This is a genomic window from Actinacidiphila yeochonensis CN732 (assembly GCF_000745345.1).
GTDB classification, from domain to species: domain Bacteria; phylum Actinomycetota; class Actinomycetes; order Streptomycetales; family Streptomycetaceae; genus Actinacidiphila; species Actinacidiphila yeochonensis.
Genome location: NZ_JQNR01000003.1, coordinates 862,990 through 920,660, shown reverse-complemented (window position 1 = coordinate 920,660; position 57,671 = coordinate 862,990). Strand labels below are relative to the sequence as shown.

The 57,671-nt window shown below is 73.3% G+C and carries 46 protein-coding genes, 2 tRNA genes and 2 pseudogenes (2 of these 50 only partly in view); 41 read left to right on the top strand and 9 right to left on the bottom strand.

Annotation, left to right across the window (positions count from 1 at the left end; all coding sequences use genetic code 11):
• From folC to BS72_RS05380, 12 genes are all read left to right on the top strand, one after another.
• On the top strand, window positions 1-1,408 hold the 3' portion of the coding sequence (gene folC, locus BS72_RS05435) for a bifunctional tetrahydrofolate synthase/dihydrofolate synthase (RefSeq protein ID WP_051950693.1). Its footprint begins 218 nt before the window's first position; 1,408 of the gene's 1,626 nt are visible here — the last part of the coding sequence; the start codon falls outside the window, past its left edge; its stop codon occupies window positions 1,406-1,408.
• Window positions 1,409-1,434: 26 nt separating this feature from the next.
• Window positions 1,435-1,770, top strand: coding sequence for a DUF4233 domain-containing protein (locus BS72_RS05430; protein WP_037906839.1), 336 nt, complete (start codon window positions 1,435-1,437; stop codon window positions 1,768-1,770).
• A gap of 232 nt (window positions 1,771-2,002) precedes the next feature.
• Window positions 2,003-2,416, top strand: coding sequence for a nucleoside-diphosphate kinase (gene ndk / locus BS72_RS05425; RefSeq protein ID WP_037906837.1), 414 nt, complete (start codon window positions 2,003-2,005; stop codon window positions 2,414-2,416).
• Window positions 2,417-2,810: 394 nt separating this feature from the next.
• Window positions 2,811-3,833: a rod shape-determining protein gene (locus BS72_RS05420; protein WP_037907750.1), complete on the top strand. Its 1,023-nt coding sequence runs from the start codon at window positions 2,811-2,813 to the stop codon at window positions 3,831-3,833.
• Window positions 3,834-3,962: 129 nt separating this feature from the next.
• The gene (mreC, locus tag BS72_RS05415) at window positions 3,963-4,994 is read left to right on the top strand and encodes a rod shape-determining protein MreC (protein ID WP_037906833.1); all 1,032 of its coding nucleotides are present in this window, start codon (window positions 3,963-3,965) and stop codon (window positions 4,992-4,994) included.
• Window positions 4,995-4,998: 4 nt separating this feature from the next.
• Complete coding sequence (gene mreD / locus BS72_RS05410; RefSeq protein WP_051950692.1) at window positions 4,999-5,697, top strand: rod shape-determining protein MreD; 699 nt, start codon at window positions 4,999-5,001, stop codon at window positions 5,695-5,697.
• On the top strand, window positions 5,694-7,934 hold the full coding sequence (gene mrdA / locus BS72_RS05405; protein ID WP_037906831.1) for a penicillin-binding protein 2: 2,241 nt from the start codon (window positions 5,694-5,696) through the stop codon (window positions 7,932-7,934). Before mreD ends, mrdA begins: the two co-directional genes overlap by 4 nt.
• The gene (rodA, locus tag BS72_RS05400; RefSeq protein ID WP_037906830.1) at window positions 7,934-9,130 is read left to right on the top strand and encodes a rod shape-determining protein RodA; all 1,197 of its coding nucleotides are present in this window, start codon (window positions 7,934-7,936) and stop codon (window positions 9,128-9,130) included. The genes mrdA and rodA overlap by 1 nt, the downstream gene beginning before the upstream one ends.
• A gap of 171 nt (window positions 9,131-9,301) precedes the next feature.
• Window positions 9,302-10,210: a CHAD domain-containing protein gene (locus BS72_RS05395; protein ID WP_051950691.1), complete on the top strand. Its 909-nt coding sequence runs from the start codon at window positions 9,302-9,304 to the stop codon at window positions 10,208-10,210.
• Between the two features lie 179 nt (window positions 10,211-10,389).
• On the top strand, window positions 10,390-12,315 hold the full coding sequence (locus BS72_RS05390; RefSeq protein ID WP_037906828.1) for a TIGR03960 family B12-binding radical SAM protein: 1,926 nt from the start codon (window positions 10,390-10,392) through the stop codon (window positions 12,313-12,315).
• Window positions 12,316-13,077: 762 nt separating this feature from the next.
• The gene (locus BS72_RS05385; protein WP_037906825.1) at window positions 13,078-13,365 is read left to right on the top strand and encodes a hypothetical protein; all 288 of its coding nucleotides are present in this window, start codon (window positions 13,078-13,080) and stop codon (window positions 13,363-13,365) included.
• A 328-nt stretch (window positions 13,366-13,693) separates the two neighbouring features.
• Complete coding sequence (locus tag BS72_RS05380; RefSeq protein ID WP_157856153.1) at window positions 13,694-14,266, top strand: hypothetical protein; 573 nt, start codon at window positions 13,694-13,696, stop codon at window positions 14,264-14,266.
• Here the strand turns inward: BS72_RS05380 and BS72_RS05375 are convergent.
• The gene (locus BS72_RS05375) at window positions 14,254-14,682 is read right to left on the bottom strand and encodes a hypothetical protein (RefSeq protein ID WP_037906819.1); all 429 of its coding nucleotides are present in this window, start codon (window positions 14,680-14,682) and stop codon (window positions 14,254-14,256) included. The genes BS72_RS05380 and BS72_RS05375 overlap by 13 nt on opposite strands.
• 636 nt (window positions 14,683-15,318) lie before the next feature.
• On the opposite strand from BS72_RS05375, the gene BS72_RS05370 reads away from it, so the two are divergent.
• Window positions 15,319-16,098 (top strand): TIGR03936 family radical SAM-associated protein, encoded by a 780-nt coding sequence (locus BS72_RS05370; RefSeq protein WP_037906817.1) that lies wholly within the window; start codon window positions 15,319-15,321, stop codon window positions 16,096-16,098.
• Between the two features lie 218 nt (window positions 16,099-16,316).
• Window positions 16,317-20,440, top strand: a pseudogene (locus BS72_RS05365) (Rne/Rng family ribonuclease).
• 169 nt (window positions 20,441-20,609) lie between these two features.
• On the opposite strand, the gene BS72_RS05360 reads toward BS72_RS05365, so the two are convergent.
• Both BS72_RS05360 and BS72_RS39420 read right to left on the bottom strand, forming a co-directional pair.
• Entirely contained in the window at window positions 20,610-20,942 is a 333-nt protein-coding gene (locus BS72_RS05360) for a hypothetical protein (RefSeq protein ID WP_063835966.1), read from the bottom strand.
• Between the two features lie 376 nt (window positions 20,943-21,318).
• A complete protein-coding gene (locus BS72_RS39420; RefSeq protein WP_322942108.1) occupies window positions 21,319-21,519 on the bottom strand; it encodes a hypothetical protein in 201 nt (66 codons plus the stop codon).
• On the opposite strand from BS72_RS39420, the gene BS72_RS39415 reads away from it, so the two are divergent.
• The 14 genes from BS72_RS39415 to BS72_RS05290 all read left to right on the top strand — a co-directional run bounded on the left by BS72_RS39415 (window position 21,500) and on the right by BS72_RS05290 (window position 37,372).
• The gene (locus BS72_RS39415; protein WP_322942107.1) at window positions 21,500-22,057 is read left to right on the top strand and encodes an XRE family transcriptional regulator; all 558 of its coding nucleotides are present in this window, start codon (window positions 21,500-21,502) and stop codon (window positions 22,055-22,057) included. The two genes, BS72_RS39420 and BS72_RS39415, sit on opposite strands and share 20 nt — an antisense overlap.
• Before the next feature lie 134 nt (window positions 22,058-22,191).
• On the top strand, window positions 22,192-22,512 hold the full coding sequence (rplU, locus tag BS72_RS05350; protein ID WP_037906815.1) for a 50S ribosomal protein L21: 321 nt from the start codon (window positions 22,192-22,194) through the stop codon (window positions 22,510-22,512).
• 14 nt (window positions 22,513-22,526) lie between these two features.
• Entirely contained in the window at window positions 22,527-22,781 is a 255-nt protein-coding gene (gene rpmA / locus BS72_RS05345; RefSeq protein ID WP_037906813.1) for a 50S ribosomal protein L27, read from the top strand.
• A gap of 271 nt (window positions 22,782-23,052) precedes the next feature.
• A complete protein-coding gene (gene obgE, locus BS72_RS05340) occupies window positions 23,053-24,492 on the top strand; it encodes a GTPase ObgE (RefSeq protein WP_037906811.1) in 1,440 nt (479 codons plus the stop codon).
• A gap of 145 nt (window positions 24,493-24,637) precedes the next feature.
• Window positions 24,638-26,134 carry a bifunctional cytidylyltransferase/SDR family oxidoreductase gene (locus BS72_RS05335; protein ID WP_037906809.1) on the top strand — a complete coding sequence of 499 codons (1,497 nt, stop codon included), beginning with the start codon at window positions 24,638-24,640 and terminating at the stop codon, window positions 26,132-26,134.
• Between the two features lie 268 nt (window positions 26,135-26,402).
• On the top strand, window positions 26,403-28,562 hold the full coding sequence (locus BS72_RS05330; RefSeq protein WP_037906807.1) for a hypothetical protein: 2,160 nt from the start codon (window positions 26,403-26,405) through the stop codon (window positions 28,560-28,562).
• Between the two features lie 189 nt (window positions 28,563-28,751).
• Complete coding sequence (locus BS72_RS05325; RefSeq protein WP_037906805.1) at window positions 28,752-29,819, top strand: glucose-1-phosphate thymidylyltransferase; 1,068 nt, start codon at window positions 28,752-28,754, stop codon at window positions 29,817-29,819.
• Complete coding sequence (rfbB, locus tag BS72_RS05320; protein ID WP_037906802.1) at window positions 29,816-30,799, top strand: dTDP-glucose 4,6-dehydratase; 984 nt, start codon at window positions 29,816-29,818, stop codon at window positions 30,797-30,799. The genes BS72_RS05325 and rfbB overlap by 4 nt, the downstream gene beginning before the upstream one ends.
• Complete coding sequence (gene rfbD / locus BS72_RS05315) at window positions 30,796-31,716, top strand: dTDP-4-dehydrorhamnose reductase (RefSeq protein ID WP_037906800.1); 921 nt, start codon at window positions 30,796-30,798, stop codon at window positions 31,714-31,716. Before rfbB ends, rfbD begins: the two co-directional genes overlap by 4 nt.
• The gene (locus BS72_RS05310; RefSeq protein WP_157856152.1) at window positions 31,709-33,286 is read left to right on the top strand and encodes a lipopolysaccharide biosynthesis protein; all 1,578 of its coding nucleotides are present in this window, start codon (window positions 31,709-31,711) and stop codon (window positions 33,284-33,286) included. Before rfbD ends, BS72_RS05310 begins: the two co-directional genes overlap by 8 nt.
• A gap of 17 nt (window positions 33,287-33,303) precedes the next feature.
• Window positions 33,304-34,032, top strand: coding sequence for a glycosyltransferase family 2 protein (locus tag BS72_RS05305; protein WP_051950689.1), 729 nt, complete (start codon window positions 33,304-33,306; stop codon window positions 34,030-34,032).
• A 4-nt stretch (window positions 34,033-34,036) separates the two neighbouring features.
• Complete coding sequence (locus BS72_RS05300; protein WP_037906798.1) at window positions 34,037-34,411, top strand: DUF2304 domain-containing protein; 375 nt, start codon at window positions 34,037-34,039, stop codon at window positions 34,409-34,411.
• Window positions 34,412-34,707: 296 nt separating this feature from the next.
• Window positions 34,708-35,613, top strand: coding sequence for a glycosyltransferase family 2 protein (locus tag BS72_RS05295; protein ID WP_037907739.1), 906 nt, complete (start codon window positions 34,708-34,710; stop codon window positions 35,611-35,613).
• A gap of 262 nt (window positions 35,614-35,875) precedes the next feature.
• Window positions 35,876-37,372 (top strand): DUF6020 family protein, encoded by a 1,497-nt coding sequence (locus tag BS72_RS05290; protein ID WP_322942127.1) that lies wholly within the window; start codon window positions 35,876-35,878, stop codon window positions 37,370-37,372.
• Window positions 37,373-37,379: 7 nt separating this feature from the next.
• On the opposite strand, the gene BS72_RS05285 is transcribed toward BS72_RS05290, so the two are convergent.
• The 4 genes from BS72_RS05285 to BS72_RS37755 form a co-directional block, all read right to left on the bottom strand.
• Entirely contained in the window at window positions 37,380-38,315 is a 936-nt protein-coding gene (locus BS72_RS05285; protein ID WP_037906792.1) for a hypothetical protein, read from the bottom strand.
• A gap of 223 nt (window positions 38,316-38,538) precedes the next feature.
• The gene (gene rfbC, locus BS72_RS05280) at window positions 38,539-39,141 is read right to left on the bottom strand and encodes a dTDP-4-dehydrorhamnose 3,5-epimerase (protein ID WP_037906790.1); all 603 of its coding nucleotides are present in this window, start codon (window positions 39,139-39,141) and stop codon (window positions 38,539-38,541) included.
• Window positions 39,142-39,346: 205 nt separating this feature from the next.
• Entirely contained in the window at window positions 39,347-41,359 is a 2,013-nt protein-coding gene (locus BS72_RS05275; RefSeq protein ID WP_037906789.1) for a glycosyltransferase family 2 protein, read from the bottom strand.
• Between the two features lie 290 nt (window positions 41,360-41,649).
• Window positions 41,650-43,947 carry a glycosyltransferase family 2 protein gene (locus BS72_RS37755; protein WP_037906787.1) on the bottom strand — a complete coding sequence of 766 codons (2,298 nt, stop codon included), beginning with the start codon at window positions 43,945-43,947 and terminating at the stop codon, window positions 41,650-41,652.
• 482 nt (window positions 43,948-44,429) lie between these two features.
• Between BS72_RS37755 and proB the strand changes: the two genes are divergently transcribed.
• From proB to BS72_RS40140, 5 genes and pseudogenes are all read left to right on the top strand, one after another.
• Window positions 44,430-45,551 (top strand): glutamate 5-kinase, encoded by a 1,122-nt coding sequence (proB, locus tag BS72_RS05265; RefSeq protein ID WP_078901024.1) that lies wholly within the window; start codon window positions 44,430-44,432, stop codon window positions 45,549-45,551.
• 227 nt (window positions 45,552-45,778) lie between these two features.
• Window positions 45,779-46,279 carry a hypothetical protein gene (locus BS72_RS05260; protein ID WP_037906786.1) on the top strand — a complete coding sequence of 167 codons (501 nt, stop codon included), beginning with the start codon at window positions 45,779-45,781 and terminating at the stop codon, window positions 46,277-46,279.
• A 383-nt stretch (window positions 46,280-46,662) separates the two neighbouring features.
• Window positions 46,663-47,949 (top strand): glutamate-5-semialdehyde dehydrogenase, encoded by a 1,287-nt coding sequence (locus tag BS72_RS05255; protein WP_037906783.1) that lies wholly within the window; start codon window positions 46,663-46,665, stop codon window positions 47,947-47,949.
• A 273-nt stretch (window positions 47,950-48,222) separates the two neighbouring features.
• Entirely contained in the window at window positions 48,223-48,648 is a 426-nt protein-coding gene (locus BS72_RS05245) for an SCO2583/SCO2584 N-terminal domain-containing protein (protein WP_051950688.1), read from the top strand.
• A 64-nt stretch (window positions 48,649-48,712) separates the two neighbouring features.
• Window positions 48,713-49,696: pseudogene (locus BS72_RS40140) on the top strand (SCO2583 family membrane protein); the annotation flags it as partial.
• Window positions 49,697-49,704: 8 nt separating this feature from the next.
• On the opposite strand, the gene BS72_RS05235 reads toward BS72_RS40140, so the two are convergent.
• Window positions 49,705-49,887 (bottom strand): hypothetical protein, encoded by a 183-nt coding sequence (locus BS72_RS05235; protein ID WP_037906775.1) that lies wholly within the window; start codon window positions 49,885-49,887, stop codon window positions 49,705-49,707.
• A gap of 157 nt (window positions 49,888-50,044) precedes the next feature.
• Window positions 50,045-51,280, bottom strand: a complete 1,236-nt coding sequence (locus BS72_RS05230) for a M48 family metallopeptidase (RefSeq protein ID WP_232792217.1) — start codon at window positions 51,278-51,280, stop codon at window positions 50,045-50,047.
• 137 nt (window positions 51,281-51,417) lie between these two features.
• Here BS72_RS05230 and BS72_RS37060 point away from each other — a divergent pair, with 137 nt between their 5' ends.
• The 8 genes from BS72_RS37060 to BS72_RS05195 form a co-directional block, all read left to right on the top strand.
• The gene (locus BS72_RS37060) at window positions 51,418-51,561 is read left to right on the top strand and encodes a hypothetical protein (RefSeq protein ID WP_198545758.1); all 144 of its coding nucleotides are present in this window, start codon (window positions 51,418-51,420) and stop codon (window positions 51,559-51,561) included.
• Between the two features lies 1 nt (window position 51,562).
• Window positions 51,563-52,162, top strand: a complete 600-nt coding sequence (gene nadD, locus BS72_RS05225) for a nicotinate-nucleotide adenylyltransferase (RefSeq protein ID WP_037906773.1) — start codon at window positions 51,563-51,565, stop codon at window positions 52,160-52,162.
• Between the two features lie 33 nt (window positions 52,163-52,195).
• A complete protein-coding gene (locus BS72_RS05220; RefSeq protein ID WP_037906771.1) occupies window positions 52,196-54,283 on the top strand; it encodes an LCP family protein in 2,088 nt (695 codons plus the stop codon).
• A 189-nt stretch (window positions 54,284-54,472) separates the two neighbouring features.
• Window positions 54,473-54,910: a ribosome silencing factor gene (gene rsfS / locus BS72_RS05215; protein WP_037906768.1), complete on the top strand. Its 438-nt coding sequence runs from the start codon at window positions 54,473-54,475 to the stop codon at window positions 54,908-54,910.
• Window positions 54,911-54,917: 7 nt separating this feature from the next.
• Window positions 54,918-55,565: a histidine phosphatase family protein gene (locus tag BS72_RS05210; protein WP_037906765.1), complete on the top strand. Its 648-nt coding sequence runs from the start codon at window positions 54,918-54,920 to the stop codon at window positions 55,563-55,565.
• Between the two features lie 105 nt (window positions 55,566-55,670).
• Window positions 55,671-55,743, top strand: a tRNA-Ala gene (locus tag BS72_RS05205).
• Window positions 55,744-56,397: 654 nt separating this feature from the next.
• Window positions 56,398-56,470, top strand: a tRNA-Ala gene (locus BS72_RS05200).
• A 915-nt stretch (window positions 56,471-57,385) separates the two neighbouring features.
• Window positions 57,386-57,671, top strand: partial view of a S53 family peptidase gene (locus BS72_RS05195; protein WP_078901023.1) — the start only. It continues 1,676 nt past the right edge of the window; the window shows 286 of its 1,962 coding nt (coding positions 1-286); it begins with the start codon at window positions 57,386-57,388; its stop codon lies beyond the right edge, outside the window.

The window sequence follows — 57,671 nt, the reverse complement described above, 5'->3', positions numbered from 1 at the left end:
GCGTACCCAGGTCACGCCGCCGGCCCCCGAGGACGACGTGCCGGGCCGGCCCGCCGACCCGGAGCTGGACCGGGTGCTGCGCGAGGTCGAGGAGGAGCTGTACGGGCGCTGGCCCGAGACGAAGCTCGACCCGTCGCTGGTGCGTATCCAGGCGCTCATGGACGTGCTGGGCGACCCGCAGCGGGCCTTCCCGTCGATCCACATCACCGGCACCAACGGCAAGACCAGCACCGCCCGGATGATCGAGCGGCTGCTGCTCACGTTCGAGCTGCGCACCGGCCGGTACACCAGCCCGCACGTGCAGTCGGTCACCGAGCGGATCAGCCTGGACGGCGTGCCCGTCTCCGCCGAGCGCTTCGTCGAGATCCACCGGGACATCCAGCCCTACGTCGACCTGGTCGACAGCCGGCAGGAGCACCGGATGTCGTTCTTCGAGGTCGTCACCGGCATGGCCTACGCCGCGTTCGCCGACGCCCCCGTCGACGTGGCGGTCGTCGAGGTCGGCATGGGCGGCACCTGGGACGCCACGAACGTGGTGGACGGCCAGGTCGCCGTGGTCACGCCGATCGCCCTGGACCACACCGACCGGCTCGGCGACACGCCCGGGAAGATCGCCGGGGAGAAGAGCGGGATCATCAAGGAGGGCGCCGTCGTCGTCCTCGCCCAGCAGCCGGTGGACGCCGCCAAGGTGCTGCTGCGCCAGGCGGCCGAGAAGGACGCCACCGTGGCCCGGGAGGGCGCCGAGTTCGGCGTGCTCCACCGCGAACTGGCGGTCGGCGGCCAGCTGCTCACCCTCAAGGGGCTGGGCGGCGAGTACCCGGACGTGTTCCTGCCGCTGCACGGCGAGCACCAGGCGCACAACGCGGCGGTCGCGCTGGCCGCCGTGGAGGCGTTCTTCGGCGTCGGCAGCGTCCACCAGCGCACCCTCGACCTCGACACCGTCCGGACCGCGTTCGCGGCCGTGACCTCGCCCGGCCGCCTTGAGGTCGTCCGCCGCAGCCCGACGGTGCTGCTGGACGCCGCGCACAACCCGGCCGGCGCCCTCGTCACCGCCGCCGCCGTCAGCGAGGTGTTCGACTTCACCCATCTGGTGGGTGTGATCGCCCCCAGCGGTGACAAGGACGTACGGGGCCTGCTGGAGGCGTTCGAGCCGGTCCTCACCGAGGTGGTGCTCACCCGCAACTCCACCCCCCGCTCCATGGACGTCGACGAGCTCGCGGCGCTGGCCGTCGAGGTCTTCGGCGAGGAGCGGGTGCAGGTCGAGCCGCGGCTCGACGACGCGCTGGAGGCCGCCGTCACCCTCGCCGAGGAGGAGGGCGCCTACGCCGGTGCGGGCGTGCTGGTGACCGGATCGGTCGTCACCGTCGGAGAGGCCCGGCTGCTGCTGGGCCGCAAGCGCAGTAACTGAAGCGGTAACTGAAGGGGCCCCACACCATGCGGACGCTGTGTTCGAGCACGCTGATCGGCGAGTTCTTCGTCATCGGCTTCGCCGGGCTGGTCGCGATGAAGCAGCCCGACCTGTCCATGGGCACCGTGTGGACGGTGTGCGGGGTGGCGATGCTGCTGTGCGTGCTGCTGTGCGCCGTGGTCACCCGGCCGTGGGCGCTGGCGGTCGGCTGGGCGCTGCAGATCGGCCTGCTGGCGAGCGGTTTCGTCGTCGGCACGATGTTCATCCTCGGGGTGATCTTCGCCGCCCTGTGGTGGGCGTCGATCCACTTCGGCCGCAAGGTCGACCGGATCAAGGCCCAGCACGCCGCCCAGGCCGCCTGACCGCCGCCCGCCGCCGCCGGCCGGAACGCGCGGCACCCCCGCCTGCCGCACCGCCTGTCACGGTGCGGTAGGCGGCCTTGTAGGCTCGTCGCCACACCGGATTGTCGTACCCTCAGGCGCCCGGCCGGACCGGACCTGCTCCCGTCCGCCGCGCCTGGCCCACGGCGTCCGCCTGCCGCCCTTTCCCGTCCGGCCCACCAGCGGCCGCCCGTTACACCACCGGAGCCGCCCCGTGTCCCAGCGCACCCTCGTCCTCCTCAAGCCGGACGCCGTCCGCCGCGGCCTGGTCGGCGAGATCCTGTCGCGCGTCGAGCGCAAGGCCGGCTGGCGGATCACCGCCCTCGAACTGCGCACCCTGGACCGCGCCGTGCTGGAGCAGCACTACGCCGAACACGTCGGCCGCCCGTTCTACGAGCCGCTGATGGAGTTCATGGCCTCCGGCCCGGTCGTCGCACTGGTGGCCGAGGGCGAGCGCGTCATCGAGGGCGTCCGCACGCTGGCCGGTCCGACCGACCCGATTGCCGCGCCGCCCGGGTCCGTTCGGGGGGACTTCGGCACCATCGTGCGGGAGAACCTCATCCACGCCTCGGACTCCGAGGAGTCCGCCGAACGCGAGATCAAGATCTTCTTCCCCGGCCTGGCCTAGTACCGAAAAACCCACTCGGCGGCTCCGGCCGCCGCGCGTTCCCCGGGGAAAACCCCAGGCACGGGCGCCGGGGAAGCGCCGGGAAACCCTGCCGCGAGGCCGGCGCACGCCGGTCGCGGCACCGATTTCCCGACCGCTTCCCCGGAATACCGCGGACTTCCCGGGGAAGGCGCGGGTTCTCGCGAAGTTCCGCGAAGTTCCGTGGCTCCCCGCGGATCCCGGCGGATCTCCACGGGAACCAAACACTCCGACACGGCGTCACCATTACTGAGGTCCGCTGTGTGTTCTGATGACAATGGCGTCGGAACCTCGACGCCGCGCTCCGACGGCGCGACTACGATGGAACCTCCGCCCCACGCTCCGGAAGGCCAGACGTATCCCCATGGCGAACAACATGTCGTTCATCGGCCGTGACATGGCTGTCGACCTCGGCACCGCCAACACGCTGGTGTACGTCAGGGGCCGCGGGATCGTGCTGAACGAGCCGTCGGTCGTGGCGGTCAACACCAACACCGGCGGCATCCTGGCGGTCGGCTCCGAGGCCAAGAAGATGATCGGCCGCACCCCCGGCAACATCGTCGCCGTGCGGCCGCTGAAGGACGGCGTCATCGCCGACTTCGAGATCACCGAGCGCATGCTGCGGTACTTCATCCTCAAGATCCACCGCCGCCGCTACATGGTCCGGCCCCGCGTCGTCATCTGCGTGCCCTCGGGCATCACCGGCGTGGAGCGCCGCGCGGTGATCGAGGCCGCCACCCAGGCCGGCGCCCGCACGGTGCACATCGTCGAGGAGCCGATGGCGGCGGCGATCGGCGCCGGGCTGCCCGTGCACGAGGCCACCGGCAACATGGTGGTGGACATCGGCGGCGGCACCACGGAGGTGGCCGTCATCAGCCTGGGCGGCATCGTCACCGCCCAGTCCATCCGGGTGGCCGGCGACGAGCTGGACAACGCGATCATCCAGCACATCAAGAAGGAGTACAGCCTGCTCCTCGGTGAGCGCACCGCCGAGCAGATCAAGCTCACCATCGGCTCCGCCCACGGCGGCGACGGCGACGACGAGCACACCGAGATCCGCGGCCGCGACCTGGTCAGCGGCCTGCCCAAGACCGTGGTCATCTCCGCCGGCGAGGTCCGCAAGGCCATCGAGGAGCCGGTCAACGCGATCGTGGACGCGGTCAAGACCACCCTGGACAAGTGCCCGCCGGAGCTCTCCGGCGACATCATGGACCGCGGCATCGTGCTGGCCGGCGGCGGCGCTCTGCTGCGCGGCCTGGACGAGCGGCTCCGGCACGAGACGGGCATGCCGATCCACATCGCCGAGGCGCCGCTGGACTGCGTCGCCCTGGGCTCCGGCAAGATCGTCGAGGACTTCGAGGCCCTTCAGGCCGTCGTCGACGCCGCCCCGCGCAGATGAGCCGCCGCCCCACCCGGCGCACCCCTCGCGACCCCGCCCCCGGGCGCGGCCGCACCCCGGCACACTAGCTCCGACCGGCCGTGGCCCCAGCGGCGGCGGGTCCGATGAGGAAGGCACGGACTGGCGCCCGTGAGGGACACAAAGGAGAGCCGGCTGCTGCTGGTGCTGCTGGTGGTGGTGGCGTTCGCGCTGATCACCATGGACATCAGGGGCGGTGAGAACTCTCCGCTCGACGGGCCCCGCCGGGCCGCGCAGGCCGCCTTCGGCCCGGTGGAGAACGCCGTCTCCGGTGTGGTCGACCCGGTCGGCAACGCCGTCGACTCGGTCCGCGAATCCGGCAAGCGCGGCAGCACCATCACCAGGCTCCAGAAGGAGAACGCCGCCCTCAAGGAGCGGCTGGCGCAGAACACCCGGACCCGGACCCAGGCCGCCGAGCTGGACTCGATGCTGAAGCTGGCCGGCGCCGGGCAGTACACCATCAAGGGCGCGCAGGTCATCGCGATGGGGGCGGCGCAGGGCTTCTCCTGGACGGTCACCATCGACGCCGGCAGCCGCGACGGCCTCGCCCGCGACATGACGGTCGTCAACGGCGACGGCCTCGTCGGCCGGGTCACCACCGTCGGCCCCTCCACCTCCACGGTGCTGCTGGCCAACGACCCGGACTTCACCGTCGGCACCCGGATGGAGAAGACCGGGGAGCTCGGCTTCGCCACCGGCCAGGGCAACCGGCCGATGCGGGTGGAGCTGCTCAACGGCAAGGCCGACGTCCACAGGGGCGACCGGCTGGTCACTTTCGGCTCGCAGGCCGGCAAGCCGTTCGTCCCGGGCGTTCCGGTGGGCCGGGTGGTCACCGTCGAGCCGTCAGGGGGCAACCTCACCAAGACCGTCGAGGTGCAGCCCTTCGTCGGCTTCACCCGCCTGGACGTCGTCGGCGTCGTGGTCGTCGGCCCGCGCAAGGACCCGCGCGACGCGGTGCTGCCGCCGCGGCCGACCGTCCCGCCGACCGTCCCGCCGACCGCCACGCCGAAGCAGTCGCCGCAGCCCGGCGGCAGCCCCACCCCCTCGGACACCGGCTCCGCGCTCCCCCCGGGGACGGAGCAGAGCGGGGCGCCGTCGTCCACCCCTGACAGCCCCACGTCCAACCCGAACAGCGGGGACTGATCCCATGCGCCTGAACCGGATCGTGCTCGCCACCGTCACGGTGGTGATCGCCCTGGTCGCCCAGGTCAGCGTGCTGGCCCGGCTCCACCTGCCCGGCGCCGTGCCGGACCTGCTGCTGCTGACCGTGCTCGGCCTCGCCCTCAGCTACGGCCATGTCGGCGGCTGCCTGATCGGCTTCTTCGCCGGACTGCTCGCCGACCTCGCGCCGCCCGCCGACCACGCCGTCGGCCGCTACGCCCTGGTGCTGTGCCTGGTCGGCTACGCCGCCGGCCTCACCCGCCCGGAGAACGGCCAGCTGCGCACCGCCGCCGGGCCCATGCTGGTGGTCATCGGCGGGGCCGTCGCCACCACGCTGCTGTACGCCGGCGTCGGCGGACTGGTCGGCGACACCGCCGGCGCCCACGTCGGCCTGGCCAAGCTGGTGTTCACCGCCACCCTGTACGACCTGCTGCTGGCCCCGTTCGTGGTGCCGCTGGTGATGGCGCTCGCCCGCCGCTTCGACCACGACCCGGTCGCCGAGGACGCCGCGGGCGGCTACGGCGGCTACGGCGGCCCGCGCCGCGGCGGCCGGCTGCGCGTCGGCCGGATGAGCCGCGGCGCGGCCCGGGCGGGCCGTACGCGGCCGGGCGGGATCAGTTCGCAGCGCGGCCTGTTCGGCCGCTCCCGGTCGGCCGCCACCCTGCCCAAGGGGGCGCGGCGATGAGCAACATCCCCGAGACCGGGCGCAACTCCCGGATCACCATCCGCCTCGTCATCCTCCAGGTCCTGGTCTTCTCGCTGCTGCTGACCCTCGGCGGCCGGCTCTGGTACCTCCAGATCCGCAACGGCCAGGAGTACGACGCGCAGGCCAACCACAACCAGATCCAGCAGGTCGTCACGCCCGCCGTGCGCGGCTCCATCCTCGACGACCGCGGCGTCCCGCTGGCCGACAACGAGACCCGGCTGGTGGTCTCCGCCAGCCGCACCGACCTGCTGGAGCAGGCCGACGACGGCAAGGCCGTCCTCACCCGGCTGGCCGCCGTGCTCGGCATGCAGCCGCAGGACGTCATGGACAAGGTGCGGCTGTGCGACGCGAAGACGCCGCGCCCCTGCTGGAACGGTTCGCCTTACCAGCCCATCCCGATCACCGACTCGGCCACCACCCAGCAGGCCCTGCAGATCATGGAGCGGCGCGAGGACTTCCCCGGCATCACCGCCGAGCCCACCGCCGTCCGCGCCTACCCGGGGCCCGACAAGGCCAACGCCGCCCAGGTGCTGGGCTACCTCTCCCCGGTCACCGACCAGGAGGTCGCCGCGTCGGAGAAGACCGGCAACCCGCTCCAGCGGTCCGACCAGATCGGCCGCTCCGGCCTGGAGAGCGTCTACGACAGCCAGCTGCGCGGCAAGGCCGGCGTCACCAGCTACCAGGTCGACAACCTCGGCCGGGTGATCGGCAAGGCCGGCGACACCCCCGCCGTGCCCGGCGACAACCTCGTCACCAGCATCGACGCCAAGGTGCAGGCGGTCACCGAGAAGGAGCTGAACGCCGCGATGAAGGCGGCGCGCAAGACGTACGACACGGTCACGCACGAGAACTACAAGGCGGACTCCGGTTCGGCCGTCGTCATGGACAACCACACCGGTCAGATCATCGCCATGGCCAACGAGCCCACCTACGACCCGAACGAGTGGGTCGGCGGCATCTCGGCCAAGAACTACGCGGCGCTGACCGACGCCAAGTCCAACTACCCGCTGCTCAACAGGGCCATACAGGGTGAGTCGGCACCGGGCTCCACCTTCAAGGTGGTCTCCACCTCGGCCGCGGTGCGCGCCGGCTACGACATCGACGGCGAGTACCCGTGCACCCAGTCGTTCAACATCGGCGGCCAGGTCTTCAACAACTTCGAGGGCGAGAACTACGGCGACATCACCCTCGCCCGCGCCCTTGAGGTCTCCTGCGACACCGTCTTCTACGGCCTGTCCTACGACCAGTGGAAGAAGGACGGCGGCATCAACCCGAAGCACCCCAAGGACTACTTCTACACCACCGCCCACGAGTTCGGCCTCGGCGCGAAGACCGGCATCGACCTCCCCAGCGAGGTCAGCGGCCGCGTCCCCGACCGGCAGTGGAAGCAGTCCTACTGGGACGCGAACAAGGCCGACTGGTGCGCCACGGCCAAGAAGCACAAGAACGACACCAACCCGCCGCTGAAGATCGCCATCGCGATCGAGAACTGCCCCGACGGCTACCAGCTGCGCCCCGGTGACTCCGTCAACTACGCCATCGGCCAGGGCGACACCCTCGTCACCCCGGTCCAGATGGCCCGCATCTACGCGGCCATCGCCAACGGCGGCACCCTCTACCAGCCCAGCGTCGGCAAGGCCGTGATAAGCGCGGACGGCAAGACGGTCACCCCGATCACGCCCAAGGTCGACGCGAAGCTGCCCGACTCCCAGGCCACCCTGAAGTACATCAACCAGGCGCTGGCCGGCGTGGTGACCGAGGGCACCGCCGGCTGGAAGTTCGGCGGCTGGCCGCAGAACAAGATCCCGCTGCACGCCAAGACCGGTACCGCGGAGGTCTCCGGCAAGCAGACCACGTCCTGGTTCGACACGTACACCAAGGACTACACGGTCGTCATGACGATCTCCCAGGGCGGCACCGGCTCCGGCGGCTCCGGCGAGGCCGTGCGCCGCATCTACGAGGCGATGTACGGCATCAAGAAGGACACCGACCAGATCGACCCGAGCAAGGGCATCATGCCCAAGCCGGTCACCGCGCTGCCGAAGATCTCCGACGACGGCGCCGTCGTCGCGCGGTCCGCCGCCGACTTCACCCGGTTCGCCGACGAGTTCGCCGACACCCCCGGGAACGGCCCCGGCCGCACCCCGGCGCCGGAGCTGGCCGCACTCACCCCGACCCGGACCGAGAAGCTCCTGTACGGCAGGAAGTACACGTGATGAGCGCCTCCACGTACTCCGTCCGACGGTTCACCCCCGAGCGCTCCACGCTGGGCAAGCTCTTCGCCCGCGACTCGGCGGTGCGCCGGATGGACTGGCTGCTGGTGCTGTCCACCGTGCTGCTGTGCGCCATCGGCAGCATGCTGGTCTACTCGGCGACCCGCAACCGCACCAGCCTCACCCACGGCGATCAGTACTACTTCCTGATGCGCCACGTGATGAACGCCGGTATCGGCGCGGGCCTGTGCATCGGCGCGATGGCCATAGGGCACCACCGGATGCGCACCATCGTGCCGTTCTTCTACGCGCTGTCCATCCTCGGCATCCTGGCCGTGCTCAGCCCGCTCGGCTCCACCGTCAACGGCGCGCACTCGTGGATCGTGATCGGCGGCGGGTTCTCGCTCCAGCCCTCGGAGTTCGTGAAGATCTCCATCATCATCGGCATGGCGATGGTGCTCGCCGCCCGGGTGGACGCCGGCGACCAGGAGCACCCCGACCACCGCCGGGTGATCCAGTCCCTGGCGCTGGCCGCGCTCCCCATCCTGATCATCCTGATGATGCCGGACCTCGGCTCCGTCATGGTGCTCGGCGCGATCATCCTGGGCGTCCTGCTGGCCTCCGGCTCCTCCAACCGGTGGATCTTCGGCCTGATCGGCACCGCCGTCGTCGGCTCCCTGCTGGTCTGGAAGCTCGGCATCCTCGACAAGTACCAGATCGACCGGTTCGCGGCCTTCGCCAACCCGGCGCTGGACCCCTCCGGCGTCGGCTACAACACCAGCCAGGCCCGGATCGCCATCGGCTCCGGCGGCCTGCTCGGCAAGGGGCTCTTCCACGGCAGCCAGACCAGCGGGCAGTTCGTGCCCGAGCAGCAGACCGACTTCGTCTTCTCCGTGGCAGGCGAGGAGCTGGGCTTCGTCGGCGCCGTGCTGATCGTCGCCCTCATCGGTGTCATCCTCTGGCGCGGCTGCAAGATCGCCCGCGGTGCCACCGACCTCTACGGCACCATCGTGGCGGCCGGCGTGGTCGCCTGGTTCGCCTTCCAGTCCTTCGAGAACATCGGCATGACGCTCGGCATCATGCCCGTCACCGGTATCCCGTTGCCGTTCGTCTCCTACGGCGGATCAGCGATGTTCGCCAACTTCATCGCCATAGGGATGCTCCAGTCGGTGCGCATGCAGCGCCCGATGTCCGCGTAGCGACGGCCCACCGGGCTCACCCGGAGCCGGCGCCCGTACCCCCCGGGGTACGGGCGCCGGCTCCGCCGCCGTGCGGCCGCTCCCGTCGCTCCGGTGCCCGGACGTGCCGCCCCCGTCCGCTCCGGTGCCCGGGGGGTGGCCGAACCGGGAGGCCGGGCATACCGTCCACCTATGGGCCCTCCGCACGCGCGCGCCGCGGCCGGGGCCGGAGGCACCGGGGAGCCGCCCGCGAGCGCCGGCCAGGCCGTCCTCGCCTACCTGCGCACCCAGCGTGAGGCCCTGGCCGTCCTCGAACCGGAGGTACGCCGCGACCGCGAGGACGCCGTCCACCGGATGCGTGTCGCCACCCGGCGGGCACGGTCCGCCCTCAAGAGCCACCGGCGGCTGCTCGACCGCGCCGCCACCGACCCGCTCGGCGACGAGCTCAGGTGGCTGGCCGCACTCCTCGGCGCCGAACGCGACCGCGAGGTGCTCGGCGAGCGGCTCGCCGCCCGGGCCGCCGAACTGCGCCCCGCGCCCGCCGCCCTCACCGCCCGGCTCACCGCCGCCCGCAGCCGCGCCCGACCCCACGCCGAGGTGGTGCGCGCCCTCGACGGCGACCGCTACACCGCCCTGCTGCGCTCCTACGACACGCTGCTGTCCCGGCCCCCCTTCCGGCCGGCCGCCGCCGACGACCCCGTCCTGTCCGCGCTCAGGACGACGCGCCGCGACCACCACCGGCTGCGCCTCGCCCTCGGCCGCGCCCTGGACCTGCCCCCCGGGCCGGAGCAGGACGCCGCCCTGCACCAGGCCCGCAAGGAGGCCAAGCGGGCCCGCTACTCCAGCGAGGCCGCCGAACCCGTCCTCGGCCGCCGTGCCGCCGCGCAGACCTCCCGGATGACCGCCGCGCAGAAGCTGCTGGGCGAGCACCAGGACAGCGTGATGGCCCGGGCCGAACTCGCCCGGCTGCGCGCCGCCGCCACCGCCGCGGGGGAGGACCCGGCACCGTACGAGGCGATGGCGCTGGCCGAGGCGCGGCTGGCCTCGGCCGCCCGGGAGCGGCTGTACGAGAAGTGGCGGCGGTCCGGACAGGCGGACTGAGCCGCGCCCGCCTCGTTCGGGGCCGCGCGGCGGCTGGAAGGGGCCGCGCGGAGCCGGGACAGGGGCCGGAGGCGACGCCGGATCTGAGGTGGCCCGGCCTCGGGTACTGTTGAGGGTCACTCTTCCCCGCGCGGATTTCCGCCGGGATGGCCCAGCCCCGAGACACGAGAGTCGCCGAAATGCCTGTCGAGTCGGTCTTCCCGCGCCTGGAAGCGCTGCTGCCGCACGTACAGAAGCCGATCCAGTACGTCGGCGGTGAGTTGAACTCCACCGTCAAGGACTGGGACAGCGCCGACGTGCGCTGGGCGCTGATGTACCCGGACGCGTACGAGGTGGGCCTGCCCAACCAGGGCGTCATGATCCTCTACGAGGTGCTCAACGAGCGCGAGGGCGTGCTCGCCGAGCGCACCTACAGCGTGTGGCCCGACCTGGAGGCCCTGATGCGCGAGCACCGGGTGCCCCAGTTCACCGTCGACAGCCACCGTCCGGTGGGCGCGTTCGACGTCTTCGGCCTCAGCTTCTCCACCGAGCTGGGCTACACCAACATGCTCACCGCGCTCGACCTGGCCGGCATCCCGCTGGACGCGGCCGAGCGCACCCTCGACGACCCGATCGTCCTGGCCGGCGGCCACGCCGCGTTCAACCCCGAGCCCATCGCCGACTTCATCGACGCCGCCGTCATCGGCGACGGCGAGCAGGCCGTCCTCACCGTCACGGACACCATCCGGGACTGGAAGGCCGAGGGCCGCCCCGGCGGCCGCGACGAGCTGCTGCTGCGGCTGGCCCGCACCGGCGGCGTCTACGTGCCGCGCTTCTACGACGTCGAGTACCTGCCCGACGGCCGGATCGCCCGCGTCGTGCCCAACCGCTCCGGCGTGCCGTGGCGGGTGTCCAAGCACACCGTCATGGACCTCGACGAGTGGCCGTACCCCAAGCAGCCGCTGGTGCCGCTGGCGGAGACGGTCCACGAGCGGATGTCCGTGGAGATCTTCCGCGGCTGCACCCGCGGCTGCCGCTTCTGCCAGGCGGGCATGATCACCCGCCCGGTGCGCGAGCGCTCGATCACCGGCATCGGCGAGATGGTCGAGAAGGGCCTGAAGGCCACCGGCTTCGAGGAGGTCGGCCTGCTGTCGCTCTCCTCCGCCGACCACACCGAGATCGCCGAGATCGCCAAGGGCCTGGCCGACCGCTACGAGGACGACAAGATCGGCCTGTCGCTGCCCTCCACCCGGGTCGACGCCTTCAACATCGACCTCGCCGACGAGCTGACCCGCAACGGCCGCCGGTCCGGGCTGACCTTCGCCCCCGAGGGCGGCTCGGAGCGCATCCGCAAGGTCATCAACAAGATGGTCTCGGAGGAGGACCTGATCCGCACGGTCGCCACCGCCTACGGCAACGGCTGGCGCCAGGTGAAGCTGTACTTCATGTGCGGGCTGCCCACCGAGACCGACGAGGACGTCCTCCAGATCGCGGAGATGGCCAAGCGCGTCATCGCCAAGGGCCGCGAGGTCACCGGGCAGAACGACATCCGCTGCACCGTGTCCATCGGCGGCTTCGTGCCCAAGCCGCACACCCCCTTCCAGTGGGCGCCGCAGCTGGGCGTGGAGGAGACAGACGCCCGCCTGGAGAAGCTCCGCGACGCCATCCGCAGCGACCGGAAGTACGCCCGCAACATCGGCTTCCGCTACCACGACGGCAAGCCCGGCATCATCGAGGGCCTGCTCTCCCGGGGCGACCGCCGGGTCGGCGACGTGATCCGCGCCGTCTACGCCGACGGCGGCCGCTTCGACGGCTGGCGCGAGCACTTCTCCTACGACCGCTGGATGCGCGCCACCGAGACCGCCCTGCCCGCCCACGGCGTCGACCTCGCCTGGTACACCACCCGCGAGCGCACCGCCGAGGAGGTCCTGCCCTGGGACCACCTGGACTCCGGCCTGGACAAGGACTGGCTCTGGGAGGACTGGCAGGACGCCCTCGACGAGACCGAGGTCGAGGACTGCCGCTGGACGCCGTGCTTCGACTGCGGCGTGTGCCCGCAGATGGACACCCACATCCAGATCGGCCCCACCGGGCAGAAGCTCCTGCCGCTGATGGTCAAGAAGTAGCCGTGCCGGGCGCCTCACCCGTTCTGCGGGTGGCTGAGGCGCCCGCCCACCCCTAGGCGGCCCCGGGCATCGTGTCCCCGGCGGCCGCGTGGGGTGCGGGCGAGGGGAGAGGCGTCCGGACGATCTGCTCCGGGCGCCTCTCGGCGTTCCCGGAGCCCTGCCCATACGGCAACGCGCGTCGTCGCGTTTCCGCGTGGACAGGTACCCGCCGTCCGGCAGTGCGACCGTTGCCGACCTTGAGGCCCGCACGGCGTGTTGCCTGTCCTGCCCGTACGTCAGGGGAGCCCGGGGACTGGCCTTCGCCCCGTACGAGGGCGGCTTGGGGTGTTGCTCCCGGGATCTCCGCACATTTCCCCCGAACCGGGGGCGAGGGATGATTCCCCTTTCCGCAACCGTGCAAACCGGCGGTGGCATTCTTCTGGCCACTGGTGTGCCGCGTCGCTCCGGTGAAAACGTGATATTTCCTCAATCGCGATCTTGGGTCAAGGGTTGGGGATTTTCATCCGGATTACCTGCGGAAAGCCTCCGGAAGCGCCTGTTCCGTTTGTCCGCGGCGGCGCATCGCCCCTGTTGCCGGCATGTGCCATGTGCTTGAATGCACATGGCAAGAACGGGCGTGCGCCTCCTCGCCTTCCGGAAGAACTCACACCACAAGGGGAACTGGTCGTGTTCAAAAGGGCTACTGCCGTCGGCGCCACTGTCATGTGTTTCCTGTGGGGAGCCGCGTCCCTTTCCGCGGCGCACGCGGCCGATCGTCCCGCCGTGCGCGCCCCTCTCGCCCAGGCGGTGCCCCAGGCGGTCGTGCCCCTGGTCACGAAGGTCTCGGGGTGCTCGATCGACTATGACTCGCACACCGCCACCGCGTACTGCGACAGCGGTTCGGCGTACTACGGAGAGGATTACTACCTCTACTTCGAGGCGTGCAATGTCGACGGCTGCGAGTACTTCAAGGGGACGGAGGGGCTGAACGGCGAGACCGTCTCCATCGTGGACGTGGGCTCCAACTGGTTCATCTCGTCCGGCAGTACCGACTGGGTCGACTTCGAATGACCTTTCCGCCGCAGCGGCTCCCTTTCCGAGCCGCTGCGGCTTTTTTTCGGCGCCGCTCGGATGTCGGCGGAGCGTCGGGGGGGAAGGCACCGGACGGGTGAATTCCCTTCCTTTGGAAGGGGATTTCCGGTGGCCGGTGTCTTTCTGTGGCCGATGCCTTTCTGTGCCTCGCCGTCCAGGCGTCCCGGATCGGCGGGCCGCGAACTGCCTGACGCTCGCCCGGAGTGCTCTTCCTTCCGTTGACGGCGGGGAGGAACGGCGCGCGGCGACGCCTGGCTACGATGGCCGCGACGGCTGGGCCGCCCCGCGGGGGAGGAGATGGGTTGCGTTGCGATCGGTCTCCGTGTGGAGCGCGGCAGCCGTGGGCGCGGGTGTCGCGACGGTGGCAGTGCCCTGCGCGGTGCTGGCGGCGCGGCCTGACGGGCTGACGGCACCGAACCCGGTCCTCATGTGGTGGGCCGGCGCCGCGGTGGCTGCGGGAGCGGCCGGTGCCGTGCTGCTGCCGCGCTTCGCTCCGCCGCGCGGGGGCCGCGCCTGGCGGATGCCCCTGGTGGCCGCGCTGACGCTGCTCGGTTGCTACACGGCGGCCTTTCCTGCGGCCCTCGTGCTGCTCTTCTTCGCCCCCCAGGCCATGGCGGTGTGGCTGGCCGTGATGGCGTTCGGCGCGGCCGGCGCGGTACGGCTGTGGTCAGGCCGGGCCGTGGGCGGTGTGCTCGCAGCCGCGCCGCCGCTGGTGCTGGGCGTCCTCGGCGTGACGGTGCCGCCCACCGCGGCTCACGGCCACGGCTATCCCACCCTCGGCGGTTGGACCGGTCTGGCGGCCGGGATCACCCTGCTGCTGCTCACCGAGGGCGCCCGCCGCGTGGCGACAGCGGGCCCGCACCAGCCTCATGGGCGGTGATCGGGCGCCTCGCCGGAAGGTCCGGCCGCTGCCTCGCCGGAGTCGTCTCCCGGGGGTTCGGGGGCGTTTTCGGGGGTGACCTGGGTGGTGGCTCCGCGGGTGGCTTCGGAGGTGAGGGGCCTGGTCTCCACCGCGTCCGGTGCCGAGGAGGAGATCGGCTCCTCCACCACCACGGTCCGCGGCGGCTGCCGCCCGTCCGCGTCCGTTTCCGTGCCGTGCCCGGGCTCCGGGGCGCCCTCCCGCCAGGGCGCGTCAGGTGCGGGGCCGGACGCGTCGGGGTCGCTGTCGCCGGGCGGCCCGTCCTCGATGTGCGGGGCGGGGCCGAAGTCACGCTGCAGAGCGGCCTGGCGGCGCAGGAGCCAGACACCGAGGCCGGCGAGCACCGCGATGACGGCGAGAGCGATGGCGATGGTCATGGCGGTTTCACCTCGTAGCGGCGGGCCCGCACCGGCGCGGACAGCTCCGGCCGACGATGTCCGACCCGCGCACGCTCCCATCGTATGGCGCGCGCTCCCGCCTGCGGCGGCGGATCGGCCGGTGGCCCCGGATGCTGCCGGGGCCCGGGGCTTCAAGTGTCGCCTTCGCCGCGTCGTCCGGCGCGGCGAAGCCCGGCGGGAGGCCCGGCAGGGAGTCCGGCGGAAGTCCGGCGGAAGCCCGGCAGGCGGGAAGAGCGCGGGGAGAACAGGGTGCCGGTGCGGAAGGGGGCCGCACGTCCTCACCTGGCGGTCCGCCGCACCCGCCCGGCCGCGGTTGTCCACAGGGCGGACCGCGCCGGGTGTGAGGGCGGCGCCGCACGGCGTAACCTTGGACGGGTAGGAATTCCGGACGCGCGCCTGCCGGGTGCGCGGCAGGAAGCAGCGAGCGCACCGGACGGGCCGCATCGCACGGCCGCTTCGGGCCGGTCCGCGAGGACCACCGCCGGAGGCGGACGCCACGCGCCCGACCGGTCGGACGTGCGCGTGACGAAGACCGGTCACCACGACCGATCAGAGACGAAGGACTGAACGACACTGGGCAAGCGACAGCCCGAAGGCCCGCCTCCCGCGCCCACGGTGCAGCGAATCAGGCTGCGGTACACCAAGCGCGGACGCCTCCGGTTCACCAGCCACCGTGACTTCCAGCGCGCGTTCGAGCGGGCCCTGCGCCGCGCCGACGTGCCGATGGCGTACTCCGCGGGCTTCACCCCGCACCCCAAGGTCTCCTACGCGAACGCCGCTCCCACCGGCGTCGGCAGCGAGGCCGAGTACCTGGAGATCGGGCTGGCCCGGCACTGCGACCCGCAGGAGCTGCGGCGCCTGCTCGACGAGTCGCTGCCCCCCGGGCTCGACATCGTCGACGCGGTCGAGGCCCACACCTCGGGCCTGGCCGACCGGCTGGAGGCGTCGGTCTGGGAGGTGCGGCTGGACGGTGTCGAGCCGGAGCGGGCCCGTGAGGCCGCCGCGGAGTTCCTCGCCGCCGAGAGCGTCGAGGTCCAGCGTGCGACCAAGAACGGCACGCGCACCTTCGACTGCCGGGGCGCGGTCACCCGCCTTGAGGTCGCCGACCCCCGTGAGGGCGGCGCCCCGACGGACACGCCGACCGCCGGAACCGGAGTCGATGGGCCGCAGTCCGGCGCTTGTGCGATACTGCGGCTGGTTGTGCGGCATCTGACACCTGCCGTACGGCCCGACGACGTACTGACCGGTCTCCGCGCGGCGGCCGGCCTCGCGCCGCCGGTCCCCGCAGCGGTGACCAGGCTGGCGCAGGGGCCGCTCGACGAGGAGTCCGGCACGGTCACCGACCCGCTCGCACCCGATCGCGACGACGCGACGGTGCCGGCCGGTTCCGCGTAAGTACGGCGTCACGCGTCGCCGACGCACCAGGGAGCCACCCGGGTCCGGCGGCGCTGACCACACGAGACTTTCGTCGACTCCCCGTCCGGGGCCGGCCGACGAGCGAGACAGCAGCTCCCGTGCGGCGCCCACGCCCCCGGAGCCGGCCACCGCGATCCAAGCGGCCCGCCGACCCGGACCGGCCCGGCGCCCGGGAGCATGACGGGAGTACAACCCGAATGCCCGAGAACGAGCCGAACACGCCGGGCGCGAGCCCGGAGAACCCCGCCGACGACGCCGCGGCCCCGCGCCGCCGCCGTCGCGCCGCCTCCCGCCCCGCCGGACCGCCGGCCGGGACCGCCGAGAGTGCCGCCGCCGAGGCGCCGGCCGAGGCCACGCAGGAAGAGCCCAAGCCGCGCCGCCGCGCCACCCGCAAGGCCGCCTCGTCGGCCCCCGAGGCCGCAGTCGAGGCGCCCGCCGAGGTAGCGGAGGAGCCCAAGCCGCGTCGCCGCGCCACCCGCAAGGCCGCGGCCCCCGAAGCGGCGCAGGCCGAGGCCGCTGTCGAGGCGCCCGCCGAGGTAGCGGAGGAGCCGAAGCCGCGTCGCCGCGCCACCCGCAAGGCCGCATCGCCCGCCCCCGAGGCCGCTTCTGAGGCCGTTGCCGAGGCGCCGGTCGAGGTCGTGGAGGAGGAGCCGAAGCCGCGTCGCCGCGCCACCCGCAAGGCCGCGGCCCCCGAAGCGGCGCAGGCCGAGGCCGCTGTCGAGGCGCCCGCCGAGGTCGCGGAGGAGCCGAAGCCGCGTCGCCGCGCCACCCGTAAGGTCGCATCGCCCGCCCCCGAGGCCGTTGCCGAGGCGCCGGTCGAGGTCGCGGAGGAGGAGCCGAAGCCGCGTCGCCGCGCCACGCGCAAGGCCGCTTCGCCCGCCCCGAAGCAACGCAGGCCGAGACCCCCGCACCCGCCGCGGAAGCGGCCCCGCAGCCCGTGGCCGAGCCCGCCGCCGAGGTCGCCGCTCCGGCGGAACCCGCCCCGGCCCGTGCCCGCCGCCGCGCCACCCGCAAGGTGGCCTCCCCGGCGCCCGCGAGCGAGGCCGCGCCCGCTGCCCCGGCCGCGCCGGCCACCCCCGCGGCTCAGCCGAAGGCGCCCGCCGCGCAGCCCCCCGCCGCCGCGGAGCGGACGAGCGCCCCGAGCGCCGGCCGGCCGTCGCGCCGCCGCACCCGCCCGGGCGCGCCCGCCGCCACCTTCTCCGCCGGTGACGGCCTGCGCCGCCTGAAGCCCGGCTCGCTCGCCGACCGCGAGGAGGCCGGCGACCGCGAGCAGGCCCCCGCCGCCGCCGAGACGGCCGGCGTCACCTTCGCCGCCCGCGCGGTGCGCGACGGCGACCACTGGGCCGTCGAGGTCCAGACCGAGGACGGCGCCGTGCGCGGGGCCGGCGGCACGCTGGCCGACGCCACCGCCGACGCCGCCCAGGCCCTGGCCGCCGCCTCCGGCGTGCCCGCCGAGGCCATCACCATCGAGGTGCGCGAGGAGGCGGTGCCCACCCGCGGCCGCCGCCGCGCCGTGCGCCCCGCCGTGGCCGTGTTCCAGGCCCCCGTGTTCCAGGCCCCCGAGGCCGGCGCCCCCGCCGTCCACGAGGAGCGGGCCGCTGAGCAGGAGCCGGCCGACGAGCAGGAGCCGGAGCAGGAGTCCGGCCGCGTCGAGGCCGAGGAGCAGGGCGAGGGCCGCGCCGGACGCCGCCGCCGCCGTCGCCGCGGCGGTCCCGTGGAGCAGCAGGCCGTGTCGGCCGACGAGCCGGAGGCCGAGTCCGCGCAGGACGCCGAGGCCGAGCCGGAGGAGGCCGAGGACGTCGACGCCGAGCACGAGGGCGACGAGCGTCCGAGCCGTCGCCGCCGCCGCGGTGGCCGCCGTCGCCGTCGGGGCGACGCGCACGCGCAGGAGCAGGACGAGTCCGACGAGGACGACGAGCAGGAGTCCGACACCGAGGCGGGCGAGGAGCCCGACGAGGACGAGGCGGACACCGAGGAGGGCGAGGCCGGCGGATCGTCGTCCGGCAGCCGCCGTCGGCGCCGTCGCCGTCGTCGCGGTTCGGACGGCGGCGACCAGGAGGGGTCGGCCGACGATCCGGAGCGGACCGTCGTCAAGGTGCGCGAGCCGCGCGCGTCCCGCCTCGAAGGCGGCACGGGCGCCGACGAGGTGCAGTCCATCAAGGGCTCGACCCGCCTGGAGGCGAAGAAGCAGCGCCGCCGCGAGGGTCGCGAGCAGGGCCGCCGCCGGGTGCCGATCATCAGCGAGGCCGAGTTCCTGGCCCGCCGCGAGGCGGTGGAGCGGGTCATGGTGGTGCGCCAGCTCGGCGACCGTACGCAGATCGGCGTGCTGGAGGACGACGTCCTCGTCGAGCACTACGTCAACAAGGAGCAGTCCACCTCCTACGTGGGCAACGTGTACCTCGGCAAGGTGCAGAACGTCCTGCCGTCGATGGAGGCGGCGTTCGTCGACATCGGCAAGGGCCGCAACGCCGTGCTCTACGCCGGCGAGGTCAACTTCGAGGCGCTCGGCATGTCCGGCGGCCCGCGCCGGATCGAGAGCGCGCTGAAGTCCGGGCAGCCGGTGCTGGTGCAGGTCACCAAGGACCCGATCGGCCACAAGGGCGCCCGCCTGACCAGCCAGGTCTCGCTGCCCGGCCGGTACCTGGTGTACGTGCCCGAGGGCTCGATGACCGGCATCAGCCGCAAGCTGCCCGACACCGAGCGGGCCCGGCTGAAGTCCATCCTGAAGAAGGTCGTCCCCGAGGACGCGGGCGTCATCGTGCGCACCGCCGCGGAGGGCGCCAGCGAGGACGAGCTGCGCCGCGACGTCGAGCGGCTCCAGGCGCAGTGGGAGGACATCAAGCGCAAGTCGACGTCCGGCAACGCGCCGTCGCTGCTGTACGGCGAGCCCGACATGACCGTGCGGGTGGTCCGCGACATCTTCAACGAGGACTTCACGAAGGTCATCGTCAGCGGCGACGAGGCGTGGGAGACCATCCACGGCTACGTCTCGCACGTGGCGCCCGACCTCGCGGACCGGCTGTCGCGGTGGACGTCGGAGACGGACGTGTTCGCCACGTACCGGATCGACGAGCAGCTGCTGAAGGCGCTGGACCGCAAGGTGTGGCTGCCGTCCGGCGGTTCGCTGGTGATCGACAAGACCGAGGCGATGGTCGTGGTCGACGTCAACACCGGCAAGTTCACCGGGCAGGGCGGCAACCTTGAGGAGACCGTCACCCGCAACAACCTGGAGGCGGCCGAGGAGATCGTCCGCCAGCTGCGGCTGCGCGACCTCGGCGGCATCGTGGTCGTCGACTTCATCGACATGGTCCTGGAGTCCAACCGCGACCTGGTGATGCGCCGGCTGCTGGAGTGCCTGGGGCGGGACCGCACCAAGCACCAGGTGGCCGAGGTCACCTCGCTGGGCCTGGTGCAGATGACCCGCAAGCGGGTCGGCCAGGGGCTGCTGGAGTCCTTCTCCGAGACCTGCGTGCACTGCAACGGGCGCGGCGTCATCGTCCACATGGAGCAGGCCACCAGCATCGGTGGCGGCGGCAAGCGCAAGCGGCGCCGCGGCGGCTCCGGTGGCGAGCAGGACCACGAGCACGTGCACGAGACCGAGCCGGCGACCGCCGACGAGGACGTCGAGGAGCTTCCCGAGGTCGAGCCGATCGAGGTCGGCGAGGCGGAGCTGGTGCCGGCCCTGGTCGACGACGTCGACGAGGAGTGGTTCGGCAGCGCGGCCGAGGCGGAGGCCGCTGCCTCCCGCCGTGGCCGTCGGCGTGGCGCCCGCAAGGCCACGGCCCCGGCCGGTGCCCCGGCCCCGGTGGACCACGAGCCCGAGCCCGCCGTGGTCGTGGTGCCGGTGAGTGAGCCCGAGGCGGAGCCGGTGCCGGTGGCCGAGCCGGAGCCGGCCGTGTCGACGGAGCCGCCCGCGCGGACCCGTCGGCGTGCCACCCGCAAGGCGACGGCACCCGCCGGTGCTCCGGCCGCGGCGGAGCCCGCCGTGGTCGTGGTGCCGGTGAGCGAGCCCGAGGCGGAGCCGGTGCCGGTGGCCGAGCCGGAGCCGGCCGTGTCGACGGAGCCGCCCGCGCGGACCCGTCGGCGTGCCACCCGCAAGGCGACGGCGCCCGCGGGCGCCCCGGACGCGGCGGAGGCCGCCGTGGTGGTCGTCGAGCCGTCGGCGCCGGCGGAGCCGGAGGCCGGCGCGGACGCCGAGCCGAAGAAGCGGGTCCGGAAGGCGCCGGCGAAGAAGGCCGCGGCGGCCAAGAAGACCACCGCGAAGAAGACCGCGACCAAGAAGGCCGCAGCGAAGAAGGCCGCGGCGCAGCCCGCGGAGTGACCCTCCCGGGCGGGCGGGTCCCACCCGCCCGCCCCGAGAGCCCCCGCACGGCGTGTCTGCCGCGCGGGGGCTCTCCGCTGCCCGCGGCGGGGCGTCGCCGGGCTGAATTCGCCCCTGGGGCGGCGAAAGGGCCCGCGGGCGGTTCCCCGCTTTCCCCTTCGCGGCGGCCTCAGCGACTGATCTCCCTGTCCGTCACGGCGTCCGCCTCCGCGACTCCGTCATCCTCGTCGGAGTGCTCTGGCTGCGGCAGGCGGTCGCCGCGACTTTTGGCGATACGCAGCACGTCGCGCAGCGCGGCGCACAGGAGCTTCGCGGTGTGCACGGGGACTGAGCAGCCATCGAGATCCGTCTCTTCCACGTACTCCAACAGATCTTTCGCCATCCCGAGTTGCACGGCTTCCAGGTTGTCGGCCAGGCGGGACACGTACGAGTTCGGATTGTCGGTGGAGAGGAAGCACGGCTTTCCACCCTCGCCGGCCCAGGGGAGAAGACGGTCTCTCATGATGTCCTCCCGCCGCTGCGCCGACCTGCCTTGGAGTGGCTCGGGAGCATGATCCAGCACCGTTGGCGGGCGGATCTGTGTTGGTGCGCGCGATGTCGGCACGCAAGCTTGTGCGCCATGACACGAGCGTGACTCACCGAGAAGGACGTTTCACTGTCCGTTCCGGGGACAGTCGGGCCGTTGCGACGCTACGTTCGGAGAACGCCCAAACGTCTCGGGGGAGCACCTTGAATACGGCTTTACGCACTGCTATGTCCGACGCCAGGCTCACGCCGCGCCAACTCGCCCGGTGCGTGGGGGTCACGGGCAAGACTGTCGAACGGTGGATCTCTGATGAAGACTTGATCCCGCACGCACGGAACCGAGAGGACGCCTCTCAGGCGCTGGGAGTTGACGCGGCGATGCTGTGGCCGAAGGCAGTCGGGGACTCGATCAGGAACTCCTTCAGGAACCCGGTCAGGACGGCGGCGGACCGGGAGATCGTCCGGTCGTATCCGTACCGGTCGGCCTGCCCCTCGTCCGTGTGGGGGGAGCTGGTCGGGGGCGCCGGGTCGGAGGTGTTCCTCGCCGGGTACACCAACTACTTCCTGTGGCTGGAGCAGCCGAACCTCGTCGAGACGCTGCGGCGGAAGGCGGGGGAGGGGGTGCGCGTCCGGGTGCTGCTCGGCGACCCGGAGGGGGAGGTGACCCGGCAGCGGGAGGCCGTCGAGGACGTGGCGCTCACCGTGTCGACCCGCATCCGGATCACCCTTGAGCACCTGGCCAGGCTCGGGCCGCTCGACGGGCTGGAGGCGCGCTTCAGCGCGGCCGAGGACGCGGTGAACCACGTCTCGCTCTCCGTCTTCCGGTTCGACGACGACGCCCTGGTCACCCCGCACCTGGCGCGGCTCGTCGGCCACGACTCCCCGCTCCTGCACCTCCGGCGCGCCGGGGAGGCCGGCATGTTCGCCCGCTTCGCCGAGCACGCCGAGGAGCTGTGGCGGCGCGGCACCCCCGTACCGTCGTCGGCGGCGGAGTCGCCGGAGAAGGCGTCCCTGACCCCGCCGCCCGTGCCGCCTCGGGACCCCGGCGGGGCCCCGGGCCAGCGATTTGACCCGGCTGGACCCACTCCGTAGTCTTGACGTTCGGCGTGTCTGCGCCTAACACCTGAGCACATCCCTCCCTGGTCCGCCGGGGAGAGGCACCCCGCGCACCACTGGGCGTGCTGGCATCAGGGGTCCGTTTTTTCGAGTCAGAGAGTGAGTTCCGCGTGTACGCGATCGTGCGTAGCGGTGGCCGCCAGCACAAGGTGGCCGTCGGCGACATCGTCGAGGTCGACAAGATTTCCACCGGCAAGGTGGGCGACGCGGTCGAGCTCTCGACCCTGCTCGTGGTCGACGGCGAGGCCGTCACCAGCGACCCGTGGGTGCTGGCCGGCATCAAGGTGGAGGCCGAGATCGTCGACCACCACAAGGGCCAGAAGATCGACATCCTGCGGTACAAGAACAAGACGGGCTACCGGCGCCGCCAGGGCCACCGCCAGCAGTACACCGCGCTGAAGATCACCAGCATCCCCACGGCTGCGAAGTAAGGGACTGAGAACAGATGGCACACAAGAAGGGCGCATCGTCCACCCGGAACGGTCGCGACTCCAACGCTCAGCGGCTCGGCGTCAAGCGCTTCGGCGGCCAGGCCGTCAACGCCGGTGAGATCATCATCCGCCAGCGCGGCACCCACTTCCACCCGGGCTCCGGCGTCGGCATCGGCAAGGACGACACGCTGTTCGCCCTGTCCGCCGGTGCGGTGGAGTTCGGCACCAAGCGCGGTCGCCGCGTCGTGAACATCGTTCCCGCCGCCTGATCCAGGCAGCAGCGGTTCACAACGCGTAGCGCAGCAACGTCGAGGGCGGACCTCACTCCCGGCCACGGGAGGGAGGCCGCCCTCGTCGCGTGAGTGCCGCCGGCCGCGGTACCCGCTCTCCGGGGCCCACCCGCCCCACCGGGGCCCACCCGCCCCGCGCCCTGACCGCACAGATCAGGGCGCACCGCCCTGACCCCACAGATCAGGGCACACTGCCCTGACCCCCACCGATCAGGGCCGTCACCACCCCCGTACCTGCTGGAGGAAGCCCATGACCACCTTCGTGGACCGCGTCGAACTGCACGTCGCCGCGGGCAACGGGGGCCACGGCTGCGCCTCCGTGCACCGGGAGAAGTTCAAGCCGCTCGGCGGTCCGGACGGCGGCAACGGCGGCCGCGGCGGCGATGTGCTCCTGGTCGTCGACCAGGACGTCACCACGCTGCTGGACTACCACCACAGCCCGCACCGCAAGGCCACCAACGGCCGGCCCGGCGAGGGCGGCAACCGCTCCGGCAAGGACGGCACCGACCTGGTGCTGCCCGTCCCCGACGGCACCGTCGTCCTGGACGGCGAGGGCAACGTGCTGGCCGACCTCGTCGGCCAGGGCACCAGCTTCGTGGCCGGCCAGGGCGGTCGCGGCGGCCTGGGCAACGCGGCGCTGTCCTCGGCCCGCCGCAAGGCGCCCGGCTTCGCGCTGCTCGGCACGCCCGGGCAGGCCCGGGACGTGGTGCTGGAGCTGAAGACCGTCGCCGACGTGGCGCTGGTCGGCTACCCGAGCGCCGGCAAGTCCTCGCTGATCTCCGTGCTGTCCGCGGCCCGTCCGAAGATCGCCGACTACCCGTTCACCACGCTGGTCCCCAACCTCGGCGTGGTCACCGCCGGCGCGACCGTCTACACCGTCGCCGACGTGCCCGGTCTGATCCCCGGCGCCAGCCAGGGCAAGGGCCTGGGCCTGGAGTTCCTGCGGCACGTCGAGCGCTGCTCCGTGCTGGTGCACGTGCTGGACAGCGCGGCGCTGGAGTCCGAGCGCGACCCGCTGAGCGACCTGGACGTCATCGAGGAGGAGCTGCGCGCCTACGGCGCCGGCCTCGCCGACCGTCCCCGCGTGGTGGTGCTCAACAAGATCGACGTGCCCGACGGGCGGGATCTGGCCGCGATGGTCCGGCCCGAGCTGGAGGCGCGCGGCCTGAGGGTGTTCGAGGTCTCAGCCGTCAGCCGCGAGGGCCTGCGGGAGCTGTCCTTCGCGCTGGCCGACATCGTGGCCCGCACCCGGGCCGAGCGCCCGGTCGAGCAGCCCACCCGCGTGGTCATCCGCCCCAAGGCGGTGGACGACGCCGGCTTCACCGTCACCCAGGACGGCGACATGTTCCGGGTCCGCGGCGAGAAGCCGGAGCGCTGGGTGCGTCAGACGGACTTCTCCAACGACGAGGCGGTCGGCTACCTCGCGGAGCGGCTCAACCGGCTCGGCGTCGAGGACGAGCTGGTCAAGGCGGGTGCCCGGGCCGGCGACGGGGTGGCGATCGGCCCCGAGGACGACGCGGTCGTCTTCGACTGGGAGCCGTCGATGTCGGCCGGCGCCGAGCTGCTCGGCCGGCGCGGCGAGGACCCGCGGATGGAGCCGCCCCGCCCCGCCGCGATCCGGCGCCGCGACCGCCAGGCCGCGCACGACGAGTACGCCGAGGCCGACGCGTACGACGAGGGCGAGTACTGACGGGTGGACCTCGCTGTGTCCGGCCGTTCACGTTCCGCTCCGCCGGGTGAACGGGGGGTGGCCGGGACGGGGGGCCCGCCTTGCGGGACGGTTACCGGGGGTGAGACCATCCCCGTGTCTCCCGTTGCCCCTAGGTAGGTTCCACGTGTCCCAGCACCACGCCTCCACCCGCACCACCGCTGTCGTCCTGGCCGGCGGTACCGGGACGCGGGTGGGCCTGTCGATTCCCAAGCAGCTGCTGAAGATCGCCGGGAAGTCGGTGATCGAGCACACCCTCGCGATCTTCGAGCAGTCCGACGCGATCGACGACGTGATCGTCCTCATGACGCCCGGGTACGTGCCGGAGGTCGAGAAGATCGTCGCCAAGGCGGGCCTGGCCAAGGTCTCCCGGGTGATCGAGGGCGGCGGCACCCGCAACGAGACCACCGAGCGGGCCATCGCCGCGATCAGCGAGGAGCTGGCGCCGGGCGAGGACCGCAACCTGCTCTTCCACGACGCGGTGCGCCCGCTCCTCTCGCAGCGGGTGATCAGCGACTGCGTGTCGGCCCTGGCCCGCTACGAGGCGGTGGACGTGGCCATCCCCTCGGCGGACACCATCATCGTCACCCGCACCCACGGCGGCGACGGCGAGTTCATCACCGACGTGCCCGACCGCTCCCGGCTGCGGCGCGGCCAGACCCCGCAGGCGTTCCGGCTCTCCACGATCCGCCGCGCCTACGAGATCGCCGGCGGCGACCCGAACTTCCAGGCCACCGACGACTGCTCGGTGGTGCTGAAGTACCTGCCGGACGTGCCGATCTACGTGGTGCCCGGTGACGAGCACAACATGAAGGTGACCACCCCGGTGGACGTCTTCATCGCCGACAAGCTCTTCCAGCTGGCCTCGACCGCCGCCCCCGGCCAGGTCGACGAGGACGCCTACCGCGAGCTGCTCACCGGCAAGACGCTGGTGGTCTTCGGCGGCTCCTACGGCATCGGCGCCGACATCGCCGAGCTCGCCGAGGGCTACGGCGCCACCGTCTTCGCGCTCGGCCGCTCCACCACGGGCACCCACGTGGAGGACCCGGAGAGCGTCGACGAGGCGCTGGCGAAGGCCCACTCCGAGACCGGCCGCATCGACTACGTGGTGAACACCGCGGGCGTGCTGCGGATCGGGCGGCTGGCCGAGACCGACAACGCCACCATCGAGGAGGCGCTGCGGGTCAACTTCCTGGCACCCGTCCAGATCGCCCGGGCCGCCCACAAGTACCTGGCGGAGACCCGGGGCCAGCTGCTGCTCTACACCTCCAGCAGCTACACCCGCGGCCGCGCCGAGTACAGCCTGTACTCCTCCACCAAGGCGGCCATGGTCAACCTCACCCAGGCGCTGGCCGACGAGTGGGCCGGCGAGGGCATCCGCGTCAACTGCGTCAACCCCGAGCGGACCGCCACGCCGATGCGTACGAAGGCCTTCGGGCAGGAGCCGGCCGGCAGCCTGCTCTCCTCCGAGGCGGTCGCCCGCACCTCCCTGGACGTGCTGCTCTCCACCCTGACCGGGCACGTCATCGACGTCCGCCAGCAGGACCCGATGCAGGGCCTGACCGGCGCCTCCGGCATCGAGCGCGCACTCGCGCATGTTTTGGCCCAGGGAGAAGACGAGTAGTAGCCTTGCCGCGATTCGAACGCGATCGATGATCGCGGTGACGCCCCCGGATCTGCCGCGCGTGAGCGCGCCCGGGGACCTCACCCGTTGACGAGGGAATGCGAACCCCCGGAGCATCCGGAGCCCCCGGAGTGCGGCCCCGGGCTTCCTGGAGCCCCCCGGACCCCGGATCACCCGTGAGTCCCCCCACGCCGGGCGCCTTTCCGTTCCCCGCCCAGAACGTGCCCGTCCGCATTTCCCGTCGACACCGCACAGGAGCAGCCACACCGTGATCGCAACCGCCATTCGTCTGGCCCGTGTGGAGACCGGCGGCGAACTCGCCGCCGCGCTGCTGATGCTGCTCAGCTATCCCTGCCTGGTGCTGGCGGCGCTGCTGCCCAACCTGTGGTTCTTCGCGGTGGCCGGCGTCGTCAGCTACGTCACCGACTGGTTCCTCCACCAGCGGCGCGCCTACCTGATCAACCGGCTCAGCAAGGCCCGCGCGGGCCTGTCGCTGCGGTTCCTGCTGCGCGAGCTGACCGTGGTGCTGCTCATGGCGCAGCTGAACCTGGCCAACGGCCGGGCCTTCTCCGCCGCGATCGTCTGCTTCCTCGTCTTCTACGGCATGCAGGCCCCGCACTCCGCGCTGGTCACCCTCATCCGCAACCGCCGCAAGCTGCCCTTCGGCACCCGCAACATCGACCTGTCGGGGCTGCGGATCACCGACGCGCCGCCGTCGCTGCTGACCAGCCGCGCCGCCGAGAAGATGCTCCACCTGGACGTCCTCGCCGTCATCGGCTTCATCGCCTACGCCAAGGGCGCCGCCACCGGCTACGCCTACACCGGCGCGGCGCTGACCCTGCTCCTCGGGATCGCCTACACGCTGGCGCTGGCCCCGTACATGGCCCGCAAGCGGCTGCCGGCCCGCACCGACGCGGCGCTCGCCTTCATGGACACCTGGCTGCGCTCCTACCGGCCGACCACCGTGCTGTACTTCTCCGGCTCCGCGGACTCCGCCTACCAGGTGAACATGTGGCTGGACACCATGGCGCGGCTGGAGGGCGAGCGGCCGCTGGTGATCCTGCGCGAGCGCGCCATACTGCTGCAGCTCGCCGACACCTCCGTGCCGGTGCTGTGCGTGCCGGGCGCGGTGCACCTGATGAACATGGACCTGTCCACCGTGCGGGTCGCCCTCTACCCGGCCAACGTCGGCAAGAACATCCACATGCTGCGGGTGCCGACCATCAAGCACGTCTTCGTCGGCCACGGCGACAGCGACAAGGTGGCCAGCGTCAACCCGTTCAGCAAGGCGTACGACGAGGTGTGGTCGGCGGGCAAGGCCGGCCGCGACCGGTACGAGCTGGCCGACGTCGGCGTGCGCGACGAGGACATCGTCGAGGTGGGCCGCCCGCAGCTGGCCGGTATCGCCCCCTGGGACGGCTCCGCCGCCACCGGCACGCCGACCATCCTGTACGCGCCCACCTGGGAGGGCTGGACCGACGACCCGGGCAACACCTCGCTGATCCTGGCCGGCCAGAACATCGTCCGCGGCCTGGTCGACGGCCCCGTCCCGGTGCGGGTGCTGTACAAGCCGCACCCCTTCACCGGCACCGTCGACGCCAGGGCCAAGCGCGCCCACGAGAAGGTCGTGGCGATCCTCACCAAGGCCAACGCCCAGCGCGCCGCCGACCCGGCCTGGGCCGCGCGGATCGCCGAGGGCGCCGCCGGACAGGCCGCCGCCAGGACCGAGCTGGCCCGGGTGCAGACCGCGCTGGACGCCCTGGTCGCCGAGGCCGCCTCCACCGAGGGCGACATGGCCGTGATGTCGCGCGAGGCGATGACCGACCCCGGGCTCGCCGCCCGGCTGGCGGAGCTGCGCGCCGAGTGGAACGCCGCCTACTGGCGCTCGCTCAGCCCGTGGGAGCACAAGGTCGTCACCGGCCCGATGCCGCACCTGTACGACTGCTTCAACGAGTCCGACGCGATGGTCTCCGACATCTCCAGCGTGGTCTCCGACTTCGTGGCGACCGGCAAGCCGTACGCCATCACCGACTCGGCGCAGCTCGGCGAGGAGGAGTTCAAGCGGCAGAACACCGCCGCCCGGGCCGCGCTGGTCCTGGACAACCAGGCCACCCGGGTGGGTGAACTGGTGCGGGCGGTCGTCGACCCGTCCGGCGACCCGCTGACCACGGCCCGCCGGGAGATCAAGCAGTACCTGCTCGGCCCGGACACGCCCCCCTCCATCACGCGCTTCACCCAGGCCGTGCGCGACCTCGCGGGGAAGGCCGAGGTCCGCCTCGTCCAGCAGGCCGCGATGGGCCAGACGGGTGAAACCGGACCGGTTCCCGGGACAACCGCGGAGGCCCGCAGTGAACTGGGGGCTGCCGCCGCGGAGGGCGTCCCCGCGGACGAGCTGGCGGCAGATGTACGGGAGGGCAACTCCAGGTGACGCTTGGGTATGCTCGCTGCGGGGGACACCGGGCGCGCCCTGCACGGTCGCGCCGTACCCAGGTCCTCTCTGACACCTGATGTCGTCCGCCCGTACGGGTGGGGCGGGCGTTGGGAGCGCCGGACACCGCCCGCCAGACAGGGCCTAGCCCGTATCCACCCGAAACACAGCCAGCATGGGACTCGTAACGTGAAAGCACTGGTGCTCTCCGGGGGAGCCGGCACGCGGCTCCGCCCGATCACGCACACCTCCGCCAAACAGCTCGTTCCGGTAGCCAACAAGCCCGTGCTCTTCTACGGGCTGGAGGCCATCGCGGAGGCCGGGATCACCGAGGTCGGCATCATCGTCGGCGACACCGCCGCGGAGATCCGGGATGCGGTCGGCGACGGCTCCGCGCTCGGCATCGACGTCACCTACATCCCGCAGGAGGCGCCGCTCGGGCTGGCGCACGCGGTGCTGATCGCCCGCGACTTCCTCGGGGACGACGACTTCGTCATGTACCTCGGCGACAACTTCATCGTCGGCGGCATCAGCGGCCTGGTCGAGGAGTTCCGCACCGAGCGGCCCGCCGCGCAGATCCTGCTCACCAAGGTGCCCAACCCGACCTCCTTCGGCGTCGCCGAGCTCGACGCCGAGGGCAGGGTGCGCAACCTGGAGGAGAAGCCGAAGCAGCCCAAGAGCGACCTCGCGCTGGTGGGCGTCTACCTCTTCACCCCGGCGGTGCACGAGGCGGTGCGCGCCATCAAGCCGTCCTGGCGCGGTGAGCTGGAGATCACCCACGCCATCCAGTGGCTGATCGACGAGGGGCGCGACGTGCGCTCCACCACGATCTCCGGCTACTGGAAGGACACCGGCAACGTCACCGACATGCTGGAGGTCAACCGGTCGGTGCTCGACACCCTGGAGCCGGAGATCCTCGGCCAGGTCGACGCCGAGAGCGAGATCATCGGCCGGGTGCGGATCGAGGCCGGCGCCAAGGTGACCGGCAGCCGGATCGTCGGCCCCGTCATCATCGGCGCCGACTCCGAGATCAACGACTCCTACGTCGGCCCCTACACCTCCGTCTCGGAGCACTGCCGGATCGCGGACACCGAGATCGAGTACTCGATAGTGCTGCGCGACTCCTCCCTGACCGGCGTGCGCCGCGTCGAGGCGTCCCTGATCGGGCGCAACGTCGAGGTGACCCCGGCCCCCCGCAACCCCGCCGCCCACCGTCTCGTCCTCGGTGACCACAGCAAGGTGCAGATCTCCTCATGACCGACCGCATACTGGTGACCGGCGGTGCCGGCTTCATCGGCTCCCACTACGTCCGCACGCTGCTCGGCCCGCAGGGCCCCGGCGACGTCCAGGTCACCGTGCTGGACAAGCTGACCTACGCCGGCAACCCGGCCAACCTCGACGAGGTCCGCTCGCACCCCGGGTTCGCCTTCGTCGAGGGCGACATCTGCGACGCCGACCTGGTCAACAAGCTGCTGGCCGAGCAGGACCAGGTGGTCCACTTCGCCGCCGAGTCGCACGTGGACCGCTCCATCCTGGGCGCGACCGAGTTCATCCGCACCAACGTCGCCGGCACCCAGACGCTGCTGGACGCGGCCCTGCGCACCGGGCTGAAGACGTTCGTGCACATCTCCACCGACGAGGTGTACGGCTCGATCGACGAGGGCTCCTGGCCGGAGGACCACCCGCTCCAGCCCAACTCGCCCTACTCCGCGGCCAAGGCGTCCAGCGACCTCATCGCGCTCGCCTACCACCGCACCCACGGGCTGGACGTGCGGGTGACCCGCTGCTCGAACAACTACGGGCACCACCACTTCCCGGAGAAGGTCATCCCGCTGTTCATCACCAACCTGCTGGACGGCAAGCACGTCCCGCTGTACGGCGACGGCGGCAACGTCCGGGACTGGCTGCACATCGACGACCACGTGCAGGGCATCGACCTGGTCCGCACGAAGGGCCGTCCCGGCGAGGTCTACAACATCGGCGGCGGCACCGAGCTCTCCAACAAGGAGCTCACCGGCATGCTGCTGGAGGCGTGCGGCGCCGGCTGGGACAGCGTCGACCACGTCCAGGACCGCAAGGGCCACGACCGCCGCTACTCGGTGGACTGCACCAAGATCCGCACCGAGCTGGGCTACGAGCCGCGCAAGGACTTCGCGACCGGCCTGGCCGAGACCGTCGCCTGGTACCGGGACAACCGGTCCTGGTGGGAGCCGCTGAAGGAGCGCGCCGCACTGTGAAGCCTCCCCACGCGACCTGGCTGGTGACCGGGGCCGGCGGCATGCTCGGCCAGGACCTGCTGGCCCGGATGCGCAGCGAGCCCGACACCGAGGTGGTGGGCCTGGGCAGCGCCGCCCTGGACATCACCGACCCGGCGGCGGTGGCCGCCGCGGTCGCCGAGTACCAGCCGGTGGTGGTCGTCAACTGCGCGGCCTGGACCGCCGTCGACAACGCCGAGACCCAGGAGGCCGACGCCGCCCGGGTCAACGGCGAGGGCCCCGGCAACCTGGCGCGGGCGTGCGCCGAGCACGGCGCGAAGCTGCTGCACGTCTCCACGGACTACGTCTTCCCCGGCGACGCCGACCGGCCGTACCCCGAGGACGCCCCGACCGGTCCGCGCGGCGCCTACGGCCGCACCAAGCTGGCCGGCGAGCAGGCCGTGCTCGCCACCCTGCCGGACGACGGCTATGTGGTGCGTACCGCGTGGCTCTACGGCGCGGGAGGGCGCAATTTCGCCCGCACCATGATCAGACTGGAAGGTGTGAAGGACACCCTCGACGTCGTCGACGACCAGCGCGGCCAACCCACCTGGACGGTCGACCTGGCCGACCGGCTGGTCCGGCTCGGCCACGCGGCTCTGCGCGGGGCCGGGGAGCGGACCGGGGAGAAGGCCGCGCCGGCCGGCGTCTACCACGGCACCAGCGGCGGCGAGGTGACCTGGTTCGGGTTCGCCCGGGAGATCTTCCGGCTGCTGGGCGCCGACCCCGAGCGGGTCCGGCCCACCACCACCGAGGCGCTGGGGCTGCCGGCGCCGCGCCCGGCCTACAGCGTGCTCGGCCACGACCGCTGGCAGCAGGCCGGCATCGAGCCCGTCCGCGACTGGCGGTCCGCGCTGGCCGAGGCCTTCCCCGCCCTGGTGGCAGCCGAGCGTGGCTGAGCCGCCGGCGGGGGCACGGCCAAGGGGGGTCGCGACCGCGCGCCGCGCGTTAGCGAACGCGACGGCCCTGCTGCCGCCGGGAACGGCGCTGGTCGGGGCCGGCACCGCGGTGCTGGGCCTGGCCAGCTACGTCCAACTGGCCGCCGCCGGGCGAAGCCTGACGGCGGCCCGGATGGCCGGCGTGTCGGTGCTGTGGACGCTGGTCTTCTCGGTCGGGCTCGGCCTCTTCTTCCCGGTCGAGCAGGAGGTCACCCGGCTGGTGGCCGCCCGCGTGGTGGCCGGGCAGGGCGTCGGCCCGGTGGTGCGCCGGGCCGCCGCCGCCTCGCTCACCCAACTGGCAGCGGTCTGCCTGCCGTTGGCGCTCCTCGCCAGGCCCCTCGCCGACCGGCTCTTCGACGGTGACACCGCGCTGGTCGGCGCGCTGTGCGGGGCGTTCGCCGCGCTGTCCGTCGCCCACGTCACCCGCGGGGTGCTGGCCGGCGCCGGCGCCTTCACCGCGTACGGCGCCCAACTCGCCCTCGACGGGCTGCTGCGGGTGGCCGGCTCACTCGCCCTGGCCGCCGCCGGGGTGCACCGGCCGCTGCCGTACGCCGCCCTCCTCACCCTGCCCACCCTCGTCTCGGTGGCCGTGACGCTGCCCCGGGTCCGGAGCGCCGCCCGCCGCCGCGGGTCCGGCGGGCCCGCCCTGCCGTGGCGCGAGCTGCGGGCCGGGCTGCTGGCCCTGGTGCCGGCCACCCTCCTCGCCCAACTCCTCGTCAACGTCTCCGTGATCAGCGTCAAGCTGCTCGCCCCGCAGGACACCGCCTTCGTCACGGCACTGCTGTCCGCGGTGGTGCTGGCCCGGGTGCCGCTCTTCGTCTTCGGCTCGCTCCAGGCGTCCCTGCTGAGCGGCCTGTCCACCGCCGCCGCCGCCGGCGACACCGCCGCCCACCGCCGGCTGCTGCTGCGCACCGCCGGACTGACCGCGCTGCTGGGCGGCACCGGGGGCCTGGCGGCCGTCGCCCTGGGGCCGTGGCTGGTGCCGAGGCTCTTCGGCTCGCCGGACGTGCTGCGCTGGACGGACTTCGCCTGGCTGTCGGCCGGCACCCTCTGCTACATGCTGGCCTCCGTGCTCGGCCAGGCGCTCCAGACCACCGGCGGCCACCGGCGCCAGCTGGGGGCGTGGACGGTGGGCACCGCCGGGCTGCTCGCGGTGACCCTGAGTCCGATTCCGATTCGTGACCGTGTCGAGGCGGCTTACGCCGCCGGTGCGGCGATCACCGCGGTCATGCTCTCCGTGCGGGTGACTTCGCGTATCCGGACGCAACCTCTGCGTCACTTCCGTCGTCAAGCCGGACGGACGGACACCGTCTCCGGCTCCGCCGCCGGTATCGCGGCGGGTCCTGTGACGGCTCTCGTGACGGAACCCGCGGCGGAACTCGCGGATGCCGTGACCGGTCCGGTGGCGGGTACGGCGGCTGACACGGCGTCGGGCACCGCGGCCGGCGCCGTGGCGGACACCGTGCCTGGTGCCATAGCCGTGGCGGACCGCTCCGAGGGTCCGAGAGAAGGCAACCGGTTGACCAGCTGACGAAAGGGCGCGCTGCCATGGGGGTCCCCGCCGCACCGCACCAGACCACCCGCAAGCGCGCCTTCGACGACGTGTGGCTCGTCGTCCCGGTCTACAACGAGGCAGCCGTCGTCGCCGACGTGGTCGCCGAGGCGCTCACCGCCTTCCCGCACGTGGTGTGCGTGGACGACGGCAGCCGCGACGGCTCCGCCGACCGGATCGCCGCCACCGGTGCCCACCTGCTGCGGCACCCCGTCAACCTCGGCCAGGGCGCGGCCCTGCAGACCGGGCTGCGCTACGCCCTCGCCCAGCCGGGCGCCGAACGCTTCGTCACCTTCGACGCCGACGGGCAGCACCGGGTCGAGGACGTGGTCGGCATGCTCGCCGTCGCGCACAGCCGCCGCGCGGACGTGGTGCTCGGCTCCCGCTTCCTCGACCCGGGCGGCCACAGCCAGGTGCCCTGGCGCAAACGGGTGGTGCTGCGCGCCGCGGCCGCGGTCAGCCCCACCGCCCGGCGGCTGCGGCTGTCCGACGCGCACAACGGACTGCGGCTGTTCAACCGGGCCGCCGCCTCCCGGCTGCACATCACCATGAACGGGATGGCGCACGCCTCGGAGATCACCGCGTTCCTGGCCCGGTCCGGACTGCGGGTGGCCGAGGCTCCGGTGTCGGTCCGCTACACCGACTACTCGCGCGCCAAGGGCCAGTCCCTGATCAACGGCGTCAACATCCTCTTCGACCTGTCGCTCAACCAACGGAAGGGTTGACGCGGTGCTCATCCAGATCGTCCTGCTCTCCGCGGTCGCCGTGCTGCTCGCGGTCTTCGCCCGGAACTGGAACACCACCAGGACGCGGGCGTGGAAGCGGATCGCCTTCCTCGCCTTCTGCGTGCTCAACGCGTACGCCGTGCTGCGGCCCGCCGACACCACCCGGGCCGCGCACCTGCTGGGTGTCGGCCGCGGCACTGACCTGGTGCTCTACCTGCTGGTGGTGACCGTCACCCTGCTCGCGCTCAACACCTACCTGCGCTTCCTGGCGGTGGAGCGGCGGCTGACCGAGCTGGCCCGCGACATGGCCCTGCGCACCGCCCACCGACCGCCGTCCGACCGCCCGCTGGCCGCTGTGGAAGGCGAACGCACCCCGTGACCGATCCCGCACCGTCCCCCGCCACCCCCGCCACCCCCGCCGCACCGACACCCGCGACACCCGCGACCCCTGCGAGCAGGCCCGCCAGGCCCGCGCGGCCCACCCGCGCCACCGGGCCCGGCAGGACCGTTTTCTCCACCGGCCCCTCGGCACTGCCGGTCCTGCCGCTCCTCCCGTACTTCGCGGCCGGCCCGACCAGTACCGGCCTCGCGTCCGGCGCCGCCCTTCCGACAGGCCCCGCGTCCGCGTCCCGGCCGGCCGGCCGTCCCCCTGCCGCCCGGGGCACGCTCGACGTGATGCTGCCGTACTACGGCGACCCCGGGCTGATGCGGCAGGCGGTGCGCAGCGTCCTCGCGCAGACCGACCCCGACTGGCGGCTCACCGTCGTGGACGACGGCACCGAGCCGGGGGTGCCCGAGTGGTTCGCCGGGCTCGGGGACCCGCGGGTGCGCTACCTGCGCAACCCGGCCAACCTCGGCGTCACCGGCAACTTCAACCGCTGCGTGGAGCTGGCCGAACACCCGTACACCGTGCTGATGGGCTGCGACGACCTGATGCGCCCCGGCTACGTCGCCGCGCTGCGGGCCGCCCGCGCCTCGCTGCCCGGGGCGGCGATGTACCAGCCGGGGGTGCGGGCCGTGGACGGCGACGGCCGGCCGGTGCGGACCGTCGTCGACACCGCCAAGCGACGGCTGTACTCGCAGGCGCCGGCCGGCTACCGGGCCCGGCTCGGCGGGGAGCGGCTGGCGGCGTCCCTGCTGCACGGCAACTGGCTCTACTTCCCGGCCATGTGCTGGCGCACCGACGTGCTCAAGGAGGTCGGGTTCCGGCCCGAGCTGTCGGTGGTCCAGGACCTGGCGCTGGTGGCCGAACTGCTGCTGCGCGGCGAGGAGCTGGTCACCGACCCCGCCGTCTGCTTCGACTACCGCCGCCACCCCGGCAGCGAGTCCAGCGCGCAGGCCGCGAGCGGAAGCCGGTTCGCCGAGACCCGCGGGCTGCTGGCGGAGCTGGCCGCCGACTTCGACGCGGCCGGCTGGCCGCGCGCCGCCCGCGCCGCCCGCAGCCACCTCTCCACCCGGCTGCACGCCCTGGCCATGGTGCCCGGCGCGCTGCGCGGCCGACGGCCGGACGACGCCCGGGAGCTGGCGGCGCACGCCCTGTCGCCGCTGCCCCGACCGGACCGAGGGACGGACACCAGATGAGCGGCGGCCCCGAACAGCGGCCTTTCCGCCCGGCCGGCCCCGGCGGTCCCACCCCGCCCGCCACCGGCCCCACCGAGCCGTCGGCGTCCCCCGCCCCGCCGAGCCTGCCGGACCCAGGCCCGAGCCTGGAGCCGGACCCGGGCGCGGGGCCGGCCCCGGCGCCGCCGCACGCCCCGCCCGAGCCCCGCACAGCCCGCCGTCCGGCGGCGGTCCGGGCGGCGGGCCGCGGTGGGGCGCCGGCCGCGGCCTCGGTCCGCTCCGGCTGCCGGCCGGCCCGCGCTCCTGGATCACCCCGCGCCGGCGGCTGCCGCTGGCCGTCTACGCCGCCTGCCAGCTGCTCCTCCTGGGCTGGTGGGCGGCCTTCCACCCGGGCCGGATCACCGGCGACAGCCTCACCTACCTGTACGAGGTCAGCACCTCCCACTGGCGGTCCGACCACTCCGTCCTCTACGACGCGCTGCTGTGGATCTCACTCCAGCTCACCGGCGGCATCGCGGCCCTCACCCTGGCGCAGACCGTCGCCATGGCCGCCGCGCTCGCCTACGTGTGCACGGCGCTGCGGGACCTGGGGGTGCGCGGGCGGTGGAGCGCGCCGGTCGCCGTGCTCGTCGCGGGCGCGCCGATGACCGGCTCGTTCACCGTCTTCGTGTGGAAGGACGTCGCCTATACCATCGCCGTCCTCGTGGCCTTCGGCGCCGTGGTGCAGCTCACCGCCCGTCGCCTGCGCGGCCGTCGGGACCGGCGCGACGCCTCCTTCGCCCGCCAGGTCACCGTGCTGGGCCTGGGCCTGCTGGGCGTCGGGCTCTTCCGCAACAACGGCTTCCCGGTGATCCTCGCCGCCGGGGTGCTGCTGGTGGTGCTGCTGCCCGGGATGCGGCGGTGGACGGCCACGGCCGCGGGGGCCGCGCTGGCGCTCTCCCTGCTGCTCAACAACCTGCTCTACCCCGCTCTCGGCGTGCAGCAGCCGCGCGCCGACGAGGTCTACGCGTTCAACTACGCCGACATCGGCGTCGCCTACGCCAGGCGCCCGGACACCTTCACCCCGGCCGACCTGAGGCTGATGGCCGGCGTCGCGCCGCTGGCGCACTGGCGCGGGCCCGGCGGCGACTGCCACGTGGCCGACTCGATCATGCACCAGCCGATGGACCGGGTGAAGGCCGGCCGGGAGAACGGGCAACTGCTCGCGCTGTGGTTCCGCGTCCTGCGCCGCACCCCCTCACTCATCGCGGACGCGCGGCTGTGCCGGGCCGACATCGCCTGGTCGTTCACCGGCCACACCGGGCTGTACGCCGCCTCCAACCACTCCACGCTGGCCAGTTGGGCCGGGTTCGGGGAGTCCTCGTACCGGCAGCTGCCGTTCGGCGGCTCGCTGCGCGACGACCCGCTGTCCACCAGGCTGAACCGGACGGCCACCACGGCGTACACGTGGACGCAGGCTCCGAAGCGGCAGCCGTTCCTGTGGCGCGGCGCCAACTGGACGTACGCGGGCTACCTCGTGGTGCTCCTGGTCGCGCTCCGGCGCCGCCGCTACGAGCTGCTGGCGCTGGCCGCGCTGCCCATCGGGCTCCAGCTGACGGTGATCGCCGCCAACCCGTCGCCGCTGTGGCGGTACATGGCGGCCTCGCTCTTCCTCGGCTTCCTCACCGTCCCGGTGCTGGCCCTGCTGGCGACTCCCGGCAGGACCGGCAGGACCGGCAGGACCAGCAGGAACAGCAGGACCGCGGACGGGGCCGGGGCCGGGAGCCCGGTCCGGGACTGACGGTCCGTCAGTGCCGGGGCGTCCTGGCCGCGGTGCGCCTGCGGCCCATGGCGATCGCGCCGCCGCCCACCAGCACCGCCGCGGCCCCGCCGGCCGTGAGCAGCACGTTCGTGCCCCACGGCGCGCCGGTGTCGGCGAGTTGGGCCTCGCCCCCGGACTGCGGCGAGGCCGCGTTCGTGGTCGGCGTGCTGCCCGGCGCCGAGGCAAGAATCCGGAACTCCGCCTGGTCGCCGTCGGTGTACCCGCACAGGCCGCCGCCGTTGTCCCAGTAGCCGTACACCTGCGCGCTGCCCTCGTCGGGCTGCGGGGCGGCCAGGGCCTCGACGCGCAGCGTCATCCGCTGCTCGGCGCCGGCCGCGACCTCGACAGCGGCGAACGGGACGTGGTTCTCCTCCCCGTGCGGCACCGCGACCCAGCGGTGCGTCCGCGGGTCGGCGTACTCGACGCGCAACCCGTCCGCGCCCGAGGGCGCGTTGAGCGCCCACGCCTGGAGCGAGGGGCTGACGTTCCTGATCACGTGGTCGCCGTGGTTGCGGGCGACGAGGGTGACGGTCTTCCAGGGGCCGCCGGCGGTGATGGTCGCGGGGAACGACAGGAACGACACGTCCAGGCTGTCGTCGTCCTTGCAGCCGGTGGGCGGGCCGGTCGGCGCGCTGCCCGGCGAACCGCTCGGCGCATCGGTCGGCGTTCCGGTCGGCGTGCCGGTGGACGACTCGGCCGGTGCGCCACCGGTCGGTCCGGAGGTCGCCGGCGCGGAGGTGTCGGTGTCGGTGCCGGTGTCGGTGCCGGCGGATCGCGTTGCCTCCGGCGACGCGCTCGCGGTGGCGGACGCGGTGGCCGACCCGGCGTCGGCGGGTGAGGCGGAGGCGGTGCCCGCGGCGAGCAGGACCAGCGGGACGGCGGCCGGCGCGAGGACGGCGGCCAGAACGGTGCGCGTTTTCACTTTTCCCCCAGAGATCGCGAGCCGACCGGAAACGGCCGCGGCTGACGAGTCAGGAAGGCAGCGACGCGGAACGCGTGGCGGTACCCGGACGTGGTCCGCGGGACACGGCAAAAGGTCGGCGTGGGAGCGACCCTAGCGCTCCGCACGCCGACCTGTCAGGCCCGGCCGGGAAATGCCGTACCCGCTGCGGCTACCTCGCGGACAACCTCCGTACCCGCTCCGGCTACCCGGCCGACGACTTCAGACGGTCCCGGTAGGCCAGGCACTGCTCCCAGGTGGGGAGCAGCCCCTGCTCGCGCGCCTCGGCGAGGGTCGGCGCCGCGGCGTCCTTCTCCGACAGCAGCGGCTCCACCCCGGCCGGCCACTCGATGCCGAGCTCCGGGTCGAGCGGGTTGATGCCGTGCTCGCGCTGCGGCGCGTACCCCTCGGAGCAGAGGTAGACGACGGTCGCGTCGTCGGTGAGCGCCATGAACGCGTGCCCCAGGCCCTCGGACAGGTAGACCGAGTGGTGCTGCTGGTCGTCCAGCCGCACACCCTCCCACTGGCCGAACGTCGGCGAGCCGACCCGGATGTCCACGATCACGTCCAGCACGGCGCCGCGCACACACTTGACGTACTTGGCCTGGCTGGGCGGCACGTCGGCGAAGTGCACCCCGCGCAGCGTGCCCCGGCGGGACACCGAGCAGTTGGCCTGGGCCAGGTTCAGGGGGTGGCCCACCGCCTTCTCGAAGCCGTCCACCGAGAACCACTCGTGGAAGGTGCCCCGGGCGTCCGGGAAGGTCTTCGGCTCGTGGACCCACGCGCCGTCGATGTCCAGTGGTCGCACCTCGTGTGCCGCCTTTCCGCTGTGAACAGGGTCGTACTGGTCGTACTGGTCGTGCTGTGTTGCTCTGTGTCGTGCTGTGCCGGGCCGGCCGGCCCGCGCTGCCTCCGCGCTGCGCCGTGCTGCTCCGTGCCGTGCCGCGCCGTACCGGGCTGGTCCGGGTCCTGCCGCTCCTACCGGGGCGGGCCGGAGGGGGACCCGGGAGCTATCACCGTGTCACGCTCCGGCGGACCTTGCGGCCCAGGCGCGCCAGCAGGGAGCGGCTCTGCGGGGCCGGCAGCGGCTTGGGCTTGGGCGCGGGCGGCGGGGTCTGCGCCTTGTGCGCCACCACCCGGAGTTCGCCGCCGGCGGAGGCGGGCTGCAGCGCGAACGGCAGCACGACCCAGCGCTTGCGGGACCCCTCCGGCAGGGCGTTGATCTCCAGCTTCCAGCCGACGGCCTCGTTCAGCCCCGACTCGGGCAGCTTCACGTCGAGCCGGCTGCCCTCGGGGTCGGGCAGCAGCGTGCCGGAGATCTCGATCGACTCGCCGGTGCCGTTCGCGGTCAGCCGCAGCCGGCACGGCGACTCCTCGGCGACCTCCAGCGGCAGCGGCGCGTTCAGCCGCCCGGCGGCCAGCGACACCCGCTCGGGCAGCGCCCTCCGCAGGCAGTCGACCAGCCGCGGGGTCGCTTGGTCGACGTCGAGCGACAGGTTGCCGTGCGGATCGGTCCAGTACGGCATGACGAGCCGGCCCTCGGCCAGCCGTCCGACCCGGGTGGACTCCACCGAGCTGTCCCGCAGCGAGCCGAGCCGGACCTCCTTGGTCCAGCCGGCCAGGCTGAGGCGCACCAGCACGTCCCAGATGCCCTCGGTCAGCGGCTTGCCGTTCTTCGCCGTCGCCGGGTCCACGCTCGCCGCGCCGCACAGCACGGCCCGGACCCGGGAGGTCTCGCCGGACTTGCCGGGCACCTCGACCCGCTCGCGGCGGAAGGTGATCGGCTGGAAGAACTCCGAGGCGCTGCTCCGCTCGCGCACCACCAGGTCCACCTTGGCGCTGTCGAGCCGCGCGGAGGTGTCCGCACCGGCCTCGGCGACCGCGGCCAGCCCCTGCGGGGTCAGCGGCAGGTCCAGCCGCTCGCCGCCGATGCCGCCCTCCTTGCGGGCGGTGAAGGTCAGCGGGACCCCGTCCACCTGGTACTCGGCGGTCAGCCCGATCTGGAGCGCGCCGTCCTCCCAGTGCAGGCTCTCCAGGGTGCCGACCGGCTTCATGCCCGCCTCCCACTCGGCGAGCTTCACCACGTCGTCGTAGCGGTCGGCCACGAGCAGCGCGTTGATGATCTGCTGGGTCGGCGCCAGGCCCCCGGCCACGCCGGGGCCGAAGCGCTCGGTGGCCACCCCGCGGATCTCCCGGAAGAGGTCGCGGCGGTTCTGCTCGGGCAGCCGCAGGAGCCGGTTGCCGCTGAGCCGGCCCACCATCTCGACCCGCAGCCAGCGCCGGAAGAGCTTGTCGCGCACCTGGCCGGGCTCGGTGTAGCGCTCGACGACGTCCAGCGCCTCGCGGAGGTTGCCGAAGTAGCCGACGGGGTCGATCTGCTGGAAGCCGGCGTTGTTCGCGTCGTCCCGCTTGACGTGGTAGTAGCACACGTAGTCGCTCAGGACGGAGATGCCCTTCGCCCGCAGGTACGCCTCGGAGATGAAGACGTGGTCCTCCAGGCGCCGCCGGCCCTCCGGGAAGCGCAGCCCGGTCCGGTCCAGGAACGCCTTGCTGACCATCTTGTGCGGGGTGAGGCTGTCGATCAGCGGGTCGGTCGCGACCGTGGCGTGCGGGCGGTTCTTGCGGAACAGCTCCAGCGGCACCGGGCGGCCCTTGCCGGCCATCTTGCCGATCACCAGCTCGGAGTCGTTGGCGACGGCGTACTCGTACATCCGCTCCAGCGCCTCGTCGCCCAGCCAGTCGTCGTTGTCGACGAACATGACGTACTCGCCCCTGGCGGCCGCGATGCCCACGTTCCGCGGCTTGCCGGGCCAGCCGGAGTTCTCCTGGTGGATGACGTGGATGTTGGAGTGCGCGGCGGCGACCGCGTCCAGGCGGGCGGGTGTGTCGTCGGTGGAGCCGTCGTCGACGAATATCGCCTCGTACTCGTCGTCCGGCAGGCTCTGCCGGATCATCGAGTCGATGCAGTCCTGTATGTAGGAACCAGGGTTGTAGACGGGTATGACGACACTGACCTTGATCGGCATTCGCTCGCGCCTCGTTGTTTCAACTAGGAGGTGGGGAGCGCGCCGGTACGCCGGGCGGACCGGTGTCCATGGCGACCCCATCAGGTGGGGTTCATCCTAACCAGCCGGGCTTCGTTTTCCGTGAGCCCTTGGCCAGCCGTAGGACACCTCCCGTTCGCCTGCCGCCCGGCGTCCGGCAACCCCGCAGGTCAGGCGGGACGGCCGGACACCGGACAGGCGCGCAGGTCAGGCGGGACGGCCGGACACCGGACAGGCGCGCAGGTCAGGCGGGAGGCGGGGCGGTCCGGGGGTCAGCCGGCCAGCCGCGCCGCCCACCGCCGCACCCGCTTGCGGGTGACCGGGCCCAGCCGCCGCAGGACCGGGCCGGCCACCAGCTTCACGGCCCGCACGCCGGCCACCCGGCGCCGCCGGGCCCGGGCCGCCCGCGCCGCCGCCGGGTCCACCGCGGGCGTCTCCTCGGACAGTGTCAGCCGCCCCCGTGCGTCCAGCAGGCCCGGTCCCAGCGGCAGCTCCGGACCCTTCTCGCCGTCCAGCAGCACGGCCAGCGCCACCGGTCCGGCGCCCAGGGCACTGCGCGCGGCCGTCGGCAGCCGCCGCAGCTGGAGGTGGGCGCGCTCCCCGGCCGCCACGAGGTCGGCGGGCACCTGGCACTCGGGCGCGTCCGGCCCGGTGCCGCGCACCACCAGCACGGCCTTCGACGGGCCGGTGTCCGGGCGGGTCACCACGGGGAGCTCCACCGCGAAGGCGTCCCGTGCCGGCACCCGCAGCGGCTGGTGCCCGGCGAGCGCGCCGCCGAGCTTCTTCGCCCGGCGCTCCACGTCCAGCGTCAGGTTTCCGTGCGGGTCCGTGAAATACGGCACAGTGGGCCTGGCCGCCCCGCCGATCAGCGCGGGCAGGCACGCGGCGTCGACCGCCGGCTCTCGGTCGGCGCCCAGCCGGGCCTTGCGGACCAGGCCCAGCCCGCGCACCGGGACCCACACGTCCCACATACCGCGGCCGAGGGCCCCGCGCCCCTTGACCTTCCCCGGGTCGAGGTACCCGGTGCCGCGCAGCACGACCTGGCAGGGCACCCCGCCGTCGGGCGCCTCCCGGCCGGGCACCTCCTCGACGTGGGCCTCGAACACGGCCGGGCACGTCCACTCCACCGCGGTCTCGCGGTTGCGCAGGCTCACCTCGGCCTTGAAGCCCTCCAGCCCGTCGGTGACGGGCACCTCGCCGAGCGGTACCTCGGCGGTCTCCTCGGCGGCGGCTTCCGGCTGCGGGGCGTCTCCGGCGGCGTCCTCGGTCGGGGCCTCCGGCTGCGGCGCGGCGTCCGCGGCGTCCTCGGCCGCCTTTTCGGCCGGGGCTTCAGCCGGGGCCTCCTCGGTGGTGGAATCCCCGGCGGGGGCCTCACCGGCGGGCGCCTCCGGCCGCGCCGCGTCCTCCTGTCGCGCCGTGTCCTGCGGCAGCGCGGTGACCTCCAGGCCGGCCGTCAGCTCCGGGCCGAGCAGGTAGCGCCCGTCCCGTCGGACCAGCACCACCGGCGAGCCGTCCTCGTTCCGCAGCCGCGCCGTGACGTCGACGGCGATCCGGCCGTCCTCCCACCGGAAGGCGTCCAGCCGGGCGTGCCCCTTGACGGACCCGGTGCGGCGGGCCAGCTCCACCAGGCCCTCGGCGTCGCCCCGGCGCAGCAGCACGGAGCGCGCCTGGAGCAGCGCGCCCAGGCCGTCGTGGACGCCGTCGCCCATGTACGCCTCGGCCAGCTCGCGGACGGCCGGGACCATCTCCGCCAGGTACTCCGGCGGGTACTTCAGGATCGCCGGGTCGCCGAGCCGGCCCAGCATCTCGACCCGGTAGAAGCGGCGCAGCAGCCCGTCGCGGAACTCGCCCGGCTCGGTGTTGGCCACCACCACGTCCAGGACCTCGCGCAGGTTGCCGTAGTAGCCCTGCGGGACGATCCGGGCCGAGCCGGCGTTCTTCCCGTCGTCGCGCTTGTTGTAGTAGTAGCAGGTGTACCCGCCGAGGATGGACACGCACGACGCGGCGAAGTAGGCCCGCATCATGTAGAGCTGGTCCTCCAGCCGGCGCTTGCCCTCCGGGTAGGCGATGCCGTGCTCGCGCAGGAACGCGGTGCGGAACATCTTGTGCGGGGTCAGGCTGTCCACCAGCGGCGCGTCGTGGATGGTGCAGCGCTGCCGGGTGGCGCGGAACACGCCGTGCGGCACGCCGCGGAAGTTGCTCGCCACCTTGCCGAGCACGACGTCGGAGCCGTTGCCGTGCCCCAGTTCGTACAGCCGGCGCAGCGCGTCGGGCGCCAGGTGGTCGTCCTGGTCGACGAAGTGCACGTACTCGCCGCGCGCCTCGGCCACGCCGATGTTGCGGGGCTTGCCCGGCCAGCCCGAGTTGGGGATGTGCACCGCCCGCACCTGCGGGTGTTCCGCGGCGAGCTTGTCCAGCATCCCGGGGGTGTCGTCGGTCGAACCGTCGTCGACGAAGAGCAGTTCGACCTCCTCCGCGGGGAGGGTCTGGCCGAGCAGCGAGGCGATACACGGCTCGATGTAGCGGCCCGGGTTGTACACGGGTACGACGACGCTGACTTTGACCGGCATGAGGGGTTCTTCCTCTTCCTTCCCTCGTCCTTCCGCTTTCCACGGTCACCCGGCCATCGGGACACCGAATGTCCCGAACTGCGTGGTTCCGCCGCTTCCGGGGCCGCAGTCTAGGCAGCTCTCCCGGCCCGGAACGGCCACGTCCGCGGCCCGTCAACAGGGCGCGGGGGAGGGCCGGAACAGTCGTTCGCGCTGCTGGGTGCCCTGGCCGCCCGGTTCGGCGGGGTGTCAGGGCCGCCCCCGCGATTCACCCGCCCGTGCGACACGGGCCGTCCGGTGGACGCCCGGCCCGGGCGGCCCCCGCATGCTTCTGCCTGCTCCTGCCGGACCGCGCGTCTCGCGGAGCGAGATGAGCGGCGCGCCCGACCAGTCGCGGTCCACACTGGACGGGCGCCCGCGCCGAGGGCCGGCCGGTCCGGCGGCGCGGCGGCCTGGCGGTCCGGCGGTCCGGCGGACGAAGTGCAGCGAGTGAGGGAACGCGAGTGGCGGCGGTGCGGCAGGACGTGGTGGAGGCCCGCAGGGTCGTGGTGAAGGTCGGCTCCTCGTCGCTGACCACGGCCGCCGGCGGGCTGGACGCGGACCGGGTGGACGCCCTCGTGGACGTCCTGGCCAAGGCCCGGGAGAGCCACGAGGTGGTGCTGGTCTCCTCCGGTGCCATCGCCGCCGGCCTGGCGCCGCTGGGCCTGGACCGCCGACCGCGCGACCTCGCCCGGCAGCAGGCCGCCGCGAGCGTCGGCCAGGGCCTGCTGGTGGCCCGCTACACCGCCTCGTTCGCCCGCCACGGCGTGCGCGTCGGCCAGGTGCTGCTCACCTCCGACGACGTCAGCCGCCGCACCCACTACCGCAACGCCTACCGCACCCTGGACCAGCTGCTGTCGATGGGCGCGCTGCCGGTCGTCAACGAGAACGACACGGTGGCCACGGACGAGATCCGGTTCGGCGACAACGACCGGCTCGCGGCCCTGGTCGCCCACCTCGTCCGGGCCGACCTGCTGGTGCTGCTCTCCGACGTCGACGGCCTCTACGACGGCGACCCGCGCACCCCCGGCACCCGGCTGGTGGCGGAGGTCCGCGGCCCGCAGGACCTCGCGGGGATCAGCGTGGGCAGCGCGGGCCGGGCCGGGGTCGGCACCGGCGGGATGGTCACCAAGGTCGAGGCGGCGGCCATCGCCACCGGGGCGGGCGTGCCGGTCGTGCTCACCTCGGCGGCGCACGCCGCCGACGCGCTGGCCGGCCGCGCCATCGGCACGTACTTCCACCCGACCGGCAAGCGGTCCGCCGACCGCCTGCTCTGGCTGGCCCACGCCTCCACCCCGCGCGGCTCGCTGCGGCTGGACGCGGGCGCCGTGCGGGCGGTCACCGAGCGGCACAGCTCGCTGCTGCCGGCCGGGGTGACGGCGGTCGAGGGCGGGTTCACCGCGGGCGACCCCGTCGACCTCCTCGACGAGGAGGGCCGCCCGGTGGCGCGCGGCCTGGTCAACTTCGACGCCCGCGAACTGCCGCGGCTGCTCGGCCGCTCCACCCGCGACCTGGCCAAGGAGCTCGGGCCGGCGTACGAGCGGGAGGTCGTCCACCGCGACGACCTCGTCCTGCTGCGCGGCTGACCGCGGCGTACCCGGGCCAGGTCCCGCCGGGCCCGGGGGTCCGGCTGCGGGGCGGCCGGGACGGCCCCGGAAGCGCCGCGGGAGGGGCGGGGCACGCCCGTCTGATCAGCCAATCTCCGGGAAACCGCCCCGGCCGGGCGCGGAGCCTGGTCAACTGTGAAGCGGAGGAGTCGTCCGCGGCACCACGGCGGGCGGCGCTCGGACCGTCACCCACAGGGAGGCCGCCGGTGAGACGAGGGCGCCCAGGGTCGTCGCCCAGGGGCACGCCGGAGCGCGCGCTGGTGAGCGTGGCGCGCGGTACCGGAGGTGCCGCTGACTCCGACGGCGCGGAGCGGGCCGAGGGCGCGGGGACCGCCGCGCACCGGCAGCGGCAGGAGGAGCGGCCGCAGACCCGCCTCTGGCACGTCACGCTGAGCGTCGCGGGTCCGCGCACCCCGCTCGCCGAGGTCAGACGCGGCCTCGAACAGCTCGCCCACGACCACCCCTTCCTGCTCACCAGCCGGTACGCCACCGACCACGCCGAGATCCGGTACTGGGAGGAGGCGCGGGACCTGCACGACGCGGCGGCCCTCGCCCTGCGGCTGTGGGGCGAGCACCGCTCCAGCGCGGGGCTGCCGCCCTGGGAGACGGTCGGCCTGGAGGTCATCGACCGCACCACCTACCACCAGCGGCTCGCCGAGGGCTACGGCCCGCCGCCGGCCGTCCCGGTGGGCGTCCACCCGTACTGACCGTGCTCGACCGTGCTCGACCGTACCGACCGTTCTGACCGTGCTCGACCGTACCGAGCACGGAGCCGGCCGGGCCCGGACCGAGGCCACCGGACGGGACGGAGGCGCCGGCGGCGGCCCGGGGCGGGGGCGTCCGGAGCCTCGGCCGCCGGCGGCCACCACGGGGGAGCCGGTGGCAGCAGGCGTGCGTGGACGCAGGCGTTGGCGCCCGCGCGCCGCTGAACGGCGTGCGGGCGGGCGGCGGGCGGGCGGCGTGCGGACGAAGCCGCGGGGAGAGCGCGGACGGACCCGTGCAGGGCCCTGCACAGGGCTCCCGGGTGGGCCGCGGGCCGGCCTGTGGACGACCGCCCGGGCTGTCTCCGCGTTCGCGCTACCCTGCCGGCATGGACCTGCTCTCGCCGCTTCCGAAGTCCCCCGTGCTGCTCGCGGCCTACCGCGCCCGGGCGGCAGCGGCCGAGCTGGCGCCGCTGCCGCGCGCGGCCAAGGACGACGCGCTGCTGGCGGTCGCCGACGCGCTGGTGGTGCGTACCCAGGAGATCACCGCGGCCAACGCCGAGGACGTGGCCCGCGCCCGCGAGGCCGGCACCAGCGAGGCGATCGTCGACCGGCTCACACTGAACCGGGAGCGGATCGCCGCCATCGCCGCCGACGTGCGCCACGTCGCCTCGCTGCCGGACCCGGTCGGCGAGGTGCTGCGCGGCTCCACCCTGCCCAACGGCCTGGAGCTGCGCCAGGTCCGGGTCCCGCTCGGCGTGGTGGGCATCATCTACGAGGCCCGGCCGAACGTCACGGTGGACGCCGCCGCGCTCTGCCTGAAGTCCGGCAACGCGGTGCTGCTGCGCGGTTCCTCCTCCGCCTACGCCTCCAACACCGCCCTGGTCGAGGTGGTCCGGGACGCTGTCGGCGGCTCCGGGCTGCCCGCCGACGCGGTGCAGCTGGTGCCGGGCGAGAGCCGCGAGTCGGTCACCGAGCTGATGCGCGCCCGGGGCCAGGTCGACGTCCTCATCCCGCGCGGCGGCGCCTCCCTGATCCGTACCGTCGTCGAGGGCTCCACCGTCCCGGTGATCGAGACCGGCACCGGCAACTGCCATGTCTACGTGGACGCCGAGGCCGACGTGGAGACCGCCGTCCGGGTGCTGGTGAACTCCAAGGCCCATCGGCCCAGCGTGTGCAACGCCGCCGAGACCCTGCTGGTCCATCAGGACATCGCCGACCGCTTCCTGCCGCGCGCGCTGGACGCCCTGGCCGAGGCCGGCGTCACCGTCCACGCCGACGCCCGGGTGGCCGAGGCCGCCGAGCGGCACGGCGGGCCCGCCACCGTGGTGCCGGCCGTCACGGAGGACTGGGAGACGGAGTACCTCTCCTACGACATCGCCGCCGCCGTGGTGGACTCCCTGGACGCCGCCGTGGCCCACATCCGGCTGTGGTCCTCCGGCCACACCGAGGCCATCGTGACCACCTCCCAGGCCGCTGCCCGCCGCTTCACCCAACTGGTGGACGCCGCCGCGGTGATGGTCAACGCCTCCACCCGGTTCACCGACGGCGGCCAGTTCGGCTTCGGCGCCGAGATCGGCATCTCCACGCAGAAGCTCCACGCGCGCGGCCCGATGGGCCTGCCCGAGCTGACCTCCACCAAGTACGTCGTCACCGGCGACGGCCACGTGCGCTGACGCCCCGTCCGCCCCGTCCGCCCCGTCCGCCCCGTCTGCCCCGTCCGTCCGTCAGCCCCTGTCTGCTTCCCGTCCGCCCCGTTCACCCCGTCCGCCGCTCCCCGCGGTTACTCCGTCCGTGCGGCGTTCGGGTGCTGTCGGGAGTGTCGTGCGGGCCTCGCCGCGAGGCTGTCGCACGTCACCTGGGGCGTCGTCCGGACGGAGCAGTCGGCGGTCCGCTGGAGGCCGGGAATCCCCTGCCCAAAGCGGCACCTCCCGGACTACCCTGATGAGATGCCGGACGATGACGAGTTCGCCTCCCTAGTCCTCGACGAAGACTTCGTACGGTCCGCCCTGTTCCACGAGCCCACGGCCCGGGAACGGATGCTCGCCGTCGCCGAAGGTCCCGCGCTGCCGCCGGGCTGGCCCAGCCGCCGCGGTATAGACCCGCCCGCCCCCGACCTGCACGAGATCTCCGCGTTCGAGGGCGACGAACTGTACGCCGCCGGCCACCCCTACCGGGGCGCCGGCATCCGCTGGCACCGTCCGGTCGCCTGGGCGCTGGCCGTGGTGATGGGGATCGGCGTCGTCGCCCTCACCTTCGCGGCGGTCTACCGCGGCGCCGGCGTCGGCACCCGCGCCCCCGAACGGACCAACACCACCCCGCCGGCCGTCACCCCCCGGATGGCGGCACCGGCCGACACCGGCCCGCTGCGCTGAAATACTGTCAAGTCAGCCGGTATCGAGACGTTCGTTCGCGTACCCGAAGACTTAACCTTGTGATATGAGCGGGCACGCAGACCCTCCCGAGGGCACGCCCGAGGGCGTTCCCAGCGGGGGAGAAGACGAGTACGGGTCCGTCGTCTTCGACGAGTCCTTCGTCCGGGCTGCCCGGATCAGGGAGTTCTCCGCCCAGGAACGGCTGGACGACGCCGCCCACGCCGTACGGGTGCGCCACGTGCTTCCGCACGGGATGGCCCGGCAGGCCATCGCCATGGTGTCGCTGATCGTGGTCGCGTTCGGCTTCGCGGTCTACATGGGGCTCCGGCACCCCTACGCGACCCACCACGCCGCCTCCGCCGTCCAGCTGCGGACCACCGTGATACCGCTGGTGCCCACCGGCCCGGTGCCGGCCGTCTCCGGCAGCAGCCCCTTCGCCGGCAGCCGCGCCGCCCACTACCGGACCGGCGCGGCCGGGTTCGGCGTACCCCGCGCCCGCGAGGTCGGCGGCTTCGCGCAGAGCGAGGTCGCGGAGGCGCTGGACACCGCGGAGGACTACCTCAAGGAATCCTCGCTCGACGCCCGGACGGTCCTCGACGGCGACGTCGGCGCGGTCCGCGACCTGCTCGCCCCCGGCCAGCTCGACCAGTTCGACGACAGCCTGGGCCGGCCCGACGCGGACGGCAGCCACGAGGCGACCGGCTGGCTGGTGCGCTTCGACCCGGCGGCGGACGTCCGGCTGGTCGGCGGCGGCATCCGGGTGAGCGGTTCCTTCGACGACCCCGCTGCCGCCGGCGGCGAGTTGGAGATCGGCTCCGACCACACGTTCGTCTACGCGCTGCGCGGTATCGGGTCCGCCGACACGGGGGTGTCGCTGTTCACCGTCCGCCGCCAGCTGCGCTTCCGCTTCGACCACGCCGACCTGCGCCAGCACCGGATCGAGCTGGTGGAGGCGCAGGTCCAGGCCGGTCCGCTGGCCTGCACCAGCACCGTGGACGGCTACTTCCGGCCGATACTGGCCGGCGGCTCGGCCGGCCCGGTCACCGGCGCCGACCCCTACGACCGCGAGCGCTCGGCCGGCTCGGTGTGCGCCGCCCTGGCCACCGGGGGGACCTCGGCGTCCTCCGCCGCGTCGGCCACGCCGTCCCCGGAGGCCACCACGTCGCCGCAGGCCGGCACCGGCGGTGCGACAACCGGTGTGACGGCCGGTGCGGCGGCCGGTACGGCGGGCACGGCCACCGCGCCGTCCGCCGGCTCCTCACCGGCCCCGACCGGGCCCTGGGGCAGGATCGGCGTGGTGGCCCGGAGACCGCCACGCGGACCCTCGCGGACGCCGCACCGCCCGCCGCGCCGGCTGCCGCGAAGGCGTCCGCGACAGCCGGCCCCTCCGCCTCCGCTACGCTCCGGGCTCCGGCTCGGGTCCCGACCCCCGCGTCCCGGACTGCTGCCCAGAGCCGGTGAAGCGGTCCCGCAGCTTGCCGCCCAGGTCGCCCGCGCCGTTCCCGAGGTCCCGGATCAGCCCCATCAGCGGGTCCTTGCTGCTCTTGACGGTGTCCGCGTAGTGCGAGGCGGACTCCTTGAACGCGTCGTAGACGGACGTGTCCTGGTCCTCGGACCGGCGCGGGTAGTGGCCGTCCATCAGGCGCTGGTAGTCCCGGGTGGCCGCCCACCGGCGCAGCTCGGAGGCGCGCACCGCGGCGAACGGGTGCGAGCGCGGCAGCACGTTGAGGATCTTCAGCACCGAGTCCCGCAGGTCCCCGGCGGCCTCGTACTCGTCGGCCTGCTTCAGGAACGCCTCGGTGTTCATCTCGTGCAGGTGGTTGCCGCCGGCCAGCTTCATCAGGCCGCGCATCGACGCCTGGAGGTCCTGACCCACCAGCAGGCCGGCCCGGTCCGCGGACAGCTCCGACGTGCGGAACCACTCGCGCAGCGCCGTCACCACGGCCATGATCGCGACGTTGCCCAGCGGTATCCACGCCAGCCGCAGCGCCAGGCCGGTCAGGAAGAGCAGCATCGTGCGGTAGACGGAGTGGCCGGAGAGCGCGTGGCCCACCTCGTGGCCGACGACCGCCCGCATCTCCTCCTCGTTCAGCAGCTCGACGAGGCCGGTGTTGACCACGATGATCGGCTCGTTCATGCCGATGCACATCGCGTTCGGCTCGGGGTCCTGCGTCACGTACATCGCCGGCACCCGCTCCAGGTCCAGGATGTGGCAGGCGTCCCGCAGCATGGCGTGGAGGTGGGGGAACTGCTCGTCGCCGACCCGCACCGAGTCGGCCAGGAACAGCAGCCGCAGGCTGCGCTCGGGCACCAGCGCGCTCAGGGCCTTGAAGACGGTGTCGAAACCGCTGAGCTTGCGCAGCGCCACCAGGGCCGACCGGTCGGCCGGGTGCTCCCAGGCGCGTGAGGAGATGTCAGGGAACCGGCGCCGCGAGCGGCTGGGCAGCCGCTCCCCGCCCTGCGGCGGCACGCTCGCGCCACCCGGGAAGCCCCCGGGGAAACCGCCTGACGAGCCGCCGGGTGTGGCACCTGACGAGCCGCCGGACGCCTCACCGGAGCCGCCGCCCGCCGTGGCCGCCTTGGCGTCCTTGCTGTCCTTGCCGTCCTTCTTGGCCTTCTTCGGTTCGGACATACCGGCCCAACCCCCTGCTCGCCGAACGGTTCACCATGCTGGACGCACGGAGCCTGCTCGAAGTTCCCCACAGCCCGCCCGTACGATGTGCGGAGAGTCCTCCCGCCCGTCCCCGAGCACGCAAAGGGTCCGCCGTCATGACGACCGCTGCAGCCACCACCCTGACCACTCTCGCCGAGGGCGGCAACCACCCGAGCCTCAGCCCCTACCTGACAGGATTCGGCGCGTTCGGCGTGCTGCTGCTCCTGCTGTGGGTCGTCACGCGCTTCAACCGCGACTAGCATGTCGGCGAAAAAGCGCATCGGTGTGATGGGCGGCACCTTCGATCCCATCCACCACGGGCACCTGGTGGCCGCGAGCGAGGTGGTGAGCCTTTTCCACCTCGACGAGGTCGTCTTCGTACCCACCGGCCAACCCTGGCAGAAGGACGACCGCCAGGTGTCCCCGGCCGAGGACCGCTACCTGATGACGGTGATCGCCACCGCCTCCAACCCGCAGTTCTCGGTCAGCCGCAGCGACATCGAACGCGGTGGCGCCACCTACACCATCGACACGCTGCGGGACCTGCGGGCGGAGCACCCGGACGCGGAGCTGTTCTTCATCACCGGCGCCGACGCTCTCGCCCAGATCTTCTCGTGGCGGAACGCGGCGGAGCTCTTCGCGCTGGCGCACTTCATCGGCGTCACACGTCCAGGGCATACGCTGTCGGACCCGGGCTTCCCGGAGGGCGGTGTGTCCCTCGTGGAGGTCCCGGCGCTGGCGATCTCGTCGACCGACTGCCGTGAGCGGGTGGCCAAGGGGAATCCCGTCTGGTACCTGGTTCCGGACGGTGTGGTGCGCTACATCGACAAGCGCGCCCTCTACCGGAACCGGCTCGGGTAGCGGCGCCGACGCACACATGAATTGGGGTTCCTCGTGAACGACGCCAACCCCCGCAGGCCCTACGGCCACGGCGGTCCGGACACCGGCACGGACCCCTACGGGCAGGGCCCCTACTACGAGCAGCAGCCCTACGGCTACGACGCGTACGGCCGCCCGGTCGCCCCGCCCCCGCCGGACCCCAGGGCCCAGGGCGTCCACCAGGACCCCTATCAGGGCACCTACCAGGGGCCCGGGCACATCCCGCAGCAACCCCAACAGCCGTACTACGGCCAGCCCCCCGGCCCCGACGGCCATGACACCGGCCAGTACCCGGGATATCCCGGGTACTCCGCCCTGGAGCGGGGCTACGGCCCCGGCGGCTCCCCGACGGGGCAGATGCCCGTGTACGGCGCCGGTCCGCGCCAGGACTTCGACACCGGGCAGCACACCGGCCAGTTCCCGGCGTACGACACCGGGCAGCAGCCCGTGTACGGGGGCGGCGGGCCGCACACCGGCCAGACACCCGTCTATGACGGCGGTTCCCCGACCGGGCAGATGCCCGTGTACGGCGCCGGTCCGCGTCAGGACTTCGACACCGGGCAGCACACCGGGCAGCACACCGGCCAGTTCCCGGCGTACGACACCGGGCAGCAGCCCGTGTACGGGGGCGGCGGGCCGCACACCGGCCGGACACCCGTCTATGACGGCGGTTCCCATACCGCCCAGATGCCGGTCCAGGACGGCGGCGGCCACACGGGCCAGGTGCCGGTCCACGACAGCGGCGGCCCGCACACCGGGCAGCTGCCCCGCCAGAAGGCGGGGCCGGAGCCGGACCGGGCAGCGGAGGACGGAGAGGGCGGCGGCCCCCGGACGGGCCTCGGCTACCAGGAAGAGCCGTTCGCCTTCGTGGACGAGGACTCCGAGGAGTCCGAGGACGTCATCGACTGGCTCAAGTTCTCCGAGTCCCGCACCGAGCGCCGCGAGGAGGCCCGGCGGCGCGGCCGCAACCGGCGTGTCGGGCTCGTCCTCGTCCTCGTCCTGGCCCTGCTCGGCGGCGCCGGATACCTGTGGGACGCCGGGAAGATCCCCGGGCTGAAGAAGAGCGGCGCCAAGGCGGCCGCCACCGGCGGCTCCCAACGGCGCGACGTGATCCTGGTCCACCTGATGCCCGTCGACGGCGGCCCCAGCTCCACCGCCCTGCTGGTGGACAACACCACGAAGAAGCACGGCACCACCGTCCTCATCCCCAACGCCCTCCAGGTCAGCGGCGACGACGGCACCATGACCCTCGACAAGTCCGTCGAGGACGGGGTGGGCCCCACCCGTGACGCGCTCAACGCGCTGCTCGGCACGGACATCAGCGGCAGCTGGCGGCTCGACTCGCCGTACCTCGAACTGCTCGTCGACTCCCTGGGCAACGTGCTCGTCGACACCAACGCCTCCGTCAAGGGCACCGGCAAGGACAAGGACAAGGTCCTGGTGCCCAAGGGCGAGCAGCAGGAGCTCACCGGCCAGGCCGCCGTCGCCTACGCCACCTACCGGGCGCCCGGAGAGCCGCAGACCGCGCAGCTGGCGCGGTTCGGCCAGGTGATGGAGGCGGTGCTGGAGAAGATGCCCAGCGACACCGCCGGGGCCACCAAGACCGTGCAGGCCCTCACCCAGATCCTCGACCCCTCGCTCACCGAGAGCCAGCTCGGCGCCTCCCTCGCGGCGCTCGCGGACCTCGCGAAGACCGGCGCCTACAGCACCCTCACGCTGCCGGTCGGCTCCGACGGCACGCTCAGCGACCAGGCCGCTGCGACCGTCAAGAGCACCCTCGGCACCACGGTGAAGCCCGGCGGCGCGTCGTCCGGCGAGGCCCGGGTGGCCGTCAAGGACGCCAGCGGCGAGGCCAAGGCCGCGAGCATGGCCCAGGCGGCGATCACCAACAGCGGCTCGTACTCCTACGTACCCGGCGGCAAGGCGGCCACGACGCAGAAGGTCTCCCAGGTGCTCTACTCCGACGCCTCACGGGAGGCCGCCGCGAAGGACGTGGCGACCACGCTGGACCTCCCGGTCGCCGAGGTCGGCAAGGGCACGGTGCCGGCCAACGCGGACATCCTGGTGGTGCTCGGCGGGGACTACAAGCCGTCCCAGACCTAGTACGGCGCCCGGCAGGACCGGTCCGGCCCCGGCGGGCGCGTGAGCGCCCTCCCCGGGGCCGGAGCGCGTCCGGGGCTCTGCGGGCGGCGCCGCGGACGGGGGCCCGGGGCGCCGTTCCGCGAGGTGGGGCGCTGTCGGAGCGGCGTGAGACCCTTGAAGGGTCAGGTACACCGACCGGAAAGCTGCTCCGTGACCGCCACAGACCGATCCGTCGAGCTCATCCGCGCCGCCTCCCAGGCTGCCGCCGACAAGCTCGCGCACGACATCATCGCCTACGACGTCAGCGATGTGCTCTCCATCACCGACGCCTTCCTGGTGGCCTCCGCACCCAACGACCGGCAGGTCAGGGCGATCGTGGACGCGATCGAGGAGGTCCTCCGCAAGGACCTGGACGCCAAGCCGGTCCGCCGCGAGGGCGAGCGGGACGGCCGCTGGATCCTGCTCGACTACGTCGACATCGTCGTCCATGTCCAGCACTCCGAGGAGCGTGTCTTCTACGCGCTGGAGCGGCTGTGGAAGGACTGCCCCGAGATCGACCTGCCCGAGGACGCCGTCGCCACCCGCGGCAAGGGCGCGGCCCACGCCGAGGCGCTCGCGGCCTCGGAGGCGTTCGACGAGGACGCGTGAGCCGACCGTGACCTCAGCCGACCGCGGCCGCCGGATCGTCCTCTGGCGGCACGGCCAGACCTCCTGGAACCTCGAACAGCGCTTCCAGGGCGACACCGACATCCCGCTGACGGAGGTCGGCGTCGCCCAGGCCCGGCGGGCCGCCCGTATGCTCGCCGCCCTCGCGCCGGACCGGGTGATCGCCTCCGACCTCCGGCGGGCCGCCGCCACCGCCGCCGAGCTGACGGCGCTCACCGGGCAGACCGCCACCCCCTACGAGGGGCTGCGCGAGACGTACGCGGGGGAGTGGCAGGGCCTGACCCACACCGAGATCCTGGCCCGCTTCGGCGAGCAGTACACGGCCTGGAAGCGCGGTGAGCCGGTCCGCCGCGGCGGCGGCGAACTGGAGACCGAGGTGGCCGACCGTGCCGCGCCGGTGGTGCTCGCCGAGGCCGACAAGCTGCCCCCGGGCGGTCTGCTGGTCGTGGTCAGCCACGGCGGCACGATCCGCACCACCATCGGCAGGTTGCTCGGCCTCGACCCCCGTAGCTGGGAGTCGCTGGGCGGCCTGTCCAACTGCTGCTGGTCCGTCCTCGGCGAGGGCGTGCGCGGCTGGCGGTTGACCGAGCACAACGCGAGCAGCCTGCCGGAAGCGGTTCTCGGCGACGACCGCTGAGGCCCGCGGCCCGCCCCCCGGCGGGTCCCGCGCAGCCGATTTCGTTTCCCGACGCTCCACCCGCTATGCTTCTTCTCGTCGCCAGGACAACAGGGCGGCGGTTCTGGGGCTGTAGCTCAGTTGGTAGAGCGCTTGCATGGCATGCAAGAGGTCCGGGGTTCAATTCCCCGTAGCTCCACAGAAGACGACAGGCGAAGTATGTCCGCGGAAAGCGCGGAGATGCTTCGCCTTCGTCGTTTTCGCGCGAACTCGGTCCGCGCGTGTCGGGGTCTCCCCGGCCTGCGGGCACGGGAGGTGCCCTCAGTCCCCAATCCTCAGCCCCCCCGGGGCCGGGCCGGCACTCCCCTCGGGTGAGCGGGACCGGCAGGAGACTCGTGCGGACTTGCGGGGGAGCGGGGGAGGGGCCGGGGGAAACCCGGTGCCCTTCGGGGCTGGTGCGGGCTCACGGCGCCGTCTGGTGGCGCGTGGCGCCGGACATCCCCTCCTGGCCCGTCGGATCGGCTTCCACGGGCTTGTGGGGGCGTCCTGGGGGTGGTGGAGGGCGGCCGCGGCTGTCGTCGTCGACGGCGTCCGGTCCCGGCCTCGGCGCCCTGCGGGCCGGCCGGGCCCTGACTGTGGCGGCCGTCACCTCCGGGTTCGCGGGTCCGCCCTGGCGGCGGTCGTACTGGTCCCGCCGTCGGGGGTGTTGGCGCTCCGGGGCGAGGACGGCATCGGGGACCCGCGCGGCCTGGCCGCCTCCGGTGGCCCCGGGCCGTTTACCGGTTTGCTGTTCCACCCGGTCGGCCGTGTAAAGTAATCCCCAGGTCGGCCGGTTCGCCGGGCCGACGGACGCGGGGCTATAGCTCAGTTGGTAGAGCGCTTGCATGGCATGCAAGAGGTCCGGGGTTCGAATCCCCGTAGCTCCACAGAAGGATGTTCCCGACGTCGGTCGGAGAAGATCTCGCTCGACCCGTTCGATCTTCTTGATCGGACGGGTTTTCCGCGTTTCCGGAGCCTGCCGAGGCGACCTGATGCGGCCGAAGCCGCACGCGATGCCCGGGACTTCGCAGGAGGGTCCGGGCCGTCGGCGAGGCGGACGCAGCGGCAGCCCCCTCGCGGATGACGGCACCGCCGTGGACCAGGAGCCCCCACGCTGTCCACCGTCCCGTCGGGTGTGGCCGTGGGTGCCACCAGAGCGCCTGTCGGGCGGAGGCCGTCGAGTGTGCGGACCGTCACACTTCCCGATCTGGCGCCGAGCGGTGTGGGGGCGAGGAGTTCGTCGGGTGTGGGGCCGGCGGTGGAGGGTGCGCGGGGCCGCGGTCCCAGGCGCGGGGGCGGGCGCAGGCGCGGCGTCGGGGGCGGCGGTGGAAGAGGGGACGGCCCTGACGGGCGCGATCGTGCGGCGGCGGCACGGCGGCACGGCGGCACGGCGGCACGGCGGCACGGCGGCACGGCGGTACGGAGGGGCTTCGGGTCGAGGAGGTGGCCGCGCCTGTGGCCGGCCGCGGCGCGGGCGGCCCGCGTTCGTACGTGTGGGGGGTTCCCGGCGCGTCCGGCGGGTTTTTTTCCCTCTGTCCCTTCCGCCCCGGCTCGCCGCCTCGATCCGGCATCCCCTGGTGGGTGGGCAGGGCCGCTGCTAGCGTCAACTCTCCTGGCGGTCAAGGTCAATGATCCCTCGGGCGAGTATCCGTAGGAGGGGGTTCCTTGACCTTCTCTTGGGTATTTCATGGCCCTCACGTGAACTGATCGGCGACAGAGTGTCGCTCTGTGCGGTGCTCCGCGCACGGATAACGGTGACACCGTGTCAGATGCGATATCCACTTGCTTCGCTTGGGGGTTCCATGAGATTCGAGCGCAAGAGAGCCCGCGCCGGGCTGGCGATGGCAGCCACACTGCCCCTCGTCGCCGGCGCGCTCGTGCTTGGCGCCCAGGGCGCCAACGCCGACACGTCGGCCGGGCGCCAGCTGCTGAGCGGCACCAAGCCCGCGTGGGCGACCGCGCATGCGGACAAGGGCGCCGCGTCCGCCAGCGGCAAGGTGACCGCCCGGGTCTACCTCGCCGGTGACGCCCAGGGCCTGGCCGCCTACGCCAAGGCGGTCTCCGACCCGCAGTCGGCGACGTACGCGC

What these genes read in the sequence shown, in the direction of transcription:
- BS72_RS05275 (WP_037906789.1), bottom strand. Translation starts at nt 41,359, where the DNA reads ATGCCGATCAAGGTCAGTGTCGTCATACCCGTCTACAACCCTGGTTCC.
- BS72_RS05245 (WP_051950688.1), top strand. Translation starts at nt 48,223, where the DNA reads ATGCCGGACGATGACGAGTTCGCCTCCCTAGTCCTCGACGAAGACTTC.
- mreD (WP_051950692.1), top strand. Translation starts at nt 4,999, where the DNA reads ATGCGCCTGAACCGGATCGTGCTCGCCACCGTCACGGTGGTGATCGCC.
- mrdA (WP_037906831.1), top strand. Translation starts at nt 5,694, where the DNA reads ATGAGCAACATCCCCGAGACCGGGCGCAACTCCCGGATCACCATCCGC.
- rpmA (WP_037906813.1), top strand. Translation starts at nt 22,527, where the DNA reads ATGGCACACAAGAAGGGCGCATCGTCCACCCGGAACGGTCGCGACTCC.
- obgE (WP_037906811.1), top strand. Translation starts at nt 23,053, where the DNA reads ATGACCACCTTCGTGGACCGCGTCGAACTGCACGTCGCCGCGGGCAAC.
- BS72_RS37060 (WP_198545758.1), top strand. Translation starts at nt 51,418, where the DNA reads ATGACGACCGCTGCAGCCACCACCCTGACCACTCTCGCCGAGGGCGGC.
- rfbB (WP_037906802.1), top strand. Translation starts at nt 29,816, where the DNA reads ATGACCGACCGCATACTGGTGACCGGCGGTGCCGGCTTCATCGGCTCC.
- BS72_RS37755 (WP_037906787.1), bottom strand. Translation starts at nt 43,947, where the DNA reads ATGCCGGTCAAAGTCAGCGTCGTCGTACCCGTGTACAACCCGGGCCGC.
- BS72_RS05360 (WP_063835966.1), bottom strand. Translation starts at nt 20,942, where the DNA reads ATGAGAGACCGTCTTCTCCCCTGGGCCGGCGAGGGTGGAAAGCCGTGC.
- rodA (WP_037906830.1), top strand. Translation starts at nt 7,934, where the DNA reads ATGAGCGCCTCCACGTACTCCGTCCGACGGTTCACCCCCGAGCGCTCC.
- BS72_RS05230 (WP_232792217.1), bottom strand. Translation starts at nt 51,280, where the DNA reads ATGTCCGAACCGAAGAAGGCCAAGAAGGACGGCAAGGACAGCAAGGAC.
- BS72_RS05395 (WP_051950691.1), top strand. Translation starts at nt 9,302, where the DNA reads ATGGGCCCTCCGCACGCGCGCGCCGCGGCCGGGGCCGGAGGCACCGGG.
- BS72_RS05255 (WP_037906783.1), top strand. Translation starts at nt 46,663, where the DNA reads ATGGACCTGCTCTCGCCGCTTCCGAAGTCCCCCGTGCTGCTCGCGGCC.
- BS72_RS05305 (WP_051950689.1), top strand. Translation starts at nt 33,304, where the DNA reads ATGGGGGTCCCCGCCGCACCGCACCAGACCACCCGCAAGCGCGCCTTC.
- BS72_RS05390 (WP_037906828.1), top strand. Translation starts at nt 10,390, where the DNA reads ATGCCTGTCGAGTCGGTCTTCCCGCGCCTGGAAGCGCTGCTGCCGCAC.
- BS72_RS05295 (WP_037907739.1), top strand. Translation starts at nt 34,708, where the DNA reads ATGCTGCCGTACTACGGCGACCCCGGGCTGATGCGGCAGGCGGTGCGC.
- BS72_RS05375 (WP_037906819.1), bottom strand. Translation starts at nt 14,682, where the DNA reads ATGACCATCGCCATCGCTCTCGCCGTCATCGCGGTGCTCGCCGGCCTC.
- nadD (WP_037906773.1), top strand. Translation starts at nt 51,563, where the DNA reads ATGTCGGCGAAAAAGCGCATCGGTGTGATGGGCGGCACCTTCGATCCC.
- BS72_RS05430 (WP_037906839.1), top strand. Translation starts at nt 1,435, where the DNA reads ATGCGGACGCTGTGTTCGAGCACGCTGATCGGCGAGTTCTTCGTCATC.
- BS72_RS05420 (WP_037907750.1), top strand. Translation starts at nt 2,811, where the DNA reads ATGTCGTTCATCGGCCGTGACATGGCTGTCGACCTCGGCACCGCCAAC.